Source organism: Paenibacillus sp. tmac-D7 (assembly GCF_006519665.1).
GTDB lineage: Bacteria > Bacillota > Bacilli > Paenibacillales > NBRC-103111 > Paenibacillus_G > Paenibacillus_G validus.
The window spans coordinates 1-57671 of the sequence record NZ_VIDW01000008.1; the positions used below are offsets into that span (position 1 = coordinate 1).

Genomic DNA, 57671 nt, shown 5'->3' on the forward strand with positions numbered 1-57671 from the left:
GGACGCAAGCGCCGCTGCTGCAGAAGGCGGCACAGCCGCATCCGGTTCCGCAGGCGGCAGCGTCTCCTGCCGGAGCACCGCCGCAGTGAGGGGCGCTTCCCGCCCCGGCGGCGAGCCGGCTGAGGAAGTGCAGCCGGCGGCCCATAAACCGACGCCGGCCAGGACAGATAGCGATAGAGCGGAAGCCAGCTTACTTTTCATACGAATCCTCCCGCGCAAGAGTAATAAGCGAAGCCGGCAGCCTGTTTGCATGCTGGACATTCATGTCATTTTGATCCTCTCAGGTAAGGCTATACGACTCATTCTTACAATATGTATGCGGGCTGTCCGTGTTATTATTTCTCCATCGTCGAATAAATTCCTTTGCCCGCTTCGAAATCATGAGCTGCTCGGATGACGAACGGCAGCACTTGCGCGCTCACGGCCAAAAAGCGGAACGCCGTGCGCCGCAGCGCCCGAACATTCCGCTTCTGACCAGCCTGCCGCATCTAGTTCGCATGAGCTCTGCCCGTCACCCAGTTCCCTTGCCGGAACAACGGCTCTCGCTTGCCGTCCGGCAGCTCTCCGTCAATATCGAGCTCGGCCGATCCGACCATAAAGTCGACATGCGTCAGACTGACATTCGCGCCCTTCGCCAGCAGCTCCTCCTGCGTCATTCGCGTACCGCCCTCCAGCGTAAAAGGATACGCGCTGCCGATGGCAAAATGGCACGAGGCGTTCTCGTCGACCCCGGTGTTGTAAAACACCCGGTTCAAATTCGATATCGGCGAGTCGTGCGGAACAAGCGCGACTTCCCCCAGATAACGGGCTCCCTCGTCGGTTTCCAGCAGTGCGGTTAAATAGTCCAAACCCGCTTCCGCCGAATAATCGACGATCCGGCCGTTCTCAAAGGTGAGCGAAAAGCCTTCCACCAGCCGGCCATTCAAATTGAGCGGCTTCGTACTCGTCACCGTCCCGTGGACTCCCAGGCGATGAGGCAGCGTATACACTTCTTCGGTAGGCAGATTGGCTACGAAATAAACGCCCTGATCGTCGGTTGTGCCGCCGCCATGCCAAATATGGCCCTCCGGCAGCTCTACGGACAAGTCGGTGCCCGGTGCCCGGTAATGCAGCTTTTTATATTTCTTCGCATTCAAATCGTCTTTCGCCGTCTTCAGCCGGTCGATATGCGCTTGCCACGCCGCGATCGGACCCTCCCGATCCACCCGGTTCATCTTGAAAATGGTGTCCCACATCGCCTGAATCCGCTCATCCTCCGGCAGATCGGCGAATACTTTGGCCGCCCATGCGCGGGTCGGAGCTTTCACCAAGCACCAGCTGAACTTTTTATTGCGTACATAGCCTTGAAACTTTTGGCGCGCCACAGCGGCCGCTTTCGTGGCAGCCGTTACTTTATGCGAGTCAACGCCCTTGTATAATTCGGGGTCGGGCACTTTGATGTTCAGCAGCGCTCCCCCGCCTTCTGCGAGCTGTTCCATCATTTGCGCAGTCCACGCCGGGTAATAAGAAAACGACTCGTCCGGCGCATAAGCGAAACGGGTTTTCGTCACTTCCTCGTCGTCCCACTGCACCTGAACATATTTGGCCCCCGCTTGATACGCTTTTTGCACCACCTTGCGGGTAAACCCGGCGGCTTCGAGCGGCGATTCCACCAGCAGCACCTGACCCGGTTGAATGTTGACGCCGACGCGTACGACGAGCTCCGCATATTTTTCCAGATGTTGTTCAAATTCGTTGCTATCCATCTGCCTTATCTCCTCGTCCGAAAGTTCAAAACCGTATATCCGTTAGTATACGCCAAAATGATGAATGAGCCCAAAGTCAGTTCAATATACGGAGCAGCACGCGCTCGTACAAGTTCCATGGCAGCAGCGCTTTCGCCCGCAGCGCGATTTTGGCGCCCCTGCCAAGCGGGTACCGCAAACTCGGGTTGGACAAAGCAACCACCCCGGCGATCCGATCGGCCACTTCCCGGGGGTCGGGCGCCGCTTGCGCGGCCTGCCGCGAATAACGCAGGACGCGCGCGAGCGGCTCGCGGTAGGGAGACGTGGCTGACGTGCAGATCGTATCAAAGCCTTTCTGCCAAATCGCAGTGCGGTAAGCGCCCGGCTCGATCAGGACGACGCGTACGCCGTACGGTCTCATCTCCAATCGCAGCGATTCGCTGAACCCTTCGACCGCGAACTTGGACGCGGCATAAGCCGAGTATCCCGGGAAAGCCGAACGGCCGCTGATGCTGCTTACATTGACGATACAGCCGGAACGGTGCTCTCGCATATGCGGCAGCACCGCTTTCGTGACGGCGACCAAACCGAAGAAGTTCGTCTCCAGCTGCTCGCGGAACCGCTCCATCGGCACATCCTCGACGAACCCGCCGACGGCCATGCCGGCGTTGTTCACCAGCGCGTCGATCCGCCCGTACCGCTCCGTTACGGCAGCGACGGCCAGCTCAATCGATTCCGGCTTGGTCACGTCAAGCGGCATCGTTTCGATCAGCTCCCCTACGCCGTCCCGCACCGCCCGTTCCAGCAGATGTTCGCGGGCTGCCACGTTACGCATCGTGGCGACGACCCGATATCCCCGGCGCGCCAGCGTCACCGAAACGAGCAGGCCGAACCCGCTGGAAGCCCCTGTGACGAGCGCTACGGGCCGTTTGGCATCAAGGTTCTCCTTGCCCATCTTCATGACCTCCTCCGTTTCAACCAGCAGATGTTCATTAACGGCATCCCGTTTGTTCTCATCATACTTGGGATGGGCTGAGGGGACAAGCGAGGGGACAAGCGCAGCCCCCTGCCGATCCGCATTTTCCCGGGCCAACCGCCTGCGGGCGGGTGTCCTTCCCGCTGCTTTCAAGCGCGTATTCGTCGGACTTCACATCCAAACAATATTTATCGATACGACATTAACTGACATATTTTTCAACTATCTCGATATATAATATAACAGGTAACCCATATTATGGAATAAATGAACAGGAGTAAAGACAAGAATGAGTAACAATGTGATGGACGCCATACTGGAATCTCAAGAACGCTGTAAACAAATCGGATTAAATCCTGCTCTTATTCCATCCCCTTCCAAGAAACTGTCAGCTCGTGAACTATATAACCGACGCATGAAATATGACGAGCTGCTGTCCGTCATGAGCCTCTTTGCCGGGCGGGTCATCCACTTGTTGTCGCACACCCCGATCCTTCTCGTTCTAACCGACGAGCAAGGATTTATTCTTGAAATGTACGGCGACCAGTTAATTAAGAAAACCGTCATGGATCTCGGCATCATCAAGGGCATTCAATACAGCGAAGAAGATATGGGCACGAATTCGGTACATCTTGCCTTACAGGTCGACGCGCCGGTGGCCATTATCGGGGAAGAGCACTACCATCAGGCGCTTCATCAATCGGCTTGTTACAGCGTCCCGTTTCATTTCTGCAGCATATTCCCGCTTTCGGGAACGATTTCGTTATTGACTACTCTGGAGCAGAACAACCCGATTTATTTGACGCTGCTCAGCAACATTGTCGATTCGATCGAACGGGAGATCCTGCTGATCAAAAATAATCGTCAGCTCGACCTGCTCAACCGCATATTAATCGAAAATATGCGCTACGGGATCATCATTACCGACGTTTACGGCCGCATTACGGAATCCAGCCCGTTCATCGAACAAATTACGCAAAGCGCGAAGGCCGATCTGATCGGCTGCTCCGTGTTCGACATCGATCCGTTCGGCCGATATATGTTTGAAGTGCTGCAGCACGGCAAATCCTTTGAAAATGTGGAAATTACGTTCGGCAATCCGCTGAACGGCGGACTCGTCTGCCAATTCGACAGTTATATCATTTATGACGAGCACCGCCGGACCAAAGGCATGTGCGCGCAGTTTCGCGACATTACCGAGCGCCATATGCTCGAGAAGCAAATTATCGCCGCCGAGAAATATTCCGCCATCGGCAAGCTGGCGGCCGGACTCGCCCACGAAATCCGCAATCCGCTCACGTCCATTATCGGATTTATCAAGATGTTCAAATCAGGCGCTGTCCCCCCGGAGAAAGAAAAGCTGTATATCGATATGGTGTACAGCGAGCTGCTCGGATTAAACGACCTCGTTTCGCAATTTGTGCTGATGGCCAAGCCCAGCGTACCCGACCGCAAGCAGATCGATATTCAATCCCTCGTCGAAGATACGCTGCATTTCATGGAAAGCCAGTTTATTATGAAAAACGCTTACGTTCAATACCCCCTAAGCGGTCAACCGATCTACCTGCATGCCGACCCCGCGCAAATCAAACAAGTGCTCATTAATATATTGCAAAATGCCCTGGAAGCTTTACACGAGAAAGGTACGATCCAAGTCAGCATCGAACGCGACGATAAGCATGTGCGGATTCGAATCGAAGATAACGGTATCGGGTTAACCGAGAACGAGCTGAAGCAAATATTGCATCCTTTCTTTTCCACCAAGGAGAACGGGCTTGGGCTCGGGCTGTCCGTCAGCTACCGCATTATCGAAAACCATGGCGGCACGATCGATATCACCTCTACGAAATATGTCGGGACGACGATGACCGTCGTGCTTCCGCTGCCCTCAGCGCAGCCGCCGTACAGCAAGTAAAGCTGCATAGGTTACGCACGCTTGTATACGCCAAGAAGAACCGTCCGCTCTGAACTGGTCAAGTTTTTGTAGACAGAGATATTAAAGCCGCTAAGCGCACTCATTCCTGTAGGGAATGGGTGCGTTGTTTTTTAATCTAGATTGAGGCCAGCCTCGATTCTTTTCATAAGCGACTGCTCCTCCACCTGCCAACGATTTGGTTTTCCCCTTCGAGCAAGCCATTTGTAATAACCCGACTTGGAGACACACGCCATGTTACAAAGCATGTTTATGCTCAATTCGGAGGACAGTTCCCGGATGGATTCATACGCAATTCTTGTGATGACCTGAACGGGAACTAGACATCCCCCCTTAGATAATTTGGAGTTTTTTTAATTGTGCGATCTCCAATTTTAGTTTCGCGTTCTCGTACTGTAATCGTTCCATCTCGGAAGTGAAGGTCGTCTTAGGTCTGCCAATAGCAGGCGTCCCCTTAGGTCTGCCCTTCGCTTTAGGCTGTAAGCCGCTCGCACCATGCTCGATATAGATTGTCCTCCAACTACGGATAAGCCTTGGTTCTAATTGGTGCTGGACAGCCAGTATTTCTATGGATATGCCTTCTTTAAGATGCTGCTCCACAAGCCTTACTTTAAACTCCTGCGAATGTTTACGATGAATGGATCCTTTTTTGGACATGAAAAAACAACCCCCTATGTAGACTTTTTCGGCTTTTTAATGCCATGTCTACATAGAGGGTAGCAGTTCAAACACGGACGGTTCTTCTTGGCTGCACTCCGCAGGTTACGCGCGCGCTTCCGTTTCCACACTCACGCCCCGCTCTTGATAAATCCTCATGACGACCTGCAGCGCGCCGATCGCTTTCGGGAACCCCACGTAAGCGGAGCAATGCATGAGAAGCTCCACGATGTCCACCGGCCGTACCCCGACGTTCAACGCCGCATGGACATGAAAGTCCAGCTGATCGACCGCGCCTTGCGTAACGAGCGACGATAGCGTAATCAGCTCCCGCTGCTTCTCGTCCAGCGCAGGTCTCGTATAGATGTCGCCGAAACCGTTCATGACAATGAGTTCCTCGAACGCCGGGTAAAAGCCGCGAATCGCTTCAAGCGGCGGAAACTGTTCCAGTCCGGTAAGCTTGGACATGACTTGTTTGCCTTGTAAATAACGATCTTCGCTCATAGACAGCTCCTCCTTGATGGCATGCATTAGTCTAACGTTAACAATCGGGTTAAAATCGGCGGAATTTCCAACGGATCGACCATGATCTCGATAACCGTCGGTCCGTTATGCCGCAAAGCTACGGTAACAGCCGTTCGCACCTGATCGGCGTCGAAGCACCGGTGGCCGGCCGCTCCCAAGGACTGCGCAAACATCGCCGCATCAAGCGGCGCCGTATAAATCGCCCCCACGCTGCGACCGGTATTGTAAGACATCCCTTTATCGACCATGTCCAGCCTTCCGTTGTTCAGTACGACGAAGATAACGGGGAGCCGGTGATTGGCTGCCGTAGACACTTCGGTGCCGTGCATCATGATGCAGCCGTCCCCCGTTAAACACACGACGGTGCGGTCCGGAGCAGCCGCTTTCGCGCCGATCGCATAACCGATCGCATGGCCCATCGCGCCGAACACGTCATCGAACACAAAGGTCCCGGCTTGCTCGACAGCGAAATGCTGAAGCGCGTAGAACGTATGGCTGCCGTCGTCGCCAAAAACGATAGCATCGGAGGGCAAAGCGTCGCGCAACGCACGAACGGCGTCAACCGCCGACAACACGCCGGCCTCCGCATCGCTTAGAGGCGTTTCCTCGACCTCTCCGGCCGTTGCCGCGGCTGCCGCTTGCGCCGCCGTATGCTCCAGCTCGATGAATCCGGCGCCTTTCTTCAACCGCGCGTTCATACGCTGCAAGTTTTCCTTGGCGTCACCCAGCACAAGGCACGTCTTGACCGGCAGCGCCTTGCCGACGAAGGTCGCATCGCAATCGAAGTGGATCACCTGCTGCGGCATCATCTCCGGGGTGAACCCGGACAAGGTCATATCGCTCAATTTGCTGCCGACGACGATCATCAGATCCACACCCGATTTCAAATACTGCCGCGCGGCTTCCGTACCGCCTAAACCGAAGTTGCCGAGGCAAAGCGGGTGCGAGGTCGGGAACGCTCCTTTGCCGCCCGGACTTAAGATGACCGGGAGCCGGAAGCTTTCGGCCAGCGTGCGCACCTCCTCATACGCGTTCGCCGCCATGACGCCTTTGCCAAGCAGGAGAACCGGCTTCCGCGCGTTTCCGATGAGCTCGATCGCATCATCGAGATTCGGCGAGATCAGCTTCGGGATGTGCGTCGGCAAGGGAATGGAGAACGGTTCGATGGACGCTGTCAAGATGTCGAAAGGAATGCACAAATGCGCGGGACCTTTTATGCCGGAGCAAGCTTTCTCAATCGCATGCTGCACATACCGCTGCACCAAATCCGCACGCTCCACTCGTGCGCTGAAAAGCGTGACGGGTTCGAACATTTTCACCAGATCCGTACCGAATAGACTCGAGTCTTGTCCCATCGCCTTTCCCGAGTCTTCCGCCGAAGGTTGTCCGGTCAGGATCAACAAGGGGACATGATACGCCTTCGCTTGTCCGGCCGCCGTCAATAAATTCGTTCCGCCCGGCCCTGACGTGCCGACGGCCACACCCAACGTCCGATTCATCATGGCGTAGCCGGATGCCGCGAACCCCGCTCCCGACTCGTGCCGGGTCAAGACGAACTCGATGCCTTCCGCATCAAAATCCAACATAATCGGGGATATGGGTTTACCAGGAATGCCGAAAATATGGTCGACTCCCCATTTTTTAAAATTTGCCGCCAGTACTTGAGTAACTCGCATCGCTCTCTTCTCCTCTGTCTCTATAATGCCTTACTGGGGAAATGCAGGCAGGCTTAAACTCGGAAGCCGGAATAGGCGGGCAGGCGCTCGCTCTGCCTGCATCCATGCGCGACTCATGCTTGTGGTCCGCCGGGCTGAGCGACCCCGGGAGGAACGGATGCATAGCGGCTTACACCGTTTGACATCCTATTCGGTCAAGCTTGATTTCCCTGCGCTTGACCCCAATCGTATGCGACCCAAGTAGGAAAGCCTATGCGATTGGCAGCTTTGATTAGCATTTAATTCCACATTTAGGATATGAATCCCTTCTTTTTTTTCGATAATTTTCCAAATTTTATGCATGTTTCCACATTTATCATGTAGAAAGCCGATTTTTCGCCAAATCATGAGCTCTATCGTGAATGGAAAAGCCGGAAGGGGCCCCGCTTCGTTTCGACATATAAAAATACCCTTCGCCGCCTTAGATGAAGGCGCGAAGGGCACTGTTTACTTCTTCCATTCGTTATATGCGCCGGCGGACGGCAAAAGGATTTGACTTTCGGACACCGGCTAGTCATCTTCATTCGGACACCCCGCGCCGCTTCTCCAATGGCCGGAACGCGCCACTTTGGTTTGCAAATATTTTTCGTTATACGGCGAAATGTCACCCCACAACGGAATTCGGTCTTCGACGTTCATGCCCGAAGCCTTGAGCGCTTCCAGCTTCTTCGGGTTGTTCGTGATCAATGTCACCGGCTTTTGCCGCAAAAATCGAAGGATGCTGATCGCGTCGTCATAATTGCGCGCATCGTCCTTGAAGCCGAGCTCCAGGTTGGCTTCCACGGTATCAAGTCCTTTCTCCTGCAAAATGTAGGCCATCGCCTTGCTGAATAAGCCGATGCCCCGCCCCTCATGATTAGCCAAGTAACATAGCGCGCCCGTTCCGTGCCGTACGATCATCTTCATCGATTCATGCAATTGAAACCCGCAATCGCAGCGCTTGCTGCCAAAAATGTCACCGGTGTGACAAATGCTGTGCATGCGGATGAGCGCCCGCTCGGCGCCGGCAAAATCACCGTACACCAGCACGCTGGACTGCTGCTTCTCCGCCAAGTTAAAGGAAGAGAGACGTTCGATCAATTGCTCCGTATCCGCCTGTTCCCGGCATATTCGGGCTGCCGCCGGATCATGAACCGGAAGCCAGCAGTACCACTGAAACAGGACCGTTTCCCCGTCCAACTCGACCGGCAGCCGTATCGGTCCGACCAAAATATTCGTATTCGAGCCTGCCACCGTTTGAATACTATCGTCCAGCATGGCGGTGATATCGTGAGCGATCAATCGTATTCCACCTTCCTCGGACCGGGTCCGAACATGTTATACTAACAATTTGTCCCTGGGCTTGAAAAATATGCGCGCCGCGTTGAAGCCCCGCCCGAACGCAGCCGCACGGCGAGCCCCCCGCCAGCGCCCCCACTCACAAAATCTTCTCCCCGAACAACGCGCCGATGAGCTCAACCGCGGCCAGAGCCGTCCGGTTCTGCCGATCGAGCAGCGGGTTCACCTCGACGAACTCGGCGCTTCGGAGCACGCCCGCGTCGGCCAGCAGTTCCATCGCAAGCAAACTCTCGCGCAAGCGGATTCCGCCGGGGACAGGCGTACCGACACCCGGAGCTTCGCACGGATCGAGCCCGTCGAGGTCAAGGCTCAGATGAAGGCCGTCCGTACCGTCCGCTGCCCGGTCCATCGCCCGCTTCATGACCTCTTCAATGCCGAGCCGCTCGATATCGCGCATCGTAAACACAAGGATGCCCCGCTTCTTGAGAAATTCACGTTCGCCGGGGTCGAGCGATCGCGCGCCGACCAGCACCGTATGCTCCGGCTGCACCTTCTCCGTCTTGCCGCCAATCCCGGTTAATCGGGGATGCCCGCAGCCGAGCGCAACCGCCAGGGACATCCCGTGGATGTTGCCGGAGGGCGTAGTCTCGGCGGTATTCACGTCGCCATGGGCGTCGAACCAGATGAGACCCAGCTTGTCGACGCGGCTGGACATCCCGGCCACCGTGCCGATGGCGATGCTGTGATCGCCGCCGAGCACAAGCGGCAGGCGGCCGTCTCCCGCCGCCTTCGCCACCGCCTCGCACAGACGTTCGTTGACTGCCGCGATTTCGTCCAGATGGCGCAGGGAGCTTGCCGTCCCCGGAACGGACAAGGAGCTGCACCGTTTCACGACCAAGTCTCCTTCATCCTTAACGCTGTGCCCAAGCTGCTCCAATCGGCTGACCAGACCGGCGTTGCGAATCGCGGTCGGTCCCATGTCCGCGCCGCACCGGCTTGCTCCCAAGTCCATAGGCACCCCGATAATGGACAGCGTCCTGCCCGTTAGCTTCGTCATGCTGCTCACCTCTGTCCTGCATAATCGGATGAAGACCGGAACAAATGCTTGGCCACGAACCAGAAATTCGCCGGCCGCTCGGCGATGCGCCGCGTAAAGTAAGGGTACCAATGACGGCCGAACGGCGTGTAAACCCGCACGGCATAACCGGCATCCGCCAGACTCCGCTGCAAATCGACGGCAATCCCGTATAGCATCTGAAATTCGAACCGATGCCGGGGAACGGCCAGTCGTTCGGTCAGCTCAAGCACGCTGCCGATCATCCGCGGGTCATGCGTCGCCACCGCCGCGTACCCGCCCTGCTCCAGGTGGGCGCGAACTAGACGGACGTAGGCCGCGTCCACCTCCCGCTTAAGGCGATACGCGACATCGGGCGGTTCGCGGTAAGCGCCTTTGACAATGCGCAGGTTCGTCCCTTGCGTTCCGATCTCCCGGACGTCCTGCTCGCTCCGGAACAGATACGATTGCAGAACGAGTCCGATCCGTTCCGGACCGAAACCGCTGCGCAGCTGGCGAAACAAATCCACCGTCGCCTGCGTGACCGAAGAGTCCTCCATATCGATCCGCACGAAATTCCGGCAAGCGGCCGCCTCGCCTGCGATGCGTTCCATGAGCTTCAAGCATAGTCGAGGATCCGTCTTCAACCCGAGCTGCGTCAGTTTGACGGATACGTTCGCGCGCAGCCCATGCCGTTCGATGACCGGGAACAGCTCCGCAATGGCGGCGGCGGTTTGCTCGGCCTGACGAGCATCCGATACGTTCTCGCCCAGCAGATCGAGCGTAGCCAGCAGTCCGCGCTCGTTCAGCCTTTTCACTTGGGAGAGCGCCTCGGGCAGCGATTCTCCGGCAATGAATCGATCGACGCCGAACTTCATGCCGTGTTTCTCAAAGAGCCACCGGACCGGAGCAAGCTCCGCCACGGTCAGTACGCTTCGTCGAAGCATCGGATCCAGCATACGGGCGCCTCCCTTACCAGCATTCGGAAATGAGCTTAAGCGGCGTCAACCTTGACAAGCCCTTACGGGAGTAAGGATTCACGCCGTCAGCTCCTTTCCGTCAATACGTCTTCTACGCAATCTGCCGCCCAATCAAGCTCATCCTCCCGAATCGTCAGCGGCGGAGCTATCCGGATGACGCGATCGTGCGTTTCTTTACAGAGCAATCCGGCTTCCATCAAGCGCTCGCAGTACGGTCTGGCCGGCCCCTGAAGCTCTATCCCGATCAGCAGTCCTTGACCGCGGACGTCCCGAATCAGGGGCGAGCGGATCTGCTTGAGCCGTTCCAGCAGCCAAACGCCTGACGTCCGGGCGCGTTCGGCCAGATTCTCGTCCTCCAGCACCTGCAGCGCGGCCAGCGAAACGGCGCAGGCCAGCGGATTGCCGCCGAATGTCGAGCCGTGCGAGCCCGGATTGAAGACGCCGAGCACTTCACGGTCCCCGGCAACGGCGGATACCGGGAGCACGCCGCCGCCAAGCGCTTTACCGAGCACGTAAACGTCAGGCTGCACGTCTTCCCAGTCGCAGGCGAACTTCTTCCCTGTCCGGCCGAGCCCCGTCTGAATTTCGTCCGCGATCGTCAACACCCCGTGACTGCGGCATAAAGCGGCGGCCTCGCGCAAATAACCGGCAGGCGGAATGATGATCCCGGCTTCGCCTTGTATCGGCTCGAACAGGAAAGCAGCCGTTCGCTCGTTTATCGCTTGCCGCAGCGCTTCGGCGTCGCCGAACGGCACCGTGACGAAGCCTGGCGTGAACGGACCGAAGCCCGCCCGGTATGCGGGCTCGGTGGAGGCGGAGGTCACGGCAATCGTGCGCCCGTGGAAGTTGTTCCGGCACACGATGATTTCCGCCTGCGAATCAGGAATGCCTTTGACCTCGTACGCCCAACGCCGTGCCGCCTTGATCGCCGTTTCGACCGCCTCCGCCCCGGTGTTCATCGGAAGCACGGTCGTTTTGCCCGTCCAGCGGCATACCGCTTCGTACCAGTCTCCGGCCAGGTCGTGGTGAAACGCCCGCGACGTTAACGTGACCCGTCCGGCCTGCTCCGTCAACGCCTGAATAATTTTCGGATGCCGGTGCCCCTGATTCACAGCCGAGTAGGCGCTCAGCATATCCAAGTAACGCCTGCCGTCCGCATCCTCCAGCCAAACGCCTTCGGCGCGTGTGATGACGATCGGCAGCGGATGGTAATTGGCGGCTCCGTACAGCTCCGCCTTGCGAATGAACGGTTCGGAACGGTTCATGCCGTATCCTCCTCTCTTCCTCTTGGCTTTAGAGCATCAATTCGTCCGCCGCCTCCTCCAGCTTCAGGAAGCCCAAATAAACGGAGCGGAACAACCTCGATACATCCGCGTCGCTTAACAGCTCAGGCTTGAGATCGTCCATGTACGCTTGACCCTTCCAACGTCTCAACCATTCCAACTGCTCCTGCCGCGAACGGGGAAAAGACAGCGGCACCGACAAGTCAGCCATCACGTTCACCTACTCCTTCAGGATGATGGAATACCGTTTTTCGCGATTAATGAAATGTTGGAATTTTCAGACTTTATTACATCATATGATCGACATTTCCGCTTCGTGATGTTTTTATGCTCGTGCCCCTGAAGTGCCAAGCCTGTTCCAGCACAGGTATGTAGCGACAGAAAAAAGGCGCAGCCGCCTGACGTATCGATGTTTTGTTTGGCCACAAACAAACACGATATCCCAGGAAGTACCCCTCTATCAGGTATTGTATTCACTAGGCCGAGCTGTCTTTCCTCCCCCGGTCTCCCCGGCTTAATACGGCACACGGACCGGGACGCAGCCCCTTGCATACGAATAGCCCGCTTCCCCGGCAGGAAAGCAGGCGGTTCGACAGTACGTATTCGCGGCTGGTCCGGCGTCCGCCCATTTGCATGTCGCTCTTCAACCGAAGTATAATGAGAACACACGTTCCTTGAGGAAAAACATACCTATTTACGCACATTATAAGGACAACAGGTGATCGAATACGATGGACCCGAACCGCTTTTATGAGGAAATCCGAATCAAGTACCAAGGCGAAGATCGCGCCAAGTTGGTCATGCAGCAGCTCAGAACGTATCAAGAAAGCAAAAAGCACCGCAAATGGTGGCAGAAGCTGCGCATCCTCAGGAAAACAAAAACGCAGCCCAAACCTTGGGATTGAAGCCGTTCATGGATGCCGCGGGATCACTGGCCATGGCATCCGGGCGATCGTACACCCGGATTCGCAATTCCAGCCAGGCGGCCCAGGTTGACCGCCGCCTGGCTACACGCCTCCAAGCATCCGCAGCACGTCCTCGTTCCCCGGCAGCGAAGATACGGCGCCTTTACGCGTCGTTGCGATCGCGCCCGCCGCATTCGCGTAAGCCAGCATCTCCCGGATGACGCCCGGTTCGAGACCGTTCACCGGTAATTCGCGCGTATGCAATTGATACAGCAGCGCCCCGATGAAGGCGTCTCCCGCGCCGGTCGTGTCCGCCACGGTAACGGAGTGCCCCGGGACGGCGACCCGTTCGTCCGCCGTATACCAGACGGCGCCGGCTGCGCCTTTCGTATACACCACGTGCCGGACGTCGCCCGTGAACAACGAGGCGATCGCTTGTTCCTCGTCCTCCAGCCCGGTGACGAAGGCTAGCTCCTCATCGCTGATCTTCACGATGTGCGCTTTCGGAAGAAACGCCAGAATCGTCCGCCGGCACGCCTCCGGACTGCTCCACAACGGCAGCCGCACATTCGGATCGAAGCTGACGATGCCGCCCATGGCTTTCACCGCTTCAATCGCTTGAAGGTGCGCATATTTCACCGGCGCTTCGATCAAATCGACCGAGCAAAAATGCAGAATGTCGCCGCTCCCGAACGGAATCCCTCCGATCTCGTCCGCGGCGAGCAGCATGTCCGCGCTCGGATTGCGGTAGAAGGAGAAATCCCGGTTCCCGTCGCTGCTCAAGCTGACGAAGGCAAGTCCCGTCTTGGCTTCGCCGGTTCGAAGCACATGACGCACATCCACGCCTATGCCGCTCATCGTCTCGACGAGGAAATCCCCGAACGCGTCGCGGCCCAATTTGCCGATAAACGAGCTTGAGCCGCCGAGCTTCGCAACCGCGCACGCCACATTGAACGGAGCCCCGCCGGCAGCCCGTTCGAACCCGCCCACATCCTTCAGCCCGATGCCCTTTTCCGTTGGAATAAAATCAATCAGCGCTTCCCCAATCGTATACACGATAGACAATGAACGTCCCTCCTAAATATTAACCGATATCCCATTTCGTCAACGAAACGACCCTGCACTCGCCTTCGGAGAATAACGCAATTCCGCGCGCCTGTTCGTTCGGATAAATACGGCCGGTCATCACCTTATGCCCCTTCCCGAGGAACACCTCTACAGAGGAGACGTCGACGAAGATTCGCAAACTAAGCTTGCCGTCCTCCAGCTCGATGGACGTTTTTCTTTCCCCTTTCGGTCCTATCCCTGAACGATCGCGGTTGAAGCGGAACTGCCGCTCCTCCGCATGATAGGACAGCACGGTTTCCTCCCGACCGGACGTACGCAGCTTGATTCCGAACGCCGACGCACCCTTGGCCTCGATCACAACCTTCAGCTCATAACGGTCTCCTTGCGTCTCCAGAACCCGCTCCCCCTTCAGTATAACATCTGAAAGTTCGTAAGGGGCTTGCCGATACGCTTCGATCTCGTCCACCGGCTTGAACACCAGACGGTCGCCGTCCGTCAGCACCTCGCGCGGAACGGTCATCGCCCCCGCCCAGTGATGTCCTTGCTGCGTCGGCATCAACGATTCCCACATATCCATCCAGGCGATCATAACACGGCGGCCTTGTGCGTCAATCGTCGTTTGCGGGGCGTAGAAATCGAAGCCGTAATCGATCGGATAATACGCGTCATAATGAAAGCGGCCATCGTCCGTATCCAAGTGCCCGACCATATACGTCGTGGAATGCAAATTGCAATAATCGTCCCCTTGCGCGGGCACCCGCTGAGGCGACATCATGAGCACGTCCTTCGAGCCGAGCGCGAACACATCCGGACATTCCCAGTTATCGCCCAGCGTTCCATCGCTCTTCGCGATGACGTTCACATACTCCCAGTGTACCAGATCCGCCGATCGATACAGCAAAATCAACCCGTGTCCTGCGCCGTCATTCGATCCGAGCACGGCATAATACGCGTCTCCGCGCTTGAACACCTTCGGATCGCGGAAATCTTGGCGGCTCACGCCCTGCGGAATCGCCCCGGCAGCAATGACAGGATTATCCTTCCATTTCACGAAGGTCACCCCGTCCTCCGACACGGCGATCGCCTGCTCTTGCCGGTAGTCCCGGTCCTTATCCGGTCCGGTCTCGACATGCCCGGTATACATCAAGTACAGACGTCCCTCATGCTCGATCGCGCTGCCGGAGAAGCAGCCTCCCTGATCATAAGCTTCATCGGGCGCGAGAGCGACCGGCAGGTGCTCCCACCGGATCAGATCGCCGCTCACCGCATGGCCCCAATGCATCGGCCCCCATTTGGCCTCGTACGGATAATATTGATAGAACAAATGATACGTTCCGTTATAATGGATAAACCCGTTCGGATCGTTCATCCAGCCGTATTCGCTCATGAAATGGTAATGCAGCCTGAAGTCCGAACGCAGCTGATGTTTGTTTTCCCGAATAAATCGGTTCGCTTTCTCTACGGTATAGGTCATTATGCATCCTTTCCGATCGCGCTGCGTCTTATATTTATTTAAGGAGCCCTGCACATTGAACAAGGGGAATATAAGGGCCATTATAGATGTCAAAGGTTTGACATGTCAATCGTTTGACATCATACGGTTTACGAAACTGCGAAGCATCAATGCCCCGTAGTCCCGTTCTTAGCGCAGTCGTCTAGTCTTCATTCCGGTTACGTAGACTCCCGTTCGATCAATTCGACCGGAAGAATGTTGTGATAGTCGAATTCGGATTCGTCCAATTGCCGCTGAATAAGGTCAATCGCCAATCGGCTCATCGCTTCAATCGGCTGTCTTATGGTAGATAAGGAGGGGAACATCCAGGAAGCCGCGTTGACGTCGTCATATCCGACGACCCGTACGTCGCGCGGCACGTCTTTCCCGAGACGCCGGCATATTTGCACCACGAAAGCCGCAATGATATCGCTGGTCGCAAACACGCCGTCGATATCGGGATGCTGCTGCAGCAGCTCGTCAATAATACGCTCGTACTGGCTTTGGTCGAACACGTTCATATCCGTTTGGATCATGACATGATCGGTCCCGCTCTGGTTGACGACGTTCTTAAACGCTTCGCTCCTTTGATTCGCAAGCAAATTAAGCTCTAAATTTCCGCAAATATGCGCGATCTTCTTGCAGCCCTTCCCGACCAACAAGTTCGTCGCCAGCTCGCCGCCGCGGTAATTGTCCGAAGCGACAAATGGAATGTTGTCGCCGATCCGCCGATCCATGGTCACGATAGGCCGGTTTATATGCTTGTATTCCCCGACTTCCAACGTATGGCTGCCCATAATGATGCCGTCGACCCGGTTTCGTTTCATCATGTCGATATATTCGCGCTCTTTATTCGGGTCAAGCAAGGAGTTGCACAACAGCAGCTTAAATCCGTATTGATGCGCGTAGTACTCCAGATGCGTCGCCAGCTCACCGAAGAACGGATGGGACACGCTCGGCAGAATCAGCCCGATCAGGTTCGATTGCTTCTTCAATAACGAGCGCGCGATTTCATTGGGGCGATAGCCAAGCTCGTCCATGCATTCGTATACTTTACGCCGCGTCGCTTCGCTAATATAACCCCGATTGTTCAATACGCGCGAAACCGTCGTTACCGAAACCCCTGCCTTTAACGCTACATCATTAATGGTTGCCATACGCCGTACGTGTCTCCTCTTCTCCTCAAAAAATGGCTTATGCCAAACATACCTGAAAATGATCCTTGGGTAAAGGACAAGCTGGCCTCATATGTCGCCGTTATTGGCAAGGCACAGGCTTACGAACCTTCCCTCCCGGCTAGCCGCCCAGGTTATTGACGGCATTCACAGTAACCCCGTTCATAAACGATCGGACGTTGTCGACTGCCGTTGCCATTAATCGGGCTCTCGCTTCTTGAGTGGCCCAGGCAATGTGAGGGGTAATGATGCAGTTCGGCGCGGTAAGCAGCGGGTGTTCGGCCGGCGGCGGCTCGACCGCCAACACATCGAGCGCAGCGCCCGCGATACGTCCGGCGTGCAGAGCCTGAGCCAACGCCTGCTCATCAATAAGCGCGCCGCGCGAAGTATTGATGAGGAAGGCGGAGCGCTTCATTAATTCAATGCGCTCTGCATTGATCATGCGCTCGGTAGCCGGCGTTAACGGGCAGTGCAAGCTGACGACGTCCGATTCGGCCAGCAGCCGCTCCAGCGGCACCCACTCGACGTCTTCATGCGGCGGCGGAGTCGTCCGGCCGCTGCCTGCGGCAAGCACGCGCATGTCCAGCGCCCGGGCGATCCGGGCCGTTTGACCGCCGATCCGGCCCAGCCCGACCAGCCCCATCGTCTTCCCGGACAATTCGACCAGCGTCGACCGGGTGAAACAGAAGTCCTGACTGCGCGACCACTCGCCCTGCTTCACCGCCTCGTCATGCCGCCCCACCTGCGAACTGAGCTCCAGCAGGAGAGCGAATACGAATTGGGCGACCGATTGCGTGCCATACGTCGGCACATTCGTTACGGGAATTCCCCTCTGACGGGCAGCCTCCGTATCGATAACATTGTACCCCGTCGCCAATACGCCGATATACTTAAGCTTGGGAAGGCGGGCCAGGGTATCCGCCGAAAGCGGCGTTTTGTTCGTAATCAAGATCTCCGCTTCATAAGCGCGATCCACAATCTCCTCCGGAGAGGTGCGGTCGTATACAACCAAGCGCCCCAGCTTCTCCCATTCACTCCAACTCAAATCCCCCGGATTTAAGGTATAACCGTCCAGTACCACGATGTTCATCAACGTTTTCTCCTCCCTGAAGCTCCTGTTCTTTCTTGAACTACCATCCCTTATACGGTTTATTTATAAGGCCTGGTTTAATAAATACAAGTCTTCTTCTTGATTCCGGTCTTTCCCAGCGCTTCTACTTTGCGGATGTATGCCGTGGCGAGCGGCACCTTGCAAGCGGTTTCACCTACATCCACATGGACCTTGCCGATTTGTTCCGCCACTTCCCTCGCTTCCTCCTGCAGAGCGGCAATCGAGGTGCCTGCCACGATAACGAAGCCGTTCATCGTGTAACGCACGCGGTTACGCTCTTCATGAATCGTCTCCCGCACCCGCTTCAGCAGACCGCGGATTTCCGCGATATCCAGCTGCTCGTCCGGTGTTATCGAGATGTAGTTCGCATACGTGCTCCAGCCGCACGCAGCGATCAGCTCCTGGTCCGAATCGAGCCATTCCCTCGCCAGATCGAGCGCGAACGGACTTTCCGCCGCTACGCCCGCCACCGTATACTCGGCAAGCATATGCCAGTATGCCTGCCTGGCCCAAGTCTGAAGCTGTTCCTTCCCCATCTGTTTCGGATTTACCGACAGCCCGGCCAAATACATCGCGTCATGATTACCGGAATCGTATAACGCCAGCGCTAACGCCTGATCCTTGCGAACCTGCTTCACCAACGTTTTTAAATCTCCGATCTTCACACCGAAGCAAGGTTCTTTGGCCCCGTGACGAAAAAACGTTTTTTTCGTTTGTTCCGTTCCCATGGCTTCAAGCTTGCTCATAACCTCTTCCAAAGTCAACATAACCACTTCCTTATAAGGCGCAGTTTAGTTATATCCTATCACACTCCCGGCCATCTCCCAAGTATCCAAATCATATAAAAGAGCCACTTTCGTGGCTCCCGCTCCATCGCCTCAGAAGAACAGGCAGCTTGCGAATGAAACCCGGTCTCTCCGCTTGCCGCCCAGCAGCTTGTAGACCGGCACGTTCAGCTTTTGCCCATCCTCTCGAGACAAGCGAATTCGATGCTGGCCAGGAGCTGTTTTCACTCCCCGGCTAAAACCAATACCATAATCCCGCGGGATCAGCACCTTCTACAACCGTCCCTCTCCCTGCCTCCGAAATGAAGGGTCGTTATGCTCCCCGACGGATCGCGTCACCTGATCGAGACAACGGAGAAGCCGTCCCGCCAGTTCACGGGTTAGCTTGCCCGAATCCACCAAATCGCGGATTTCCTCCCGTAGAGCACGGACCGCTTCCAGCCAATGCTTCGGCTGATACAAGCTGAACAAGCCCGAGATGAACGATCCCATGTCGCGGACGGAGGGTGCGGACGGAAAGGGCGTCCCTGGTGTCAACAGCAATTCCAACTGATTCAGCAGCTCTTCAAACTTATAAGCCGTCTCCCGGGAAATGCGTTCGTTCTGAAATAAGCTGCCCGCCTCCTCGCGCTCTGCCTGAATGCCGATAAGCCGGATTTCCGACTCCCGAAGCGCTTTGCGCTCCCGTTCTTCGGAGATGACCGATAGCGCAGCCGCTTCGCTGCAAACCGACAGTTCCTCGCGGATCAGACGGATCGTCGCCTGGAGGATGCGAATGCCGCCCGCTTGTCCGATCTCCTCTTGCTCCGCTTCGGCAGCGTCGTCTTCTGTCTTCATGAGCACCGGCAGCACAAAGCTTGCGGTTACCATCGTGAATACGATAACCCCGGCCGCCATAAAAATAATCAAGTCGCGTTGGGGAAAGGGCGACCCGTCCTGCAGCGTATAAGGAATGGAGAACGCTGCGGCCAGCGTGATCGCGCCCCGGACGCCGGATAAAGCGGTCAGCAGAGCCGGCTTCAGCTGCGGCTTGGTTATCTTATTACGGCTGCCGAGCAGCCAGGCTCCCGTCCAGCCTGCATAAATCCACAGAAACCGGAGCGTAAACAGCCCGGAGGAAAGGACTGCCACATACAAGAGCACCCGACTGATGTCGAAAGCCCCGCTCTCAACAATAACAGCGGTGACGCCGGGGATGTGCAGGCCGAGCATGATGAATACCAGTCCGTTCAGCATCAATAAAATAACCGACCAGGTGCTGGCCGATACGATTTGCAGCTTGAGCATGGAGGATTCGGCGCGTTCCTGCTCGATCGCATGTACGATGCCGCCCGCGACGACAGCCAAAATGCCGGATACGTGCAGTTCCTCTGCGGTCAAGTAAATGAAGAACGGCGTAACGATTTGGAGCAGTGTTTGTAGCGTCGCTTCTTCCACGCCCAGACGCCGGATCAGCACCCGGAGACGAATGATCAGGAACGATAAAGCAGCTCCGCACACCGTTCCTCCGATTGCCATCCACACGAAGCTTAAGCTCGCCGCCGACAGGGAGAACACGCCCGTCAACATGGCGGCTATCGCAAATTTGAAAGCGACCATGCCGGATGCGTCGTTGATCAGCGCCTCCCCTTCGAGCAGACGAAGGATGCTCTTGGGCAGATGAACTCGGCGGGAGATGGCGCCTACGGCCACCGCATCGGTCGGCGAGAGAATGGCCGCCAGCGCAAAGGCAGCGGGCAGCGGAATGGAAGGGATCAAACCATGTATGCCGTACCCGGCAATAAACACCGTCGCGAACACCAAACCCAGCGCCAGCAGCAGAATCGGGGCCTTGAGCTTCCATAGCTCGTCCCTTGGCGTTTTTCTGCCGTCATGGTACAGCAGCGGCGCGACGAACAGCACCAGAAACAGTTCCGGATTCAACGGAACGTGAATGCCGAATGGCGATAACGCGGCCAGACAGCCGAGAACGACTTGAAGGAGAGGAAGCGGCACGGCCGGCAAGAACCGGTGAACGATGACGGAACCCACAATAATAGCGAGCAGGATGAGAATATCGATAAACAGCTCCATCTCGAATCCCCCTTCTTGTGTAAGCTCGAACCCTGCATGGGCACTATCATTTATTTAAACCAAAATAAGCAAAACGTACCGGGACGGGAGCGCGGGGTGCGCGGTTGCCGTGTGTCCGGGACGGGGGCGCGAGGTTGGGCATTTCGGACAAAATGAATTTAAGGGAACATTTGTTCCGTAATCCAACTCCATAGTCGGCCGGGCCTACGCAGCGAGCGGACTAAACGGCTCAGCCGCCCGACATATCTTCCACATCTCTAACATGAATTTGATAATCACTGACCCTCTCGCCACATCCCTCGATCAGCGAACACGTAGACGCTTATGCTGCTTGTTATACCGCTTCCGCCGTTTCCTCCGCCATAAAATGCCGGTGACCCCGCGAGAATCCTATTTACTGCCCATAATTTCCCCGGAAATGATTTGCCCGTTCCAGCTCCAGAACGACAATGTTTCGTGCGTCAGCCCCTTCACATGGGCCGCGTCCGCTGCCGTGCCCGTCTGTTCCCAAGTCCAACCGAGCAGGCGGCATGCGATGATAGGGCACAAATATATTGGCCAGGCCGGGAAGTGTTGCTGGTCGAGGATATTTTCCAACCGCCGTCCGGGAACAGGCGGACGCCTTCGACCAGCACGGTTGCGAGGTGCTTGCGCAAAGCTGCGATGATAGAAGCCGAATCGGCTGTTCGCGCCGAACAGCTTCTCCAAGGCGAAGTAGGCGGTTCAGCTTTTACCCGCCAAGTCCATGTTGATTCTTGCCAGCCCGACAAAAAAACGTTCGTCAAAAACGTCCAAGCTATCGGCTGTCGTATCTTCCGCACCGCCCATCGTGCGGGAGCTGTTGAGCCCCTTTCCCTTGCGGATCAAGTAGCAAACGTGCTTCTGATGTCCGGGATCTTCCTGGGCTATCTGGAATTAATTGGTTAGTTTTTCACGACTTTGGTGATGCCAGCATCCCTTGGAACGGATCGATCGGTTCGGCTGATCATTCAAAAAGTTGCGCGTTCGTATACATTGGTATACAATTTATGTGAACATTATTAACATATAAGAGGTTTATGATGGCGGAAACTTATCGCAAATCCAAAGTCGAGCATTATGTCTCGCGACTCCTGCTTCGAAAGAACGCTTTGAAGCGGCAAGTGGAGCAAGCGGAATTTGTGGAGATGAAAGATTTTTTCAGAGGGCAGCTCGCAGCCATCGATTTGATTATCGATGAGTTGACCGCAGAGTTTGCGCTTGAAGAATCACATAGAAAGATCGAGGGGGAATCTTGCTCATGAACACAGGCACGACAGCGGCTAAACAGCAGCCGCAGCACAGCCAAATCAAGAAGTTGAAATTGCTCCGCAGGTCTATTTTCATGACCATAGGGGCTGCAATGGTTTCGGTAGGCTTAGAAATTTTTCTGGTGCCCAATAAAATCATCGACGGCGGGATCGTCGGCATTTCCATCATTTCCTCAGTGTTAAGCGGACTGCCTCTAGGTATTTTTCTGTTACTTCTCAACCTTCCGTTTCTTATTGTAGGGTATAAGCAAATCGGAAAAACGTTCGCGATTTCCACCCTATACTCCGTCCTGATCATGTCGATCGGCACTACGCTGCTCCATCCGGTCCCGCCCCTTACCATCGATCCGCTGTTAGCTGCGGTATTCGGCGGCATCATTCTGGGCATCGGCGTAGGCCTCGTCATCCGCTCCGGCGGATCGCTCGACGGTACGGAAATCGTGGCGATCTTGTTCAGCAAGAAGTCGGCGTTCTCGGTCGGCGAAATCGTCATGTTCATCAACCTCTTCATCCTCGGAAGCGCCGGCTTCGTGTTCGGCTGGGATCACGCCATGTATTCATTGATTGCTTACTATATTGCCTTCAAGATGATTGACATTACGATCGAAGGGTTCGACGAATCCAAATCCGTCTGGATCATTAGCGACTACAACAAGGAAATCGGCGAAGCGATTCTCCACCGTCTAGGCCGTGGAGTCACGTATTTGAACGGCGAGGGCGCCTTTACCGGAGGCCCGAAGCGAGTCATTTTCTGCGTGATTAACCGCCTTGAAGAGGCGAAGATGAAGACGATCGTAGAGGAAATGGATCCTGCCGCCTTCCTCGCCATCGGCAACATCCACGATGTGAAAGGCGGACGCTTTAAGAAGAAAGATATTCATTGAGTGGAACAAGCAGGCCAAAAACCTCCACCCCCGCCGGATCTGGCGGGGGTGGAGGTTTTTCATGAATCATATCCGTACAGGAGGTCTACTTCCCGTTCAATTGCCACCATTTCAGGTACGTGTAAGGATCAACGGGTTGCCATGGATTAATAGTATAAATGCCGAAGTGCAGATGCGGATCGAATTTTCCTTCCGTGCCGACCGGCCCGTAACCGGTATTTCCTACATAGCCGAGCAATTGGCCTTTCCGAACGGTTGCGCCCTTCTTCATGCCGTCCGCGTAGCCGGACAAGTGGGCATAGTAAAATTGCGTATTGTCATCCACTTTGACCGAAATGCGCCAACCGCCATACTCGTTCCAGCCGATGTTTACGATGGTTCCGTCCATGACGCTGTAAACGGGCGTTCCCTTCTTCGCCATAATATCGACGCCTTCATGTGTTCGAGTTTCCGTCCCGTCCGGAGACCATGTCCGGGAATCGGCGTAATTGTTCGTAAACGGTTCATATGTACCTGCCCGCAGCGGGAAAATGCCTTCCAGATATGCCGCAGGCTTTTGCGGAATATGAATGGCGAGTCCCGGCCATATATTGTTCGGATCGGCGATTTGCGGGTTCGCTTGGATGAGCGTGAGTGTGCTGATTCCGTAACGGGCGGCTATTTTCCAAAAAGTATCGCCGTTTTGGATGATATACGTATTCGGATCGTCAGGGAGCTGTAAGACTTGCCCCGGATAAATCGAGGTCGAGGATAGCCCGTTTGTTTTTACGATTTGATCAACAGTCGTCTTGTTTGCAGCAGCGATTTTCCATAAGGAATCTCCCGGCTTGACCGTGTATGCGGATGCATGGGCCGTCAAGGCGATGGACATACTGGCTACGGTGCTCATGAGCAGGAAAGTAATCTTTTTTCTCAAGCGGTGCCAACTCCTTTGATGTATTATGCTTGCACCGTTGATTATAGACGAGGAAACGTTTGAATTCTAACGTTAAATATTGGGAAGAAGCCCACCGCACAGTCACGCGAACTCTTGAATCTCAGACGCTCACCACGCTTTCGACAACCGTCAGCGTAGATTGGGTCGCGTTCAAATTAACCCTCGCGCCGATCGGAATAGCCGCCTTGTAGATCCCGTGTCCGGACGCCAAATTCGTCAGCAGCGGTTTGCCGAGCGGCACAAGCACCTCATTGATCAAATCGTCGTATGTTTTTCCGTAGGCCACCTGGCAGCCCGTGCATTCACCCATGACGATCCCGATGCAATCCCTGAATTTTCCAGCCAACTTCAACCGGTTGATCATGCGGTATACTTTGTTGATCGGCTCGTGCGTATCTTCCAGCAGCAAAATTTTCCCTCTCGTGTCAATTTCAAAGGGCGTTCCGAGCGTATCCGAGAACGAGGTCAGATTGCCGCCCACGATCGGACCCGTGACGTTGCCGCCCACCCTGCCGATGAGCGGAAAGCCCGGCGGGTTCAAGATAGGCCTTGTTGCGACCGGAGTAGAAGTTGCCTGAAAAAACTGATTGAAACTATAAGCGGGTTCGGAAGTAGTGAAATTGATGAGGAGCAAGCTGTGGAAGGTTATCAGATTGGCGAACTGGTACAGGACGTTAAGCAAAACGGTAATATCGCTGTAGCCCGAAACGATTTTCGGATTGCGGGCAATGACAGGATAATCGAGAAACGGCAAAATACCGGCTACGCCTACGCCTCCTCGCGTAGGGAGAATCATGTTGACGTTCGGATTCTCGATCATGCTCATGAAATCGGCTGCGCGTTGTTGATCCGTGCCGGCGAGATATCCGTCTGCGGCATAGACGTATCTTCCTAAGACAACTTGAAAACCAAGGGCTTGCAATGTCATCACTCGGTTGTTGATGATTTCCGGGCTGAGGGGGCTTCCCAATGCGACAATGCCTATGGTGTCCCCCTGCTTCAAAATCGGCGGTTTAATCGCCATAACTTCCCACCCCTCCACTAGGCATTTGTACCAGCATATGTACGTGGAGCCGGAAAGATGCGGGATGAACGCGATATGGCGTCCGGTAACGAAACGGCCCAGCCTGGGCCCAGGCTCATTTTAACGTTGGAGCGTTTTTTTTAATGACCGACATGATCCAATAGAGGAGCGGCAAACATTCCATGACCAGCGCGAAAGTCGGCCAAGCGTGCAGCAGAAATTGATTGAGCTCGATCGAATTGTCCACGATATGCATGGAAAGTCCCAGCATAATCGCGCCGAACGAGAAAGTAAGCGGCCTCGTATCTTTAAGCCTGAATAGCTGGGCCGTGATGAATACCGGAATATAAAGCAGAATACTAATTTTAACAAATAAGCTGGACAACCAAATGGCAACCACAATAGGGTCCAAATTTTCCAGGAAGCCGCCGTTTCGGATAAAACGGATCATTTCCAGCACCGGGTAGGTCAATTGCGCCGACACGTGCGGCCCAAACAACAGCAGACATAACAGGAAACTCATCTCGATAAAGTAAATGCTCGCAGCCGACGACCACAATAAGGAACGAAACGTCTTCCCGGAATTATGAATATAGGGGAAAATGAAAAGAATCAGCATCATTTCTCCGAACCAGGGGATGAACGGATACGTATCGCTAAATAGACGGCCCGGATTCAAATGCGTAAAGAGCGCAATCGTGCGGTTAAAATTCAAGTCTTTGCCATACATAAAAGGGATGAACGAGGCCGTGCCGAAAATGACGAAAAAAAAGCCGGAGGCACAACGAAAAATCGCTTCGATCCCCGCCCTTACGGCGATTGAAACGACAAAAGCGAACAAGCTGGCGACCATCCACGACGGTGTCGTCGGCAAATACACCTGGATAAGGAAATCCGTGATCTCCCGCAGCACCAGGCCGGCAAGATGAATAAAAAAGAAACCAAATCCGATCATCAGAATGATATGAAGCCAGCGGCCCACCAGCTCCTTGCCGTAGTGAACCAGAAACTCGCTCGGTCTGCGCTTGGCAAGCGCAAAGGAAATATAAGTAATAAGCAGCCCTCCGGCAAAGGCAGTCAAGATGACCAACCAGCCCTGATAATCCGCCGTCGGGAAAATCAGACCCATTAAAAATCCCGTAGCCGTCGAAAAATGGAACAGGACGAACATTAAACCTAGCTGAAGCTGGGTGACCCGCTGCATGAACAGCCGCCTCCTTAGTTTCGATCGATGTGTGCTATAGGACCAAACATCCATTCAATCAGTTGATTAGGACTTGGGAGGCCCTCGACGGTATAAACCGCGAATATATACCCATAAGCGACAAGCAGCCAGCCGCCTACAATCCAGTAGGTTCTTTTTTGCCGTTGGCGGGCTTTTAGAAAATGCCACTCATAGTACGCTATCCCAAGAAAAATGACGGTCATGACAATCATCGCGATCCCCCCTGTTGACGCTGCATCTGACGCACGATTGGATTTTTTTCAACTCCCGTTCTTTTCACGCTTACTTGGGTAACCACGCTAAATTCGCAGTTTTTATACGTGCTGCGCCAATGGTCCTGATGCTCGTACCATACTTTAGGATACCGCCATTCGATATATCTGCCGAATGCGAACACATCGATCCCCATTTGCTGCGTTTTTTGAATGGCACTCATAATTCTTCCCTTCAATTGCTGCGACAGCAAATTTTCGATCTTGCTGATTTGCTCCGGATCGTTCAAATCAATATCCGATTCCGATGACATGACGTCGTCTTCCGCTTCAATCCGGATATCAAATCGGATACGGTCTCCCGAGACAACGGGTTTTATTTGGGATTTCGAGTTCAAGATGAGAAAACTAATCGTTTTTCCATCGGTCGGCGACTTCAACGAAATGACGGAGCTTTTCATTTTTCCATCAATCCAGAGCGCCGCTCTCATCTCCTGAACATTGAAGGTTCCGACCATTTTTCCGTTTTTAAAGAGGGCGGCGCCATCCGTGCCTACCCATGTGCTTAACTTCCCCTTCTCGCTTACCATCTTCACTTTGCCAATCGTTAGCAGCGCGGCAGCCGCATCCCCTCCTCTTGCGGCCGCTTCTAACAAGTCTTTGACACTCGTATCCAAAGTGACTTTTCGTTCGGCAAATTCACGCAGCACCTCGGAAGGAAGCCGCTCAAACACAGGGGTTAACTCGGTGATGTCTTTTCCTTTCCCGGGGGCGACCAAGAAGTAGCTTTTCGTGTGAAAGTTCGGTTCACGGGTCACGAATTCCAGGATCGGATCGACGCCGGACTCCGCCATTTTGGTACCGACGATAATGATCCGGCAGTGTCCCCATGATATTTCCCGGGATAGATCCGAGCGGATTTTCCGGATGGCCTCGGGGATGCTGCCGGCTCTCTTGCTCACAATCGCATAAGGATTTCCGTCGCTGGCCCCTCCCGAAGGCATACTGCCCCCGGACGACAACCGGTTCGACATCAGGGGAAAGCCTAAGGATACTTCATAGCCGCTCTCCTCGGAAACGTCAACATACATACCGCTCACAAAGGCTCTATCGTTGATTTCGACCCTGGACCAGCATCCGGTCATCCAGAGCAAACAGGCGGCAGGCAGGAGCAAACGCGCGGCTTTCATTGTCATATGCAGGAACATCAGTCACCATCATCCTGAGGTAGTATTGGTCTTCCGCGATACGTCATCCGTTCATCGCTTTTCGTTCCGTACAGCAGCGGTCTTTTCTTCATCAGCCACCAGGGAGCCCGAATCAGTACGTCCTTCCAATCGCTAAACACGATAGGCGCAGTAGGTGAAAGATAGGGTGTGCCGAAGGACCGGAGCGATACCAGGTGAATATAAATCAGCAGAATACTGATGATCACACCGTATAAACCGAAGCTCGCGGCAAGGATCATGACCGGGAAGCGCAGGAGACGAAAGGTCAGCCCGAGATCGAAATGCGGTATGGTGAAAGAGGCTATGCCCGTAATGGACACGACAATAACCATCGGAGCGGAAACGATGCCTGCCTGAACGGCCGCCTGCCCGATCACCAAAGCTCCGATAATGGAAACGGTTTGTCCAATCGGCTTCGGAATCCGGAGTCCGGCTTCCCTGAGGCCTTCGAACGTAATTTCCATAATGAACGCCTCGACGATAGCGGGAAAAGGAACATTCTCGCGGGCCGCAGCCACCGTGACCAATAAATTCGGAGGCAGCATCTCCGGATGGAACGTCGTTACCGCGATATAAACCGAGGGCAGCAGAAATGAAACCAGCAAAAAGATGAAACGAATCCACCGGATCCACGTGGCGGCAATGAATCGTTGATAGTAATCCTCGGCCGACTGAAGCAGCATGTACAAGGTGACCGGGACAATAATCGGAATCGGCGTTCCGTCCACCATTATCGCCACTCGCCCTTCCAGCAGGGCTGCGCTTAGCGTGTCCGGCCGTTCCGTATATTGCACCTGGGGAAACGGGGAGAACGGGTTGTCCTCAATAAATTCCTCAATATAGCTGCTGCCCAGCACGCTGTCTATGTCAATTCGGGACAATCGTTCCTTTACTTCATCGACAAGCGTTTGCTTGCATAAACCCTCCACGTAACAGATGACGACAGCGGTTCTCGTATACTTGCCAAACTCGCAATGCTCCGTTTTTAGAGCCGGATGTTTGATTCTTCTGCGGATCATCGTGATGTTGGTCGCTATATCTTCGACAAAAGCCTCTTTAGGTCCGCGGATGACGTTCTCATTTTCCGCCTGTTGAATGGACCTGATCTCAACGGACTTCATCGGAAACAAGACGAGCTGCGGCTCGCTGTCCATCAGACAAACAATCGTTCCTTCAAACAAAGCATACAAAGCCTTGTTTAACTCCGTGCTTGTTTCCAGATACGAGACGGGAAGCCGCTTCAGCTCCACAATTTGATGCAGCAGCTCTTGGGCCGATTGCCCCGTCAATTCAAACTGAAGCGGTGACAGGACTTGCTCCTGCAGCAGCTTCTGATCGATCAGTCCCTCGATATAAATCAATGCGAAAGGGATGTTTCCCGGCAATTGAACCTCATGAAACTTAACGTCTGAACATTTGTTTAACTGCTGCCGAAACCAGCCCAGTCTCGCCGCAAAATCATTCCCTACAGGCGGTTCTGAAGAAACCTGTTGTGGCAAAGCGCCGCTAATTTTGCCTTTTCGCTGCTTGGTAAGCCATTTAAATAAAAACATTAAACACCTCTATAGGTATTTTCTGTATATCATGTCATCAAATATCGTCATTTATGCAAACGAATGCGTAAAGGGCTGTCCCTCCGTAGTCCGAACTACGCTTGGGACAGCCCTATGAACGGTAACCTGTCGAAACTTCAATTAGCTCCAGTTAAGCTCGGTCATCTTCTTCCTTACATATTCAATCGAGGTCGCGGCATACCAATCGGGGTCGGCTGCCCGCGTATGAAATCCGACTTCCATTGACAAATAGCCCTGATAATCGATTTCTTTAAGCGCACGCAGCACGGCGTCAAAATTGCAGCTCCCTTGTCCGGGCGGCAGACGGTCGGCATCGGAAATATGAATGTGGTGAAGCTTATCCTTCATGCGGTACACATAATCGCTCGGCACTTCATTACGGTAGATCGCATGATACGTATCAAACATCACCTTCACGTTGTCTTCCCCGGATTGCTCCGCCAGCTGCAGCGCGTCGTCGGCCGTTTCGATCAAGTTGCTGTCCGCCGAAGTAGGCTCTACCACCATCGTTATCCCGAGTTCTTTCGCATATTTGGCGCAATCCGTCAAGCCTTCCAGACTATAATTCCAAGCATCCTTCTGCGGCGTTCCGAAAACAGCCCAGCCCGCTACCCAAATCACGGTCGGGCATTCCCATTCGTGGGCAAGGCGGATCACATCCTTGTAATGCCTGACGGTAAACGCCCTCTCCTCCGCCGTAGGCGAGCTCGGGTTCATCCCCGGACCGCCGCCAGGCGCAGGCAGCATGGCAGAAACGTTCAAGCTATGCGATTTCAACAGCGCCTTAACCTCGCTTCTCCGTTCCTTGGATAAATAATCGGGCCAAGCATGCGGACTGGCGCAGCCGATTTCAATGCCGTCATATCCCATACCGGATAATCGCTTCACGACCTCCTCGAGCGGATACGACGGAAGCCAACTCGGAAAAGAACTGTACACCCACGTATTAAACGATATGCCTTTCATTGCCTGCACCTCCAAGAGTAATCGGAATATTACCAAACAAAGACGGCTTTTTCCGTTTTTCTTTCATCAAACATTTGAAATGCCAGCTCCGCTTGTTCCAGCGGGAATTTATGGGTAACTAATTTTTCGACATCAACGTTCTTTCTGACGATGAACTCGCAAATTTCTTCAAATTCCTGGATCGGGAAATACCATGAGCCCATCACCGTAATTTGCTTGCGAATCAACTGCTCGCTTGGCCGGATGGTGGATTCCCGGCATTCGCCTACGAACGCAACCCGTCCATGAGGTCTCACGCAATCCAAGGCTTGATTCTCGGCGATGGTGCTGCCCGAGCAATCGATAGCGGCATCGGCTCCCCGATTCCCGGTCAATTCCCGGATTCTGCTTACGACATCCTCGGTTTTCCCGTTAATCGTAAAGTCGGCCCCCAATTCCTCTTTAGCCAGCTTCAATCGCTCCTCGATCATATCGACGGCGATCACCGTCGCTCCCAGCGCCTTGGCGACCAGAATGCCCGCCCCGCCCATCGGTCCCAATCCGAATACGACCAGCGTGTCTTTGCCTGATATGTGAAGGCGCTTCTGCGCATGATAAAGCGTTCCGACCGCATCGGTAGATACTGCAGCCGCCACGTAACTCATGGAATCAGGAATTTTCATGCAATTTTTCTCAGGCACCACCATGTACTCGGCATCGCCGCCGTGAACATCGAAACCGACGCATTTCCATGAGGTGCAGAACATCATGTACCCGCTCTTGCAATGCACGCACTCTCCGCAGCCCAGCGCAAGGTAAACGGCAACGCGATCCCCTTCGCGAATCGAAGCGACGCCCTCTCCGGTCTGAACGACCAGACCCGCCGGCTCATGTCCCGGAATGATGGTTCTCGTCGCCGCCGCATCTCCCCCTACCACGGGATTGCCGTAATAGATGCTCATATCGCTGCGACAAATGGCGGAGGCTTTCATCTGGATCAAGACTTCATTCGGACCCGGTATCGGCACGGGAAACTCCTGGATTTGAACTTGCTTCTGGCCTGGGAATACGACACCCTTCATCGTGTTCATCCTATAATCCTCCATTCGAAAAAATAATTATTTTACAGAGCCCATCGTCAATCCTTTGATCATGTGATTTCTCACCAGAATGGCGAAGATGAGCACAGGGGTTGTCATAATGGTGGAGGCTGCCGTCAGCTCGCCCCATTTTACGCCGTACATCGTAATGAACTGATTCGCGATAACCGGCGCGGTCACCACATCGTTCCTGGACAGCACCAGGGCAAACATAAATTCATTCCAGCTGAACATCAGACAGATGATCGCGGTTGCCGCTAAGCCCGGAGCGATCAAAGGCAGAATAATCTTGTAAAAGGCCGTCATTCTCGAGCATCCGTCCACCGTCGCGGCTTCTTCCAAATCGATGGGGATATCGTCGAAAAAGCCTTTGAGCATCCAAACGACGAACGATAAATTAAAAGCGGTGTAAGGAATGATCAAAGCGGCATACGTATCGATCAGATCGAGCCAGCTCATCATCATAAAAACCGGAACAAGTGTGGCGGCCGGAGGAAACATCCGGGTCGACAAAATCCAAATCGCGATGTCCTTCCCTCGCTTCAGCCTGAAACGGGATAAAGAGTAAGAGGCGAGCGCGCCGAATGCGACGGAAAGAACCGTGGACACGATGGAAACGAATGCGCTGTTCCACAGCAAACTTGTAAACTCGCTTGAAGACCCTTTATTCGCGAACAGGGCGGTGTAGTTTTCAAAGGTTGGGACAAACACCCAGATGGGCGGCAGCGCCTGTGCATCCCACGACGTTTTGAGCGAAGTGAGCACCATCCATAACACAGGAAAGATGGAAATCACGAGAATGACGTACGTTAACAGATCGAGAAACCGGTTCAGGACCAACCGTTTCGAATTAGAGGGTGATATTCCCATATGTTTCAACCCCAGTACGTAAATGTTCGGTAATCAATCTTGATCCTCAGCTCATTTCGAAGTTTCTCTATAAAGAAAACGGATAAATTGCGACGTAATAACGATAACAAGAATCAGGAATAACCAGGAGATCGCAGAGGCATAACCCGTTTCCCAAAATTTAAATGCCACCCGGTACACGCGCAAGCTCAGCAGCTCCGTGCTTAAACCGGGGCCTCCGTTCGTAAGCGTCCAAACGACATCGAACGATTTAAAAGCATCGATCATCCGAATCAAGAGAACGACTAGAATAACCGGTCTTAGCTGCGGCAAAGTAACATGCCAAAACAATTGCAGCGGCGAGGCGCCGTCCATCCAAGCGGCTTCCACAGGATCATCGGGCAAGGACTGCAAGCCCGCCAATAAGGAAAGCACCATGAAGGGCGTCCATTGCCAGATGTCGACCAAGACGACAACGGGCATCGCCAGCGCATGGTCGCCGAGCCAATTGGGACCGGTGATCCCGAACCAGGCGGATAAATAATAATTGAAGATCCCGAAATCGGTGTTGAACAACCACCTCCACATCAATCCCACCGCGACCGGCGTAGCCATCATAGGCAGCAGCAGCAGCATGCGGATCACAGAGATGCCTTTCATCTTCCGATTCAGAAGTAAAGCGATCAGAATACCAAGAATAAATTCAAAAAAAACGGCACAGCCCACATAAATGACCGTATTTAGAAAAGAAATTTGGACATCCTTATCCGTTAAGGCCCGAACGAAATTGTCCAATCCGACAAAGCTCCAACGTTCCGGCTCCGTCGCTTTGTAATTGGTCAGACTGGTGAGCAAAGAAAAAATAAAGGGAACGATGGTCATCGAGATGAGAACGAGCATCGTCGGCACAAATAATAAATACTTCAACCTGCCCGATTCCTGATTTTTAATCATGGGGTTCACTCCGTTTAATGCAGGCGCTTGAGCATGAGCTTTCAAGCGCCTGCCTTATTTAGCTCAATATCCCGCTTGCTTCATCAGCGTTTCAACTTGCTTGGCGCCTTCATTCAGCGCGGTCTTCGCGTCTTTCTTGCCCGATAAATAATCGTTCACGACGATTTGAACCGCTTCGGACACTTGATCGTAATTCGTAATCCGCGGTCTGCCTACGCCTACGCTTAAGGAGGACCCGAGAACCTGATAATATTCCTTCAATAAGGGATCGGATAACGATTTGGCTGCATCGTAAGCGGATTTACGAGTCACATGCTGATTAAATTTCAAATATCCTTTCTGCACTTCAGGGCTTGTCAAATATTCGGCGAGCTCATAAGACGCTTGTTTGTTTTTGGAGTATTTGCTGATTCCGACGCCCCAAGAGCCAAAGTGCGGGCCTCTTACCACGTTGCCGCCGTTGTCCACGCCCGGGAACACGAAGTAACCGGTTTCGCCGCCCTTGACCTTCGGATCGAGCTTCATATCGTGGTAGTTCATCCCCATGGCAACCTGTCCGGAACCGAACACCGTAGCGACTTCGTCCCATGTGTAGGTGAGCACGCCGGGAGGCGTTACTTTATGCTGATTGATCCAGCTTCCGTAGGTCTCGAGTGCTTTCACGCCTTTTTCGTCATTAAAGACGGGCTTCAGGTTCGCATCAAAGATGCTTCCGCCGAAATCGCTCAGGAACGACTTGAAATCCACAAAATTCGCTTCGTGCTTTTTCCCCATCAACGTCGTCCCGTACAAATCGATTTTTCCGTCGTTATTCGTGTCCCGTGTGAAAAATTTGGCGATGTCCAGGTACTCGTCCAGCGTTTGCGGAACCGCAAGCTCCCGGTTATACTGCTTTTTGAATGCTTCCATGTTTTTCGGATCTTTGAAGAGATCTTTACGATAGCTTACCGTCAGCACGTTCGATTGGATCGGAAGGCTCCAAATATCGAATCCCGATGAGACGATTTGATCCAGATTGATCTCGTTCATCTGAGGCGGATTCAGCTGAGGGGCATCTTTCTTAAACACGGAGGTATCCATGAACGCCTTGGCAATAAAATCGTTCAGCTGCAAGCTTTCCGGCTTTGCCGCTTTAATATAAGTCGTCATCGGCTCCAAATGCTGAATAATTTTAGGAACCCACGGCGTATCGATGGCAATCAGATCGTAATGGTCGCTTTTTTGAGCCAGCTCGGAGAATACTTTTTCCTGCAGATTGTTATACGGGAACGTATTGACCTCGATCTTGATTCCCGTCTGCTGTTCGTATTTTTTGGCCGCATCGATGATGGCTTCAGACCCGGCTTCAACGGTAGCGTACAGCACTTTAAGCGCTTTCGGTTTTTCATTGGCGGATGTGTTCGTTTCCTGAGCCGTTGGGGAATCATTTTTCGAGCATCCTGTGAAAAGAACAAGTGCCGAAAGTGAAACAAGCATCAAATGTTTTACTTTTTTCATGAACCCTTACCCCTTTTTTTTGAATAGTTAGCGACGCCTTTTATTCAATTATAGGGAGATCGATTTATCGAAAACAGGAGAATAATTTAGCGCAAAGGGGCGAACTTTTTAACCTCCTCAGGAATCCGCCTCATCGCCCGCAGCTCCGATGCCGTTGCGCCTGCGATATTCGGACGGCGTACAGCCGAATTCTTTCTTGAACAAGGTCCGGAAATACCGGTAATCGACATATCCGACTTCTTCGGAAATTTCATTGATCTTTTTGTCGGTTTTGAGCAATAGGGATTGGGCATGCTGCAGCCGGCTTCGTACCAGGTACCGGACGAAATTCATACCGGTCTGCTGCTTGAATATACGGCTTAACGTAACCGGATGCACCCCAACGACGTCGGCGATGGACTCCAGACTCAAGTTCGGGTCTCTTGACGTATCTACCATATGCAGCGCTTGGTCAAACCAGCTTAACCCGGATTGATGCTCCAGATGCATCAGCGCGCGAACGCCATCCAAAACAAACTTCCGGATCCTGCTTTTCAGCTCGTCCCACGTTTTGTGTTTGGCTACCCATTGTGACCAATAGTGCAGCTTCTCGTCTTCAATCACGATCATATCGCTCTTGCTGAGACCTTCGTCGAGCAGCGCCATCAGATTAACGCATTCTTTCTTGAGCTGATTTAAATCCAAATCAAGCAATGTATTCAGCCAAGCCTCCAGCGCCGTTTCTAAATTCGGGTAATGGCCTTCCTTGGCAAACGATAATATTTTTTGCCGGAGCCCGGCAGCTTGTTTGCCCGCATCCTTCCGGTCCTTTCTCCGGCTCTCCGGCGACGGCTGCGAAGCACCAAAAAACCTGCGGCTTTCCCAGGCTTCGATGGCGTTTTGCACGACCGGCAAAAAGTCGCGCTTGGCTTGAAACCGGTGCTCTCCCGGAACGGAGGAAGCGCTCACGACGATTCCGCCGTAATCGTGATTGACGGAAAAGGCGATCAGGATACGCTCCGGCGATCGTTCCCAGCGCTTTAACAGCTCCCCGGTATCCCCGAGATGAATGTCCTTGGCCTCCCGTTCGTCAAACCATAGGCTCGTGTTCAAGCAGCGCAAATCATGAATAAAGAGATAAAGGCTGGATAAGTGACCCAGGTATAGGTCAAACTCCTTCAGAAACGCCGCTTCCATCTCCTGCTTCACCTTGGTCACGACATCGCGGAGCTGGTCGCGGTCCGCCGGCTTCAGTAAATAATCCGTAGCCCCCAGCTGAAGCGCCCTCCGGGCATAGTCAAAATCGTCATATCCCGATAAAATAACTACTCGAATGTGCGCTTTCTCTTGTTTCAACGCACGCAAAATGTCCAAACCGTCCATCTCCGGCATCCGAATATCCAAAAAGACGAGATCCGGTTGTACGACAAGAATTTGTTCCAACGCTTGCCGCCCGAACTCTACGTCAAAGATTTGAGCAGCCGGGTAAACCGTTTTCAACTTATGTATGATGCTTAATCGCACTTCCTTCTCATCATCGGCCACGCAGATCTTCATACCGGCTCATCTCCTTGCAAGGAATCACAACATTCACGCAGAATAATAGTATAACGAATCGTTTCAAAGGGGAAGATGACCATGCCGCCGTTTTTCCAGTCCCTTAAACATAAGGTGGACCATCTATCGCTGAAATACAAACTTTTTTTACTGTTAGTGGCGTTATCCGTTATCCCGATTATTCTGGTCAGCTACAGCTCCCAATACTTCATGTTTCGTTCCAGCACCAAATATTCGGCGTCTATCTCTTCCCAGTACGTGGAGTTTGTGTCCAAGGATATTACGAACTATTTGCAGGATCTGAACCAATCGTTCGATACGCTGTTTACGAATTTCCAATTTCAAAAATTTTTGACGACGCCGGATGACGATCTGGCTGCTCAAGCCAACCTCATCATCGACTTTCGGCCGATTCTGAAAAACTCCCTGCAATTTCGCAATGAAATTGTCGGCGTTCTATATCTCGATCAGCTTGGCAAAGTCTACTTCGATTCTTATCAAAAAGCTCTGAACTACAGGTACTCCTTCCGGGACGACCCGATCTACGGCACGGTTTTCAGCACGACCAAGCCGGAGCTTACCCTGCCTCATGCCATGGATTATATTCTTCTCGGCACGCACGAGAACGTCTTTTCTTTTGTCAGACCGATCATCAACCTGAATACGGGGGATATTCGATCCTGGTTCATCGTGGAGCTCAGGGAAGACAAAATCAAAAGCATGCTGACCGATGCCAGCCCCGAACAGGAAGGACAGCTTCTGTTGTATCACGCCGGGAGCAGTACGCCCGTTTCCAACACCCCCATTGATGCAGCCTTGCTTCAAGACTTCCGTAAGGCGCTGGAGAAGGACGCGCGGACAAGCAAAGAATTTCTGTTCACCTCGGACGGCGTGACGTATGAAGCGACCTATGCGAACATTCCCTACGGGGATTGGAAGCTGGTATGGATGGCTCCGTTAAGCGGGATCACCAAAGGCGTCCAGCAATCGTTTGTTCTGACGTTAATCATTGCTTTCGTCAGTCTCGCGATTGCGATCGTGATCGCGTTTCCTGTCATGAATATGGTGCTTTGGCCTTTATACAAGCTCAAGCAAGGGATGCAGAGTTTGGGACGGGGCACGTATGTCCCGATCAAGATGCAGACCGTTAACGACGAGATCGGTTTTTTGGTGCGAAGCTATAACCGCATGCTGGATGAATTGCAGCAGATGGAGCAGGAGGTGTTTCAGTCCAAATTAAAGGAAAAGGAACGGGAACTCCTGCAGCTTCAAGCCCAAATTAACCCTCACTTTCTATTCAATACACTCGAAACGATCGAATCCTACGCAGTCCGAAATCATGGCGACGCGGTCGGCGAGATGGTTCAATCCGTTTCCAAGATGATGAGGTTTTCCGTACGAAACGATGGCGGCTGGGCTCCCTTGAAAGAAGAGATGGCCTATATCCGAAATTTTATGAGAATTCATTACTATCGCAACGGGCTGGACGTCAATGCACATTTCGAGCTGGACCCGGAAGCCTTGGAAATCCCCATTATGAAGCTAAGCATACAGCCCTTTGTCGAAAACGCTATCAAATACGGGTGGAGCCCTTCCATGAACGCGGAAGAGTTCTTATTGACCGTGGAGGCGAAGGTGGAGAAGGAACATCTGCGTATTTCGATCCGCAACACGGGCGCGGGCATACCTGCGGATATCATGTCCAAGCTATCGGAGCTTATGGCCTCCAAAGGGGAACGGATCGATCCTTATTTCCAAAGGCATACGGGCATTTATAATGTTTATCGCCGTTTCCTGCTGGCTTACGGGGACTCGATCCCCTTTCATATCGAATCCACCCCGGGGCAGGGAACGCTGGTTGAGATTGCGGTTCCATGCAACACGCCTCGAACCGGAAAATAGAAGTCTTTGTGACAGAACGGCCAAATCATTGAAGCCCGCTTCATATGGATCATATAATAGGGAGAGGTTGCCCGGCGAGGCAATCCTGATAAATTTCGCATAAATGGGTGATACTAACATTGTGGAAGCCTGACCGTAGGAGCAAAAAACCTCTCTACCAGCAAATTGCCGATGATATGGAACGAAGAATCCTATACGGCGAATACCCGCCGGGGAGCTTTCTTCCGTCAGAGCGAAAGCTTGCGGAGCAAATAGAAGTAAACAGAAGCACTGTCGTACAGGCGTACGAAGAGCTGCGTGCCAAAGGGATTGTCGAGAGCAGTTCGGGAAGCGGCACCAGGGTGAGCAAGCGGCTGTTGGGGGTAACGCCGAGTTTAACCCCGAATTGGAGAGCGTACGCCCGGGGCGGGACGTTCGCGCCCAACCTGCCTATGATTCGTCGGATCCGGGAAGTTTTGCGGGAGCGGGGATCGATCATCGACTTTGCAAGCGGAGAGCTGTCGCCCGATTTATATCCCAATCAGGCCATCCAGCAGCTGTTAAGAGAAGCTCCGTTCGAGGCGCCTTTAGGTTACGACGACCCTCAAGGCTTTCTCCCGTTGCGGGAAACGCTGGTCTCTTTTCTTGACAAACAATTGAATATTCGTACCACAGAGTCTTCGATTCTGATTACTTCCGGATCGCAGCAGTCCCTTTATTTGATTACACAGTGTTTATTAGCCCCCGGTGACGCTGTCGCGATCGAGGATCCTTCTTACAGCTATTCCCTTCCGATGTTTCAATCCGCGGGACTCCGGCTGTTCCGTTTACCTGTGCATGAGAACGGGATTGATCCTGAGGAAATCGAAAGTCTGTTCCGGCAGCATCGTATCCGCATGATCTTTCTGAATCCGAATTATCAGAACCCGACCGGCAGCATTCTGGCCGCCTCCAAACGTCCGCGATTATTGAAGCTCGCCGCAGAGCTCGGCATTCCTATCGTGGAGGACGACCCGTTCAGCTTGACATCATTCGATAACCGTCCGCCGGCTAATTTGAAATCCATCGATGCGCATGGTTCCGTGCTGTATGTCGGATCTCTTTCCAAAATTGCCGCATCCGGACTTCGAGTCGGTTGGCTGATCGCGCCGCAAACCGTCGTCAAGCGTCTGGCCGATGCAAGACAGCAGATGGACTTCGGACTTAGCGTCGTTCCGCAATGGCTGGCCAATGAGTTTCTAAGATCGGGTCTATTCGACCGGCACATCCGGTTCTTGCGGGATGCGTTATCCCGGAAGCAGCTGCACCTGATGACGGCCCTGAACCGAATGCTAGCCGACAAGTTTAGCTGTATTCCGGCTCAAGGCGGTTTGAATTCATGGCTGAAACTCAAACAGCCTGTCGATGATTCCAAGCTTCTGGAAGAGTCCTTGAAAAGAGGCGTCGTGTTCATGCCGGGAACGGTATTCGGTTCTGAACCGGGATACGTTCGATTCAGCTTTGCAAGGCCTGCCGATCATGAATTGGAGTCCGGCATTCAGAAATTCGCCCAAGCATTGCATGCGCTGAACGATTAAGGGGAACCGGCTGGATTGGATGGGTTAAAAGACGGCAAAATGGATGGTTACTTGCCGACAAAATGTTGATATATTGTCTACTTGAAGAAGATCATCAGATGAGGTGACCCTAATGCCGCTGATTGCTTACTATATTATTTTTGCTACGATCATGTTGGTTGCTGTAATCTCAACCATTCTCGTCGGCATTTCCAAAAAAAACAAAGAGGGCAACCCCCAATACGATACCAAAACGAAAGGCAACTGGTCCCGACTATCCTGGATCTACATTTTTTTTATCGTCTTAGGTTACGTTGCCTTGATTCTGTATATCGTTAACACAAATTCGTAATACGGCGCTGCACCTCAGGTACCGCCGTACTCCGCTTCCCAGGCGCGGTCAGCTTCTAACTGCCCCCGGTATACCCAGCCGGATAAGAATACGCTGATTTCGTAAAGCAGCAGCAGCGGAATCGCGACCAGAATGTCGGAAATAAAGTCCGGGGGCGTGACCACGGTTGCCGTGACAATGAGCACAAAGTAGGCGAGTTTGCGGATTTTCCTTATACTTGATGCAGAAGCACCGGAAGGGTCATGATGAAGGCGATCATTTTAAGCTTTTACAATATTGCGGGGAAGCACAACGTTTTTGGGATTCCCGTCCACAAACGCCTGTATATTGTCAACGGCCAAATCCAAAAGACGGCTGCGCGCTTCCTTGGTAGCCCTAGGCAATATGAGGCGTGATGATACAATTTTTGGCCTGCAGCAGCGGATTCGGATCCTCAGCGTATAGCCATCCAACACACACATGTTCACGGATTTCCGCTCCATTCATCCTATTTCATTTCTATTTGCGGATAAGCTTGCTTACCGCAGCGAAATCCTGGTCTCCGTCCGTTAAAGCCGCCATTTCGTAGAGCTGGTAAGCCAGGGTGGAAAGCGGCAATGAGATTCCTTCGCCTTCCTTGATCGCAATACCGACGTCTTTTTTCATTAGATTTAACCGAAATCCCGGTTCAAACTGGCCGTCCGCCACGGCTTTCAGTTTGTTGGCAAAAATCCAGGAGCCGCCGGAGCTCTTTCCGACAACCTCGTTCAGCATATTCAAATCCACTTCCAAACTTTCGGCAATTGCAAGCGCTTCCGAAGAAGCAAGCATATGAACAGCTGCCAGCAGTTGATTGATGGCTTTAACCGCTTTTCCCGCACCGTAAGAGCCGACGAGGAAAAAGTTTTTGCCCATCGCTTCCATGACCGGCTTCGCTTCCTCGACATCTTCTTGCTTGCCGCCGATCATGAGGGTAAGCGTCCCTTGCTCGGCGCCGGTCGTCCCTCCGCTGACCGGAGCGTCCAGAACGCGAATTCCTTTGTCCATATAGGCTTTTGCAACCTTTTTCATCATTTGGGGAGAGCCGGATGTCATTTCCAGCAGCAAAGCTCCGGGCTTCGCCGATTCAAGAACCGATTCCTCCAGCAAAACGGATTCCATTTCTTTATCTGAAGGCAGTATACTGATGATCATATCGCAAGCTTGAACGGCATCCGCCGTATGCTCATGCACCGTCGCGCCCATACCGGCAAGCTCCTCCACCGGCAGCGGGTTTCTATGCTTGATAATATGCAGGCCGTGTTCAGCCTTAATCAGACGTTTGGCCATCGGCAGCCCCATAGCGCCTAACCCGATAAAAGCGATTTCCATTCGTATCTCCTCCTACAGAACGGTGTGATCGAGTTCCAACCCAATTGCTCATACAGTTTTCGGCGTTCGAAAATCGTGCTGCACCGTGCCTTAATGATGCATCATGTTCCCATCCATCCCGTCGCGAGCATCTGCCACCCGCAAATCCTTACACAATTCCAAGATCTTCTCTCTGTCGTCCATGTGTAAACATCCCTTCAATTTTAGTGGTTGTAGATTCAGGATATGTAAATGACCATGGGGCCGAGTTACCTGTCATTGTCCGCAGCTTTTTGTTTACCGTTTTAGTAAATCGTTTTCCTCACTTTATTCTATATGCTCCGGCGGCATGTGTCAATCAAAAGTCCGTTCATTTCTATCCGGGCTGCGGTTTCCGACTCGCCTGTTGTTAAGCGCTTGCATTTTGCTCGAAAACGTTCGCCCGGACACTAGTTCTCCGCTAAGCCTTAATATTTTGACCCTTTCCGGGGAAGCTCCTTTTTGCGGCCCAAACACGCAGGAAACATCGTTCGGGCCAATTAAAGGATTAATGCGAGCCGCAGGAATGTCTTACAATCAATTCAGGCTCCAATACAACGGTTTTTGGCCTTTTTTTGGTTTTGGAAGTTATTTTCTTAATCATATTTTTCGCTGCGATAGCTCCCATTTCATAAGCCGGCTGTTTGATCGTCGTAAGCGGAGGGTTGAGGTGCTTCGCCCAGACCGTTTCATCGTAGCCAATGAGCGCAACATCGTCGGGCACCTTGATATTCAGCTCCTTGAACCCTTCCAATATTTCCAGAGTCATCATGCTGCTTGTGGAAAAAACAGCATCCGCGGCCGATGAGGATTTAAAATACTCGATGACCGCTTCCTTCACCCGGCCGACTTCATTCTTCACTTCAATCACTCGATCATGCACGGCGATCCCATGCGCGGACAAGGCTTCCTTAAAGCCTGTAACCCGATCCTGCCATGTACTGACGCCATGCGGCTGATAGACGAAAGTGACGATGTTTCTTTTGCCCAATTGAACAAAATGATCTACAGCCATTCTTGCTCCGTTAATGTTGTTGACGACAACGCTATCTACGACGTCAATACCTTCGATTCTGCGGTTTATAAAAGTAAGAGGATATTTGTTGTTGGCCATTTCCTCAAATAAAGCCTTGTTATTGGCTGTCGGGTTGACGATAATCCCGTCAACCTGCCGCATCCGAAAGCCTTCGATCAATTCCGCTTCTCTATATGAATCTTCATTTGAATTGCATATCATGAGACTGTATCCGGACAAACGACAGGTATCCTCTACCCCTTCCAATACCTTGGACCAGAAAGGGTTGTTCAAATTCGACAATACAATGCCAATGATGTTCGTCCTCATTTGCTTCAATCCCCGGGCCATCGGATTCGGATGATAGTTCAGCTCACGAATGATTTTTTGAACTCTTTCTTTAGTTTCTTCCGTAGTCTGGGAGTAATTGCCGTTCAGTATCCGGGATACAGTCGTTTTGGAAACACCGGCCTGCTTGGCCACATCATCAATAGTGATTCTCAACGTGCACTCCTCATTTCGAGCCAATAGTAAAGAAAACGATTTAGTGTATCGTTTCCTAAACCTAATATATCAGAATTCCGAATAACCAGTCAATTAATCAGTGAATTATATTATATTTGCTATATTATATATATTTTACTTCTTGTTTCTTTCTATTACTCCATAATTCTGGTCAATTTGATGCCCGAAATCATGAACTTCTACCCGCTTCAGCGACGGCAACGGGCAACATCCACCGCAATGACGGCAATCCTTTTACAATTTCCTGTACAAAAGGATGCACACCCACAATATTCATCCCGTTGGACAATACTGTAGTTAACAGGACCCTGTCTTTCCTATCATGATTTCCTTTAGTTAATTATGATAAAGAAGTGCGGGAAGAGAGAAAAATCAGAACGCTGATGGAAAAAGATACTATCAAATTATTCCCTCAATGTGGAATGAAAGTGTTTACACCCCCGTCGTTCGTATGTCATAATAGAAGGTAAAGAGCATACATTTCAGGCGGTAAAATACTTCAAGGTGGTGTTTTCGTTGGCACAGCAAGTACCCCTGTCTTCCGTTTACAATGCGATTCGTATCTTGCGTGAATTTACTCTAGAAGATGAGGAACTTGGCATAACGGAATTAAGTCAACGGTTAGGACTTGCCAAAAGTACAATTTTCCGTTTGGTTAACACACTGTATGGGAATAACCTTGTGGAGAAAAATATGCACACCCACAAATATCATTTGGGGATCGGTGCATTTGAGCTTGGCTTCGCCGCTTATCATCGCAACGAATTGCGGCTCATCGCGTATCCGCTGTTAAACAAGCTGATGTCGACCGTTCGCGAGGCGGTTCACCTGGCTGTTTACGATCATGGGGAAATCGTGTTCTTGAGTAAAATGGTTCCCGACTATCACCAGGGAACGGTATCGAAAATAGGCAAGCGCATACCCAGCTACTGCAGCGCCTCGGGCAAGGTGCTTCTAGCCAACCAATCCGAGCAGGAGATCGACCGGGTCATTCAACAAGGCCTGTACCGGCACACGCCCAAGACGATTACAGACGGCCAGACGCTCACCGAGCATCTGCGCGACGTACTCAAAAACGGATACGCGATCGGCCTCTCGGAATATAACGAAAGCGTATGCTCCATAGCGGTTCCGGTGTACAACGATACCGGGCAAGTGATCGCAGCCATCAGCCTGGCCATGATCAAATCGTATTTGTATCCGGCGCAAATCCAAAATTATGTCAAAGAATTGAAAACGTACAGCCGGCTTATCACGGAGCGGCTAAGTTAAGTTAACGGGATGGTTCCGCCGTCCCGTTTTTTTATTGTTCCCTATCTCGGACGGGGCAGGAACGTCGATATCTGAATTGAGCCCTTATCGCTCCAGAGTGCCCGAACTACGGGATGTTCATTTCCGCATAACAGAACAGCCGGATTGTTTCCCTCTGCCTGATGACGATAAGATAAGAGTACTACTCTTTAGATACCGAGGTGAAGGCCGTGTCTTCTTCCGCTCCCGTTGTTATCCGGCATCACCGGTCATGAACGGCAAATTCCAGTTTTATCTGATGCTGGCGACGTTCTTCTTGTCGAACTTAGCAGTTAGCGGCACAAGGCCGATTGTGTCCATTCATGCCCACAGTCTGGGAGCTTCCACATTTTTTATCGGGCTGCTCGTTTCCGCCTTCGCCGCATTCCCGCTGATTCTGGCTATCCGCATCGGCAAGTGGACCGATCGCTTCGGCACGAAAGCATTGACGCTATGGGGAGGGACAGGCGTCCTTGCGGCGTTGGCGGTACCTTTATGGCAGCCTACCCTCGCCGGATTGCTATTTTCGCAAATTTGCATGGGGCTCTCGAACAACTGTATCGTCACAGCGACGCAAAAGCGCGTCTCCATCGTTGGCGGCAACCGGGATAAGGCCGTTACCGGCATGACCACGACTGCGGCGGCGGCTGACTTTGTCTCCCCCTTGACGGGCGGCTTTCTGTATGAGCACGGAGGCATTCGGATCACCTTCCTCGTCCTGCTGGTCATTCAAATCATGATGCTGGCCTTGGTCCGCATGATGGATTCCGAGCCTCGGAGGGACGCGGCATCCACCCGTACGGAAGAAAAGAAAAACACGTTGATTCTCCTGAAGGATCCCCATATCCGCAAGGGCGTGCTGGTCAGCGGAATTGTCGTCTACTCCAAAGACATCTTCACCGCATACTTCCCCGTGCTTGCCGCCGGTTACGGCTTCTCTCCCAGTCAGACAGGCACCGTGCTCGCCTGCGTAGCCGCCGCTTCCGTTGCGGTACGTCTACTGCAATTCAAGCTGGTGGAATGGGTGGACAGGGATAAACTGATGGCGGCGGCGCTGCTCGCCGGTGCAGCGGCCTTCACAGCGACTTCGATGCTTGAGCATCCGTGGCTGCTTAGCGCGACTGCGGTCTTGCTCGGCGCCGGCCTGGGGCTCGTTCAGCCCTTGAGCTGGGTATATTTGATCCAATATACCCCCAAGGGCAGGGAAGGCGAAGTGCTCGGATTGCGCAGCATGCTGAACCGCTCGTGGCAATTGTCCGGCCCGTTGATGCTCGGTGTCGTCGGCCATACGTTCGGCCTGCTGCCGGTGTTTTGGGTGTGCGGACTGACACTTCTATGCGGGTCCTGGTATTCTCATCCGGTGTCGCTGCTTCCGCTCCGCAGGGCGCCCGGGACCCCGGAACAGGCCGAACCAAACAAAGAGGCATGAGCCCATGCCTCAGGGCGGTTGTTCCTTCGCGTTATGACGATGGTAAATGGATAAAGCCCGCCGCTCCGGACTTGGAGCAGCGGGCTTTATTCGTTTACATCGGTTTGTTATGGCGGGCCGAACGCAGGAGTAACGCCGCCGCCCTTCAAGAAGTTCAGCTTCGGAACGTTACCTGGCTTTACCGGGCGATACCGTGACGAGGAGCGGATTCGGCTCCCCTTCCCCGCCCGCCGTTCTCAGCGCCATGTCTGTCTCCTCTAAAGGATAGTCATGGGAATTCATGATGCTGAGCGGAAATTTCCCCGAAGCGATAAAATCGACGGCCATTTTCACCGATTGGTAGCTGTGGCCTCTCACGCCTATAAGCTTCAGAGTCTTGGTGACGATCATGTCGATGTCGAATTCGGGAACCTTCCTATACTTGTAAGCTCCGAACAAGACCGTACTGCCCCGGCCGGCTATAGCTATGGACGAAGTGATCGGCTCCGTGCCTCCGGATGTGACGTCGATGACGACATCGGCCATTTTACCGCCTGTAATTTCGCGGACGCGGGTTTCCAAATCCTCGGTTTGAATATTAACGATATGATCCGCGCCCAAACGCTTGGATAACTCAAGCCGCTTCATGCTCGTTGTTCGTCCAGTGACGATGACACAATCGGCCCCCGCAGCCTTCGCCGCAAGCGTACAGGCAAGCCCCTGTTGGCCCGGCCCTTGAATGACGACCGTTTTCCCCGGGCCTACGCCGCCTTGCAGCGACATCCACTCGAATCCGTTGGCCAACGGCAGCGTCAACGCCGCCTCCTCCGGAGGAACGTGCGCAGGCATCGGGTGCAGCACCGAGTTCGGGTGCAGGTACATATATTCGCTGAAGCCGCCCCATAGAGAGGGACTCAAGTCTGCCGGGGTGGCGCCGTAACGAATACCCCCCGCCCTCGGGTCCGTCGTTTTGCAGGAACGGTACATGCCTGTGCGGCAAAAGGTACATTGCCCGCATGGAATGTATTCCTCCAGCGCGACCCGGTCCCCTGCCTTCACGCCCCAACGCGCAGCTGCCGTTTCGCCGATCTGTTCAATAAACCCGACGATGTGATGGCCCAGAATACGGGGGGATTGCAATTTTTTGTAGTAGGACACGTCGCTGCCGCATACGCCTACGGTTTCAATGCGGAGCAAGCCGGAATCGTCGGCAAGCGGAGGCAGGCTGAATTCCTGCAGCTCCGTCGTTTGTACGCCCGTAGCGACTGCCGCTAATGATGTTCGTTTCATGAGATCAACCTCATTTCTGCATCTTCATGAGGATCCGGCTGCGGCTCGAAGCCATGCCGATCAAGCCGGCAGCCATCACGCATTCCTTCTTCTAAATGGTATACTGCTCCAGGGCGGATTTCACGAATAGCTCTTCGACCGAAAGCTTGTTCTTGATAAGCCCCTGCTCATAGGAGTAGCTGACGAGCGCTTCCAAAGTGGCGCGATTGTTCTGTAATCCGTAAGGCCAGAAATCCTCGCCCATCAGCTTCTTCGTTTGCTCGATTTCCGATACGAGCCAAGGCAGCGTCACCTTCAAGGCTGCGGTTTGATTGAAGCCCTCGTACACTTTATTTTTCGCCTCGACAAAAGCCTGATACAGGTTTTGCGCGACCCACGGATGCCGCTCCAATATTTCGTCGCGAATCGCTATGACGTGCATGATCGGGAAAATGCCTGTTTTCTGGAAATAGGCCTTCTCCACGGAGACGTAGTCTTCAAACAGTCTGTTCACACGCGGCGATCCGTTCAAGAAACAAGACGGGGCGCGGGGTGCAATGAACGCGTCCAGTTCGCCGTTCTCCAGCATCTGGTTCAGCGTCTGCTCCGGACCGATCGGCTGCAATCTAACGTCGGCCGGCAGCTCCAGCTTGATCTTCTCGACGCGGCCCGGTGTCTCCTGACCGCCGAAGAACCATTCCACCTCGGACGGATGTACGCCGTATTCATGCTGCAGAAATCCCCGGATCCATACACAAGCGGTCAATTGATATTCGGGAATACCGATCCGCATGCCCTTTAAATCCTCCGGGCGGCGAATCCCCGAATCCACGTTCACATAAATGCCCGAATGCCGGAAAAACCGCGACGGGAACACCGGAATCGCTGTAAAATTCGGAAAGCCTCGGTCCCTTGCGATTAAATAGGACGACGCCGACAGCTCGGATACATCGAATTCCTGGTGGCGCATCATACGGAAAAAGGTTTCTTCCACCGGCATTTTGAGAAAGTTCAGTTCAATGCCGTTGGGACGGACGGAACCGTCGATTAACGCCTGGACGCGGTCGTAATCCCAGCAGGCGAAGCTTAAGTTCAGTTTATTCATGTGGAAATCCTCCTTATTGATTTGCGTATAGGTCAGTGTCTTGTAAACGCTCTCGAATCTAGGCGGAGATCGACTCGTTGCCGTCTAGCGATCGTTCCTGCCTGGGCATAAACACAATGAGCAGATTCGCGATGACGATCGTGCCCGCCACGAAATAGAAAGCGGCGAACAAACCGTACTTGTCGGAAATCATGCCGCCAAGCAAAGGGGAGATCGATTGGCCGACCGACTGCATGCCGAACAGGATGCCTACGCTGGTGCCGGCCATATGCTTGGGTGACGATTCCATCAGCCAAGCCTGGATCACGGGACGGACCGCGTACATAAAGAAACCGAGAACCGCGATTAAACCGATGAACAGCGGGGATTTCCCCATAGCCGTCATCAGGATCAGAATGACTGCCGTCATCGCCATGCTGGCCGTCAGTACTTTTTTGCGTCCCCACTTGTCGGACAAATGGCCCGAAATCGGAGCGGCGATAAAGCCTCCCATCTGCAGCAGAAACAAGCCTGCGCCGACCCACAACGGCGGGTAATTCAATTCATGCGCCAAATATAGCGGGAGAAACGTCAGCAGCGCGTTTTGCGTCATCGAGCGAAAGGCCGAGCTGGTTGAAATGAGCGCCAGACTGCGGTTTCGAAACAATCCCTTCAGCCCGCTCACATATTCCTTAAGCGTCTGCCCTTCCTTCTCTTCTCCGGCCGCTTCCTGATTCTTTCTGGAGCCCGACTGCAAATTCCGCAGCAGGATGACAATGAGCAGCGCCATCGTAATGCCGGGAACGATATTGATGACCACGATCTGCCTCCACGTAAACACGGCCAGCAGAGCGCCTATCGCAAGCGGCGCGAGCGCGTCGCCCACATTGGCCGCCATGCCGTGAACCGAAAGCACGAAGCCCCTCCGTTCCGGGTACCGCTGCGCGAGCGTAGGGATCGCGGTCGGGTGCCAAAGGTTGTTGCCGATGCCGACCAGCGTAACGCAAAGAAGCAGCATCCAATACGTGGTCGTAAAATTCATAAACAAGTAGGGAATGCCGACCCAGAAGAGCGACAATGCCATCAGAAGACCTTTCTTGCCGATCGTATCGACCAGCATGCCTCCCGGCACGTTGGCGATCGTGCTTGCCAAATATTGAAACGTAATGATCATGCCGGTTTCGGTATAGCTGAGCCCCAGTTCTTTCCCAATGATGGGGAGCAGTAAATAAAAGGTGGCCGGATACCAATGGGTTAATCCGTGGCCGATTGTGATCAGCCACATCTCTTTCATGGATCTCGGCGACGATGAGTCAACCGCTTCACGCAAGGCCAACCCCTCCCTAATGTCACCAAACTTGAATAATGTCGGAAGCTCCCACCGCATTCCAGAGATTCATCACGCGGAACCCGTCCCGTTCGGCCTGAGGCCACATCGTATCCACCTCGCGCAAGCCAATGACGACTTTCACGCCTTGTTCCCTCAGATGCTTCGCATAATCGGCCCCGTCTTCGCTGTAGCCGAGCACGGCCACCGTTTTGCCCCGTAGTTCTTTTTGAATCGCCATCATGGCTTCTCCTCTCTTCCGATAACTGAAGTTTGTATCAGGATTGTTCTATGCCTTAACATTACCGCATGAGCTGCATATTTAGATACGGGATGTTCCCGTAGACGGAACAAATGAACGATTTACATCCGCAACCTGGCCTGATAATAATCCCAAACTTTGCGGTACAGGCCGGGCCTCGCCAAATTGCGGACACAGTCCTCGATTTCCTGCTCGTTTAACACATAAGGCATGCCCAAAGCTTGAGCCCTGTACTGTCGTTTGGCGTTCTCCTCCAAATAAATGCACAGCGCGAACGTTTCCTCAAGCGTTGAACCGGCGATGACGCTGCCATGGGACTTCAGCAGAACGGCCCGGCTTTCCCCAAGCTCGTTGGCCAAACGACTTCCCAGCTCCGGCGTATTCACGGAATCGATGCAATCAAATACCGGTATTGAACCTAACAGCGCCGCCTGAGGGAACACGGGTCTGATCGGGACCCCGGTCATGCTGAAATAGGTCGACCAATTCGGATGAGCGTGAATAACCGCCTGCACGTCGGGTCTTCGTTTATAAATTTCCAGATGAATGTGCATTTCCATCGGAGGAGCATCATGCCCATCCAGCTGTCTGCCGCCGCTATCGATCGTGACGATGTCCCGGGCCGTCAGAGCGTTCCGCGCACACGGGCCCGAATTGATAAGGATGTGATCGGTGCCGGGAATGCGTACGCTGCCATGTCCGTTGTAATCGATAATCTCGGCTCGTTCAAGCATTCGGATACCTAGCGCCAAATTTTGCTTTAACGTTTCAGAATCGGGTGCTACCATAGTCTCTCCTCCAGTATGCGAAATGAAAGGCGCCGAACCTCAAGCGCGCTGAGATTCGGCGTGAAACGGACGAGTTACGGTTTAAAACTTGGCTGTCATATCCTCAAGCAGCCCTTCCTTCCAATCCACGCCTTTAGGCAAAAACTTGTCGCAGCCTCTGACCATGTTGTACGTGCTTGGATCTACGCCACGCGGTACTTTGCCCGCCTCGATGTCTTTCATCGCCTCGAGCAGCAGCTGGCGCGCCACGATGATCGCGGTGTCGGCGGTGCCCAGCTTTTCCCTGGTGCGGTCGCAGAACGGCAGCTCCATCGTTTCCTGCAGGGCGTAGTCCTGGGTGTTGATTCCGGCGATGCCGGTGAACGTTTTGGTTCTTTGCACCTCGCGGTCAATGAGGAAATCGTTGGAAGGATTGCGTACCAATTTGTAGCCCGGCAGCATATCTGCTTTGCCGCGCCCGAAATCCGTTTCATGCTTCTCCACAAATTCGGGAGTAAACGGAATGTTAACGTCCGACGAATAAATAAAGTTGTACACCCATACGTTGGAGTCGTCGATCGGCACCCAAATATGTCCCGCGATGGACGGGAATTTCTCCATTTGGCCGTCGGTCCAGCGCACCATGGCCCCCCTCATCTGCTGTGCGGGCATAATGAACTGGTAAGCCCTTACATAGTTTCCGTCCTCTTTCAAATCGCGGATGCCGGCATATTTAAAGCCGTAGTCGGTTTTGACCACTTCAAGCTTCGGCGCGGTAGCTCTGGACCGGAGCGCGTTCTTATCGGCAATGTTATTGTTGTGGGCGAACGAGGAGTGGGACGTATCGATGCCTCCCTCAAGCGCCTGAAGCCAGTTACAAGCTTCGAATGTTTTCGAGACGTTGCGGAAATTTTCCGGCGCCCGCATCCATTCGTAATCCGGGTAACCCGGCTGCAGCTCCTTCGGTCCCATGTAGGTCCAAACAATGCCGGCCTTCTCATAGGTAGGATAAGACTTCAATTTGACGCTATGTTTAAAATCACTAGTCGGCGGCTCGTTCGGCGTATCCGTGCATTGACCGTTCGTATCGAACTTCCAGCCGTGGTATACGCAGCGAAGCCCGCATTCCTCATTGCGTCCCCAGAACAGATGCGCCCGGCGGTGAGGACAGTAGGCATCGAGCAGCCCGATCGTACCGTTCGTATCGCGGAATGCGACCAAATCCTCGCCCAACAACCGGACGCGAACCGGCGGACAATCCGGGCCCGGCAGCTCTTCGCTTAAGACGGCAGGAATCCAATAACGCCGGAACAGCTCGTTCATCGGCGTCCCCGGACTCACCCGGCACAGCTTCTCGTTATCTTCTCTTTTTAACATGCCCATCTCTCCCTTGAGTTCATAGATGAGGTTACCCGTTAACTTAAGTATAAATGCTGGCTTTTCCGCCTAAAATCTTGAGTTCTTCTATGATGAACAAGCGCCAAAAAAGTTTGCGTTTTCACATGCCGCTCCCACTAAAAAAAGGCGTCCGTTCAGCACGGACGCCCTTCGCCATTATTTGGCATAAAACCGTTCATCCACTACTTTATCGAGGCTCACATCTTTGGAAAGCGCCCCGGTTGCCTTGACGGTATCGATCGCCCATTTCATGCCTTCGATGTTCATCTTGCCCTTGTCCGCGAGGCCCGGCAGCACGAAATCGAGCGATTTCTCCGCTTCGGCCTTGCTCATGCCCAGCTCCGCCATGGCGATCGCCAGCACCTCTTCGCGGTTGGCGCTATCCTTGATATACTTGACGGCCTCGGCCTGACCCGCCATGAAAGCGTAGACGACTTCCGGTTTGTCTTTAATCAGGTCTCCGTTTGCTGCCAGCATGTTGTGATTATAGGTGGTCAGTTCATCCCGCATTAAGGACAATCGGACAAAGCCTAATTCATCGGCCTTCAAATCGGTCGGCTGGCTCAGAATGGTTACAGACGCTTGCCCGGTTTGCAGCGCTTGCAAACGGCCCGCATTTTCACCGGAGTTAATGAGGCGTACGTCCTTATTCGGCTCGAGCCCGTTTTTCTTCAGCCAATACTGGAGTTGAATGTCGGTTCCGTTACCCGGCACGTTGCTGGCCGCCGACTTCCCTTTCAAATCCTCAGGCTTTTTGATGTCTTTAGCCACAAAAATCGAATACATCGACTTGTCGTCCAGCGTGCCGATCAGCTTGACGTTCGCGCCTTCCGCCACTCCGGTAATGATCGACTCCGGCAGCGAAGAGATGATCGGATATTCCCCGGTTTGAAGCCCCCTTAGCGCGAGTACGCCGCCCTTCACATATTCGAGGTTGATCTCCAAATTGTTTTTCTTATAGAATTCTTTCTTCTGAGCCACGTAAATCGGGAGGTAGCTCATGTTCTTCGAAGGCAGCGCCATCTTGATCGTGGTCAGCTGATCCGGCTTCATCTTCACAGCCGCAGGAGCGCCTTGGCCACCGGCATTCCCTTCAGCCGCCGGCACATTGGCCGCCTTACCCCCGCATCCGACAACGGCCAGTAACAGTAAAGTACAGGCAATAAGCTTCAGCGAGTGCTTCGCTGCCCCTTTTAATGAACTTTTCAAATCATTTGGTGTCAGGCTCTTCATTTCTTTCGTTCCCCCTATAATATATTAATGGTTTCGCCATGGGGCGATCCATCGTTCTACATATTTCAACAGCTGCGTCAATAAAACGGACAAGACCATCAATACGCCGACATACCCTAAATATTCGGAAGTCCGGAACAGCTCGGAGGCATGCCGGATGGCGTAGCCGATGCCTTTGTTGGCGGCAAGCATTTCCGCCACAACGACCGCGATCAAGGCGCGACCGATAGCCAGACGAATACCGGTGACGATATAAGATAAGGTCGAAGGAAATATGACCTCGCGAAACATTTGGTACGAGTTGGCCCCATAGGAGCGTGCGGCCTTGATCAGCGACGGATCCGTCGTTTTCACCCCGGCCATCGTATTGATCAGGATCGGGAAGATCGCCATCGTAAACACCATCATAATTTTCGAAAGCGTCTCCAATCCGAACCATAAAACAAACAGCGGCGTCAGCGCCACAACGGGCGTCGTGTAAAGCGCGGTGATGATCGGATCGAATGCATACTCGATTTTACGCCAGTAGCCGAGGATCAACCCGATGGGAATACCGATGAGCGCCATCCCAAATCCGATGCCAACCTCGACGGCGCTGATTGCCAAATGCCCGAACACCGAGCCGTTAGCGATGAACGCCCATGTTTGCTCCAAAATTTTGCTCGGCCAGCTGAACATGAAGGGATCGATGCCTCCCAGCTGCCCGACGATCTCCCAGATCACGAAGATGATGCCAATCGTGACGACCGGATAGGTGACGGACGGGGGCAGCTTTGCCCTTTTCCGAGGGGCAGAGGTCAGGGATGGTTGAATGGTTGCTGTTTTTGCCATGTTATGCTTCTCCTTTCTGGTACTGACGGGTAACTTCGCCTTTGAGATGATTCCATATGATCGATTTATATTCCTGGTACTCCGGCAGAAGCTTCGTTTCGAGCGTCCTTGGGTACGGAATGTCGATGGTCAGGTCATCGATGATCCGACCCGGCCGCACCGACATCAGAAACACGCGGTTGGATAAGAATACGGCCTCGTCAATCGAGTGGGTGATGAAAATAACCGTTTTCTTCTCATGCTGCAGCATCTTGAGCACTTCTTCCTGCATGATCTCCCGGGTTTGCTCGTCGATGGCGGAGAACGGCTCATCCATCAGCAAAATTTTCGGTTCCACCGCGAACGCCCTGGCGATGCCCACCCTCTGCTTCATGCCCCCGGACAGCTGGTGCGGATATTTATGCTCGAAGCCGTCGAGTCCGACCATGCGAATATAGTGCATCACGTGATCTTTCACGTCTTTATTGTTTTTTCCGGCTAAACGCAAGCCGAAGGCCACATTCTGAAATACCGTATGCCAGGGCATCAGCGCGAAATCCTGAAACACCATCGCCTTCTCTCCGCCCGGACTTTCAATCGGCCGACCGTTAATGGATACGCTTCCGGAAACAGGACGAATCAAGCCGTCCAACGTATGCAGCAGGGTCGATTTTCCGCACCCGCTCGGGCCGATGATCGAAATGAATTCCCCTTCCCGGATTGTACCCGACACATCTTTCAGCGCATGAACCTGATTCGGCTGTCCTTGATTATAAATCACATTTATTTCGTTAAAACTCATCAACGGCACTGTGGTGGCGGTCGTCATTGTCATGGATCATTCCCCTTCGTCGATATGGTTAGCCATTTCTTTGAAAACATGAAAGCGTCATCATTAGTATAAACCATGGAGGCGACTTTATTATGCTTTCATCATTAAAAATACTATTTTTGTGCCGGGTAACAAAACTGGCCGTTCTTCTATGCGGCACATGCAAAAAAAATATAATTTGGATCTCGGTACGATTACAAATTGCGAGACACCTAAAGCCGCCGGTCGCCCATATAATACAGGGAATCCGAAATGCGTATCAGAACCATTTGCAGGGCGAACAAGGTTTAAAGGAGCGATAAACAAATGAAAAGCATGACGCTCGAGACTGCGAAACATGTGATAAAAGCTGCGGAACAGAAAGCAAAAGAGCTTCGAATTTCGCAAGTGATCGCGATCGTCGATGAAGGCGGCAATTTCACCGCTTGTCACCGGATGGACGATGCCTGGCTGGCCAGTATCGACATCGCGCAAAATAAGGCATGGACCGCCGTTGCGCTGCGAATGCCTACTTCACATCTGGCCCATTTGGCAGCCCCTCATGCGGAACTGTACGGGATCAATACGACTAATCATGGCCGGGTGGTTGTGTTCGGAGGTGGAATTCCGCTTGTAAGAGAAGGAAGGATCGTCGGCGCCGTCGGTGTCAGCGGCAGTACGGTCGCTAATGATGTGGAGGTTGCCAAAGCGGCTGTTCATGCCTTTGAGTCGTATGCATCGCACATGCCTCAAGCACGCAGACTTGACTGGGCCTGGATTCCGTAAGAGTCAGGCTGGAGAGAAGCCATAAAGACGAATGACATTCCGCCTATTGCGTACAAACAGGTAAAAGCCGCTTGAAAATTCAAGTCGGCTTTACCTTTACCCCGTCTGTCTGCGTGAGCAAAACCGTTCGGGATCAGCGATTCGATTCAGATTGAATGAAACGGGATATTTCACGATGATAGCGCATCAAGCACCAGACGTACATACCTACGGACCAAGCCTGCAGAAAGCAACCGTTAAGCGGCTCCGGCCTGTTCGCGCGATACAGCTCGGCAGCCATGCCCATTTCATCCAGAATCCGCGATGCGATCATCCGCAGGAAGGCGACGCCTTGCTCCGGGCGTCCCGCGTTAAATTCGGCCAAGGCTACCCAGCCGGTCGTCAAATTCCAGACAGCGCCTTCCTGATAGCTGGACGGATCGTACCCGTTTCCTTCATCAGCCGCACTTCTTGTCCGGACGCCGAACGGCGTCGTCACCTCCGCCGCTTCGAGCTTCTCCAATGACGCCTTCACCCGATCGGGATCGGCTAACGTGGAGAACATCAAGTTGACGGCATAATTGGGGCGCAGCGTAGGGTCGGGCGTGCCGTCTTCCAACAGCCGGTCGTAGTAATACGCTCCGTCTTCGTACCAGAACGCATCCTCGTACTGCTGCTCCACCTGATCCGCCAGGGTGCGCCACTTGAGGGCAAACTCCGTCTCCCCGATCAAATGGGCGACGTCCGAAGCGGAACGGAGCGCATGCCAATACAAACCTTGCACATCGTTGCCGCTCTTTCTCCGGTCGATATGGTCCATCCATTGCGTATCCGGAATCGTGAACGCTTGCGAGGTGGATACGTCGCCGACGATGCCATGCTCCAGAAATCCGTCCCCGTCACGGTCGCAGCGCAGAGCCCAGTTCACCGATTCAAGCAAGCTTGGAAAATAAGCGCGCGCAAATTCTGTATCCTTCGCGGCTTGAACATATTCGCGGAATAATATCGCCTGCAGCAGGACGCCTTCCGCCGAGCCTCCCCAGGAGGTTTGATGCATGAAGCCCGGTCCGCTGATCACGGTAGGCATATCCCCTGCCATCGCGCCGGGGCGATCCTCTTTCAGCTGCAGGGAGATGAAGTTTAATAAAACCTCTTTAACAAACTCGACATCCCCGATAGCCAAATAAGCGAACGCCGTCCACGCCGAATCCCTGCTCCAGTAGTTCGGGAAACGGGGAAAGCCCGCACAAATGCCGATCCCGATTTCCGGATGATTGAATTTCAACAGCTTCAGGGCAAGCTTGGCAAAATCAAAGGCCCTGTCCAGCTCATCGTCTCCCGTATAAGCCGCGGCGGTTTCCTGCAGGTAATCCCGATAAGACCCGGCCGTCTGAACGAACAGCTCTCCGGCCTGAGTTAAGCATCGCGTTGCGGTTTCTACGGCTGCCGCTTCATGCTCCGGGTCGCCGGTCAGCACAACCGTTACCGTCAGCGACGAATGGGGCGCGATTTCGCATGGAATCCGGAGCTGAACGCGAGGGTCCGCGCCTTGATATTCGCTGCCGAACGATGCTGTGCAGCCGGCATCGCAGGCAATAACGGCAACATACGGCAGCTGCGGGTTTTCCATGATTAATTTTCCTTCGGTTTGACGAAACTTAAACTGTTTCGCCTTCACGCCGAGCAGTCCGTACGGCACCAGCATCGCTTCCACATCGGCGATGAGCTCGAACGTCTCGGTCCCGTCCCCGTGGTTCGTTAAAGTGAACCGGGTAAGCACCGCCGCGTCCGCGGGCGACATGAACACCTTGCGGTCCACAGTCAACCGGTCGAATCGGCTGAACGCCTCGAGTCTGCCGGGCAGATGGTTCGCGCGCTCCGTGAAGCGGACCAACGGATAAGCTTCCTGCCCCTCCCCTTTACGCAGCTGCCACTTCAAATGACGGATGTACCTCGCCGGAGGACTGTACAAGCCGCCGTTATCCGTGACGAGTCCCCACCAGTTCCAATCGGCCGACAGATCGCCTGCCCAGTTCAAGACCGTAAACGAAGTATCGTTGGATAACGCGAGCGGACGGTCAAACGGACCCGTTTTGGTCAGACAAGGCTCTTGGATATCCGCGACTTGATCCTTAATCGTAAACCGGGAATAAATTTTCCCGAACGCGTACTGCTCGGTCACGATAACGAGCGTATGCTCGCCCGGCGTCAGACCGCCGGGATACAGCACCGACCACTCCGTAGCCGCCCCGACCTCGAACGTGAACGGCTCCGCTTCGGATATCGTTCCCGCATTGCGGCCGTGCTGATCTTGCATAATCCAGACTTTGTCCGGACTCATTTCGTTCCCGTCCAGCAGCAGCTTGAAGTCGATAGCCATGCCGCCAAGGGCGAGCGGAGGATTGTCCAGATTAAATCTGAATCCGATACACACCCCGCCCGAATAATCGTTGCGCAAGCTCCCTTTGACATACGTCATTTCGTAAAAGATGTCTCCGAGCTGCTTGGCTTGAATTTTACGCATTGGAATTCTCCCTTCATTAGCCTTTCACGGCTCCGGC

General features: G+C 53.4%; 55 protein-coding genes and 1 pseudogene (1 of these 56 running past the window's edge). 10 read left to right on the forward strand and 46 right to left on the reverse strand.

The window, feature by feature from the left end:
- The 4 genes from FKP33_RS07735 to FKP33_RS07745 form a co-directional block, all read right to left on the reverse strand.
- A partial coding sequence (locus tag FKP33_RS07735) for a hypothetical protein (protein WP_219996640.1) occupies positions 1-201 on the reverse strand: 201 nt, incomplete at its 3' end.
- A gap of 134 nt (positions 202-335) precedes the next feature.
- On the reverse strand, positions 336-488 hold the full coding sequence (locus FKP33_RS27035; RefSeq protein WP_155613859.1) for a hypothetical protein: 153 nt from the start codon (positions 486-488) through the stop codon (positions 336-338).
- Entirely contained in the window at positions 489-1745 is a 1257-nt protein-coding gene (locus FKP33_RS07740; RefSeq protein WP_141334424.1) for an aminopeptidase, read from the reverse strand. It lies immediately after the preceding gene.
- 76 nt (positions 1746-1821) lie between these two features.
- On the reverse strand, positions 1822-2679 hold the full coding sequence (locus tag FKP33_RS07745; protein ID WP_373423845.1) for an SDR family oxidoreductase: 858 nt from the start codon (positions 2677-2679) through the stop codon (positions 1822-1824).
- Positions 2680-2989: 310 nt separating this feature from the next.
- On the opposite strand from FKP33_RS07745, the gene FKP33_RS07750 reads away from it, so the two are divergent.
- Positions 2990-4615: an ATP-binding protein gene (locus FKP33_RS07750; RefSeq protein WP_127607434.1), complete on the forward strand. Its 1626-nt coding sequence runs from the start codon at positions 2990-2992 to the stop codon at positions 4613-4615.
- Between the two features lie 351 nt (positions 4616-4966).
- Here the strand turns inward: FKP33_RS07750 and FKP33_RS07755 are convergent, their stop codons facing one another.
- The 8 genes from FKP33_RS07755 to FKP33_RS07790 form a co-directional block, all read right to left on the reverse strand.
- The gene (locus FKP33_RS07755) at positions 4967-5290 is read right to left on the reverse strand and encodes a transposase (protein WP_141334425.1); all 324 of its coding nucleotides are present in this window, start codon (positions 5288-5290) and stop codon (positions 4967-4969) included.
- Positions 5291-5395: 105 nt separating this feature from the next.
- Positions 5396-5794: a carboxymuconolactone decarboxylase family protein gene (locus tag FKP33_RS07760; RefSeq protein WP_054797939.1), complete on the reverse strand. Its 399-nt coding sequence runs from the start codon at positions 5792-5794 to the stop codon at positions 5396-5398.
- 26 nt (positions 5795-5820) lie between these two features.
- On the reverse strand, positions 5821-7491 hold the full coding sequence (locus tag FKP33_RS07765; RefSeq protein WP_141334426.1) for a thiamine pyrophosphate-binding protein: 1671 nt from the start codon (positions 7489-7491) through the stop codon (positions 5821-5823).
- Between the two features lie 549 nt (positions 7492-8040).
- Entirely contained in the window at positions 8041-8787 is a 747-nt protein-coding gene (locus FKP33_RS07770) for a GTP cyclohydrolase II (protein ID WP_373423850.1), read from the reverse strand.
- Between the two features lie 160 nt (positions 8788-8947).
- Positions 8948-9865 carry an arginase gene (gene rocF, locus FKP33_RS07775; protein WP_054797955.1) on the reverse strand — a complete coding sequence of 306 codons (918 nt, stop codon included), beginning with the start codon at positions 9863-9865 and terminating at the stop codon, positions 8948-8950.
- 5 nt (positions 9866-9870) lie between these two features.
- The gene (locus tag FKP33_RS07780) at positions 9871-10821 is read right to left on the reverse strand and encodes a proline dehydrogenase family protein (RefSeq protein ID WP_258313407.1); all 951 of its coding nucleotides are present in this window, start codon (positions 10819-10821) and stop codon (positions 9871-9873) included.
- An 86-nt stretch (positions 10822-10907) separates the two neighbouring features.
- Complete coding sequence (locus tag FKP33_RS07785; protein WP_054800353.1) at positions 10908-12107, reverse strand: ornithine--oxo-acid transaminase; 1200 nt, start codon at positions 12105-12107, stop codon at positions 10908-10910.
- Between the two features lie 28 nt (positions 12108-12135).
- Positions 12136-12339, reverse strand: a complete 204-nt coding sequence (locus tag FKP33_RS07790) for a hypothetical protein (protein ID WP_141334428.1) — start codon at positions 12337-12339, stop codon at positions 12136-12138.
- Between the two features lie 517 nt (positions 12340-12856).
- Between FKP33_RS07790 and FKP33_RS27040 the strand changes: the two genes are divergently transcribed.
- A complete protein-coding gene (locus FKP33_RS27040) occupies positions 12857-13030 on the forward strand; it encodes a hypothetical protein (protein WP_155613858.1) in 174 nt (57 codons plus the stop codon).
- Between the two features lie 102 nt (positions 13031-13132).
- Here the strand turns inward: FKP33_RS27040 and FKP33_RS07795 are convergent, their stop codons facing one another.
- From FKP33_RS07795 to FKP33_RS27620, 7 genes and pseudogenes are all read right to left on the reverse strand, one after another.
- Complete coding sequence (locus tag FKP33_RS07795) at positions 13133-14095, reverse strand: carbohydrate kinase family protein (protein ID WP_141334429.1); 963 nt, start codon at positions 14093-14095, stop codon at positions 13133-13135.
- Between the two features lie 19 nt (positions 14096-14114).
- Complete coding sequence (locus tag FKP33_RS07800; protein ID WP_127607448.1) at positions 14115-15572, reverse strand: glycoside hydrolase family 32 protein; 1458 nt, start codon at positions 15570-15572, stop codon at positions 14115-14117.
- A gap of 197 nt (positions 15573-15769) precedes the next feature.
- The gene (locus FKP33_RS07805; RefSeq protein WP_141334430.1) at positions 15770-16747 is read right to left on the reverse strand and encodes a LacI family DNA-binding transcriptional regulator; all 978 of its coding nucleotides are present in this window, start codon (positions 16745-16747) and stop codon (positions 15770-15772) included.
- A 139-nt stretch (positions 16748-16886) separates the two neighbouring features.
- Positions 16887-17855: a D-2-hydroxyacid dehydrogenase gene (locus tag FKP33_RS07810; protein WP_054797943.1), complete on the reverse strand. Its 969-nt coding sequence runs from the start codon at positions 17853-17855 to the stop codon at positions 16887-16889.
- A 77-nt stretch (positions 17856-17932) separates the two neighbouring features.
- The gene (locus FKP33_RS07815) at positions 17933-18640 is read right to left on the reverse strand and encodes a DNA alkylation repair protein (protein WP_141334524.1); all 708 of its coding nucleotides are present in this window, start codon (positions 18638-18640) and stop codon (positions 17933-17935) included.
- A 294-nt stretch (positions 18641-18934) separates the two neighbouring features.
- The gene (locus FKP33_RS07825; RefSeq protein ID WP_141334431.1) at positions 18935-20734 is read right to left on the reverse strand and encodes a Na+/H+ antiporter; all 1800 of its coding nucleotides are present in this window, start codon (positions 20732-20734) and stop codon (positions 18935-18937) included.
- Positions 20735-21124: 390 nt separating this feature from the next.
- A pseudogene (locus FKP33_RS27620) lies at positions 21125-21583 on the reverse strand (glycoside hydrolase family 52 protein); the annotation flags it as partial.
- Between the two features lie 212 nt (positions 21584-21795).
- Between FKP33_RS27620 and FKP33_RS07835 the strand changes: the two are divergent.
- Both FKP33_RS07835 and FKP33_RS07840 read left to right on the forward strand, forming a co-directional pair.
- Positions 21796-22017: a hypothetical protein gene (locus FKP33_RS07835; protein WP_141334433.1), complete on the forward strand. Its 222-nt coding sequence runs from the start codon at positions 21796-21798 to the stop codon at positions 22015-22017.
- Positions 22014-22907 (forward strand): YitT family protein, encoded by an 894-nt coding sequence (locus tag FKP33_RS07840; protein ID WP_127607459.1) that lies wholly within the window; start codon positions 22014-22016, stop codon positions 22905-22907. The genes FKP33_RS07835 and FKP33_RS07840 overlap by 4 nt, the downstream gene beginning before the upstream one ends.
- An 85-nt stretch (positions 22908-22992) precedes the next feature.
- Here FKP33_RS07840 and FKP33_RS07845 read toward each other — a convergent pair whose 3' ends face one another.
- The 12 genes from FKP33_RS07845 to FKP33_RS07895 form a co-directional block, all read right to left on the reverse strand.
- Positions 22993-23823 carry a M23 family metallopeptidase gene (locus tag FKP33_RS07845; protein WP_127607461.1) on the reverse strand — a complete coding sequence of 277 codons (831 nt, stop codon included), beginning with the start codon at positions 23821-23823 and terminating at the stop codon, positions 22993-22995.
- Positions 23824-23944: 121 nt separating this feature from the next.
- Positions 23945-24868, reverse strand: coding sequence for a S66 peptidase family protein (locus FKP33_RS07850; protein WP_141334434.1), 924 nt, complete (start codon positions 24866-24868; stop codon positions 23945-23947).
- 115 nt (positions 24869-24983) lie between these two features.
- Positions 24984-26072, reverse strand: coding sequence for a GerAB/ArcD/ProY family transporter (locus FKP33_RS07855; protein WP_181410078.1), 1089 nt, complete (start codon positions 26070-26072; stop codon positions 24984-24986).
- Between the two features lie 14 nt (positions 26073-26086).
- The gene (locus tag FKP33_RS27045; protein WP_181410079.1) at positions 26087-26305 is read right to left on the reverse strand and encodes a hypothetical protein; all 219 of its coding nucleotides are present in this window, start codon (positions 26303-26305) and stop codon (positions 26087-26089) included.
- Positions 26302-27513 carry a Ger(x)C family spore germination protein gene (locus FKP33_RS07860; protein ID WP_141334436.1) on the reverse strand — a complete coding sequence of 404 codons (1212 nt, stop codon included), beginning with the start codon at positions 27511-27513 and terminating at the stop codon, positions 26302-26304. The genes FKP33_RS27045 and FKP33_RS07860 overlap by 4 nt, the downstream gene beginning before the upstream one ends.
- Entirely contained in the window at positions 27513-29087 is a 1575-nt protein-coding gene (locus FKP33_RS07865) for a spore germination protein (protein ID WP_141334437.1), read from the reverse strand. Before FKP33_RS07865 ends, FKP33_RS07860 begins: the two co-directional genes overlap by 1 nt.
- A 141-nt stretch (positions 29088-29228) precedes the next feature.
- Positions 29229-30074, reverse strand: a complete 846-nt coding sequence (locus FKP33_RS07870; RefSeq protein ID WP_054799044.1) for a sugar phosphate isomerase/epimerase family protein — start codon at positions 30072-30074, stop codon at positions 29229-29231.
- 29 nt (positions 30075-30103) lie between these two features.
- Positions 30104-31144, reverse strand: a complete 1041-nt coding sequence (locus FKP33_RS07875) for a zinc-dependent alcohol dehydrogenase family protein (RefSeq protein ID WP_230875906.1) — start codon at positions 31142-31144, stop codon at positions 30104-30106.
- 27 nt (positions 31145-31171) lie between these two features.
- Positions 31172-32023: a carbohydrate ABC transporter permease gene (locus FKP33_RS07880; protein WP_127607472.1), complete on the reverse strand. Its 852-nt coding sequence runs from the start codon at positions 32021-32023 to the stop codon at positions 31172-31174.
- A 51-nt stretch (positions 32024-32074) separates the two neighbouring features.
- A complete protein-coding gene (locus tag FKP33_RS07885) occupies positions 32075-32956 on the reverse strand; it encodes a carbohydrate ABC transporter permease (protein ID WP_141334438.1) in 882 nt (293 codons plus the stop codon).
- A 63-nt stretch (positions 32957-33019) separates the two neighbouring features.
- Complete coding sequence (locus tag FKP33_RS07890) at positions 33020-34453, reverse strand: ABC transporter substrate-binding protein (protein WP_258313408.1); 1434 nt, start codon at positions 34451-34453, stop codon at positions 33020-33022.
- A 117-nt stretch (positions 34454-34570) separates the two neighbouring features.
- Positions 34571-35989 carry a response regulator transcription factor gene (locus tag FKP33_RS07895; RefSeq protein ID WP_127607478.1) on the reverse strand — a complete coding sequence of 473 codons (1419 nt, stop codon included), beginning with the start codon at positions 35987-35989 and terminating at the stop codon, positions 34571-34573.
- An 81-nt stretch (positions 35990-36070) separates the two neighbouring features.
- Between FKP33_RS07895 and FKP33_RS07900 the strand changes: the two genes are divergently transcribed.
- The 3 genes from FKP33_RS07900 to FKP33_RS07910 all read left to right on the forward strand — a co-directional run bounded on the left by FKP33_RS07900 (position 36071) and on the right by FKP33_RS07910 (position 39778).
- Positions 36071-37891: a cache domain-containing sensor histidine kinase gene (locus FKP33_RS07900; protein WP_141334439.1), complete on the forward strand. Its 1821-nt coding sequence runs from the start codon at positions 36071-36073 to the stop codon at positions 37889-37891.
- A gap of 119 nt (positions 37892-38010) precedes the next feature.
- The gene (gene pdxR / locus FKP33_RS07905; RefSeq protein WP_141334440.1) at positions 38011-39447 is read left to right on the forward strand and encodes a MocR-like pyridoxine biosynthesis transcription factor PdxR; all 1437 of its coding nucleotides are present in this window, start codon (positions 38011-38013) and stop codon (positions 39445-39447) included.
- Positions 39448-39559: 112 nt separating this feature from the next.
- On the forward strand, positions 39560-39778 hold the full coding sequence (locus FKP33_RS07910; RefSeq protein WP_127607484.1) for a hypothetical protein: 219 nt from the start codon (positions 39560-39562) through the stop codon (positions 39776-39778).
- Positions 39779-39792: 14 nt separating this feature from the next.
- On the opposite strand, the gene FKP33_RS07915 is transcribed toward FKP33_RS07910, so the two are convergent.
- From FKP33_RS07915 to FKP33_RS07930, 4 genes are all read right to left on the reverse strand, one after another.
- Entirely contained in the window at positions 39793-39993 is a 201-nt protein-coding gene (locus FKP33_RS07915; RefSeq protein ID WP_141334441.1) for a twin-arginine translocase subunit TatC, read from the reverse strand.
- A gap of 283 nt (positions 39994-40276) precedes the next feature.
- On the reverse strand, positions 40277-41128 hold the full coding sequence (locus FKP33_RS07920; protein WP_141334442.1) for an NAD(P)-dependent oxidoreductase: 852 nt from the start codon (positions 41126-41128) through the stop codon (positions 40277-40279).
- 333 nt (positions 41129-41461) lie between these two features.
- Positions 41462-41674 (reverse strand): glycerate kinase, encoded by a 213-nt coding sequence (locus FKP33_RS28060; protein WP_141334528.1) that lies wholly within the window; start codon positions 41672-41674, stop codon positions 41462-41464.
- Positions 41655-42665 (reverse strand): LacI family DNA-binding transcriptional regulator, encoded by a 1011-nt coding sequence (locus tag FKP33_RS07930; RefSeq protein WP_141334443.1) that lies wholly within the window; start codon positions 42663-42665, stop codon positions 41655-41657. The genes FKP33_RS28060 and FKP33_RS07930 overlap by 20 nt, the downstream gene beginning before the upstream one ends.
- A gap of 537 nt (positions 42666-43202) precedes the next feature.
- On the opposite strand from FKP33_RS07930, the gene FKP33_RS07935 reads away from it, so the two are divergent.
- Entirely contained in the window at positions 43203-43958 is a 756-nt protein-coding gene (locus tag FKP33_RS07935) for an IclR family transcriptional regulator (RefSeq protein WP_127607492.1), read from the forward strand.
- 250 nt (positions 43959-44208) lie between these two features.
- Positions 44209-45405 carry an MFS transporter gene (locus FKP33_RS07940; RefSeq protein WP_127607494.1) on the forward strand — a complete coding sequence of 399 codons (1197 nt, stop codon included), beginning with the start codon at positions 44209-44211 and terminating at the stop codon, positions 45403-45405.
- A gap of 168 nt (positions 45406-45573) precedes the next feature.
- On the opposite strand, the gene FKP33_RS07945 is transcribed toward FKP33_RS07940, so the two are convergent.
- The 9 genes from FKP33_RS07945 to FKP33_RS07985 form a co-directional block, all read right to left on the reverse strand.
- Positions 45574-46674, reverse strand: coding sequence for a zinc-dependent alcohol dehydrogenase (locus FKP33_RS07945; RefSeq protein ID WP_141334444.1), 1101 nt, complete (start codon positions 46672-46674; stop codon positions 45574-45576).
- 91 nt (positions 46675-46765) lie between these two features.
- A complete protein-coding gene (locus FKP33_RS07950) occupies positions 46766-47758 on the reverse strand; it encodes an ABC transporter substrate-binding protein (RefSeq protein WP_054795698.1) in 993 nt (330 codons plus the stop codon).
- A 58-nt stretch (positions 47759-47816) separates the two neighbouring features.
- Complete coding sequence (locus tag FKP33_RS07955; protein WP_196426804.1) at positions 47817-49067, reverse strand: MFS transporter; 1251 nt, start codon at positions 49065-49067, stop codon at positions 47817-47819.
- A 19-nt stretch (positions 49068-49086) separates the two neighbouring features.
- On the reverse strand, positions 49087-49308 hold the full coding sequence (locus FKP33_RS07960; RefSeq protein WP_127607500.1) for a hypothetical protein: 222 nt from the start codon (positions 49306-49308) through the stop codon (positions 49087-49089).
- A gap of 119 nt (positions 49309-49427) precedes the next feature.
- The gene (locus tag FKP33_RS07965; protein ID WP_141334446.1) at positions 49428-50114 is read right to left on the reverse strand and encodes a class II aldolase/adducin family protein; all 687 of its coding nucleotides are present in this window, start codon (positions 50112-50114) and stop codon (positions 49428-49430) included.
- 81 nt (positions 50115-50195) lie between these two features.
- On the reverse strand, positions 50196-51470 hold the full coding sequence (locus FKP33_RS07970) for a Rieske 2Fe-2S domain-containing protein (RefSeq protein ID WP_054795696.1): 1275 nt from the start codon (positions 51468-51470) through the stop codon (positions 50196-50198).
- A gap of 177 nt (positions 51471-51647) precedes the next feature.
- On the reverse strand, positions 51648-52724 hold the full coding sequence (locus FKP33_RS07975) for an ABC transporter substrate-binding protein (protein WP_141334448.1): 1077 nt from the start codon (positions 52722-52724) through the stop codon (positions 51648-51650).
- A gap of 24 nt (positions 52725-52748) precedes the next feature.
- A complete protein-coding gene (locus FKP33_RS07980; RefSeq protein ID WP_054795692.1) occupies positions 52749-53555 on the reverse strand; it encodes an ABC transporter permease in 807 nt (268 codons plus the stop codon).
- A 1-nt stretch (position 53556) separates the two neighbouring features.
- Positions 53557-54369: an ABC transporter ATP-binding protein gene (locus tag FKP33_RS07985; RefSeq protein ID WP_230875904.1), complete on the reverse strand. Its 813-nt coding sequence runs from the start codon at positions 54367-54369 to the stop codon at positions 53557-53559.
- A 303-nt stretch (positions 54370-54672) separates the two neighbouring features.
- Between FKP33_RS07985 and FKP33_RS07990 the strand changes: the two genes are divergently transcribed.
- On the forward strand, positions 54673-55131 hold the full coding sequence (locus FKP33_RS07990; RefSeq protein ID WP_054795691.1) for a GlcG/HbpS family heme-binding protein: 459 nt from the start codon (positions 54673-54675) through the stop codon (positions 55129-55131).
- A gap of 133 nt (positions 55132-55264) precedes the next feature.
- On the opposite strand, the gene FKP33_RS07995 is transcribed toward FKP33_RS07990, so the two are convergent.
- Together FKP33_RS07995 and FKP33_RS08000 are read right to left on the reverse strand one after the other, a co-directional pair.
- Positions 55265-57634, reverse strand: coding sequence for an amylo-alpha-1,6-glucosidase (locus FKP33_RS07995; protein WP_127607512.1), 2370 nt, complete (start codon positions 57632-57634; stop codon positions 55265-55267).
- 16 nt (positions 57635-57650) lie between these two features.
- Positions 57651-57671 carry the 3' end of a carbohydrate ABC transporter permease gene (locus FKP33_RS08000; protein ID WP_127607514.1) on the reverse strand. It continues 795 nt past the right edge of the window, so the window shows 21 of its 816 coding nt (coding positions 796-816); its start codon lies off the right edge, out of view — the gene reads right to left on this strand; the stop codon is at positions 57651-57653.

Bases quoted from the DNA above. Each gene is read 5' to 3' on its own strand.
- FKP33_RS07895 (WP_127607478.1), bottom strand. From the start codon at position 35,989: ATGAAGATCTGCGTGGCCGATGATGAGAAGGAAGTGCGATTAAGCATC.
- FKP33_RS07765 (WP_141334426.1), bottom strand. From the start codon at position 7,491: ATGCGAGTTACTCAAGTACTGGCGGCAAATTTTAAAAAATGGGGAGTC.
- FKP33_RS07785 (WP_054800353.1), bottom strand. From the start codon at position 12,107: ATGAACCGTTCCGAACCGTTCATTCGCAAGGCGGAGCTGTACGGAGCC.
- FKP33_RS07865 (WP_141334437.1), bottom strand. From the start codon at position 29,087: ATGTTTTTATTTAAATGGCTTACCAAGCAGCGAAAAGGCAAAATTAGC.
- FKP33_RS07910 (WP_127607484.1), top strand. From the start codon at position 39,560: ATGCCGCTGATTGCTTACTATATTATTTTTGCTACGATCATGTTGGTT.
- FKP33_RS07745 (WP_373423845.1), bottom strand. From the start codon at position 2,679: ATGGGCAAGGAGAACCTTGATGCCAAACGGCCCGTAGCGCTCGTCACA.
- FKP33_RS27035 (WP_155613859.1), bottom strand. From the start codon at position 488: ATGCGGCAGGCTGGTCAGAAGCGGAATGTTCGGGCGCTGCGGCGCACG.
- FKP33_RS07985 (WP_230875904.1), bottom strand. From the start codon at position 54,369: ATGACAATGACGACCGCCACCACAGTGCCGTTGATGAGTTTTAACGAA.
- FKP33_RS07890 (WP_258313408.1), bottom strand. From the start codon at position 34,453: ATGAAAAAAGTAAAACATTTGATGCTTGTTTCACTTTCGGCACTTGTT.
- FKP33_RS07835 (WP_141334433.1), top strand. From the start codon at position 21,796: ATGGCGGAAACTTATCGCAAATCCAAAGTCGAGCATTATGTCTCGCGA.
- FKP33_RS07850 (WP_141334434.1), bottom strand. From the start codon at position 24,868: ATGGCGATTAAACCGCCGATTTTGAAGCAGGGGGACACCATAGGCATT.
- FKP33_RS07750 (WP_127607434.1), top strand. From the start codon at position 2,990: ATGAGTAACAATGTGATGGACGCCATACTGGAATCTCAAGAACGCTGT.
- FKP33_RS07860 (WP_141334436.1), bottom strand. From the start codon at position 27,513: ATGTTCCTGCATATGACAATGAAAGCCGCGCGTTTGCTCCTGCCTGCC.
- FKP33_RS07840 (WP_127607459.1), top strand. From the start codon at position 22,014: ATGAACACAGGCACGACAGCGGCTAAACAGCAGCCGCAGCACAGCCAA.
- FKP33_RS07880 (WP_127607472.1), bottom strand. From the start codon at position 32,023: ATGGGAATATCACCCTCTAATTCGAAACGGTTGGTCCTGAACCGGTTT.
- FKP33_RS27040 (WP_155613858.1), top strand. From the start codon at position 12,857: ATGGACCCGAACCGCTTTTATGAGGAAATCCGAATCAAGTACCAAGGC.
- FKP33_RS07740 (WP_141334424.1), bottom strand. From the start codon at position 1,745: ATGGATAGCAACGAATTTGAACAACATCTGGAAAAATATGCGGAGCTC.
- FKP33_RS07810 (WP_054797943.1), bottom strand. From the start codon at position 17,855: ATGAACATCGTGGTACTGGACGGTTATACCTTAAATCCGGGGGATTTG.
- FKP33_RS07975 (WP_141334448.1), bottom strand. From the start codon at position 52,724: ATGAAGAGCCTGACACCAAATGATTTGAAAAGTTCATTAAAAGGGGCA.
- FKP33_RS07920 (WP_141334442.1), bottom strand. From the start codon at position 41,128: ATGGAAATCGCTTTTATCGGGTTAGGCGCTATGGGGCTGCCGATGGCC.
- FKP33_RS07805 (WP_141334430.1), bottom strand. From the start codon at position 16,747: ATGGCAACCATTAATGATGTAGCGTTAAAGGCAGGGGTTTCGGTAACG.
- FKP33_RS07855 (WP_181410078.1), bottom strand. From the start codon at position 26,072: ATGCAGCGGGTCACCCAGCTTCAGCTAGGTTTAATGTTCGTCCTGTTC.
- FKP33_RS07780 (WP_258313407.1), bottom strand. From the start codon at position 10,821: ATGCTGGATCCGATGCTTCGACGAAGCGTACTGACCGTGGCGGAGCTT.
- FKP33_RS07940 (WP_127607494.1), top strand. From the start codon at position 44,209: ATGAACGGCAAATTCCAGTTTTATCTGATGCTGGCGACGTTCTTCTTG.
- FKP33_RS27045 (WP_181410079.1), bottom strand. From the start codon at position 26,305: ATGATTGTCATGACCGTCATTTTTCTTGGGATAGCGTACTATGAGTGG.
- FKP33_RS07800 (WP_127607448.1), bottom strand. From the start codon at position 15,572: ATGACCTATACCGTAGAGAAAGCGAACCGATTTATTCGGGAAAACAAA.
- FKP33_RS07755 (WP_141334425.1), bottom strand. From the start codon at position 5,290: ATGTCCAAAAAAGGATCCATTCATCGTAAACATTCGCAGGAGTTTAAA.
- FKP33_RS07875 (WP_230875906.1), bottom strand. From the start codon at position 31,144: ATGAACACGATGAAGGGTGTCGTATTCCCAGGCCAGAAGCAAGTTCAA.
- FKP33_RS07950 (WP_054795698.1), bottom strand. From the start codon at position 47,758: ATGAATAAACTGAACTTAAGCTTCGCCTGCTGGGATTACGACCGCGTC.
- FKP33_RS07995 (WP_127607512.1), bottom strand. From the start codon at position 57,634: ATGCGTAAAATTCAAGCCAAGCAGCTCGGAGACATCTTTTACGAAATG.
- FKP33_RS07825 (WP_141334431.1), bottom strand. From the start codon at position 20,734: ATGGAGCTGTTTATCGATATTCTCATCCTGCTCGCTATTATTGTGGGT.
- FKP33_RS07965 (WP_141334446.1), bottom strand. From the start codon at position 50,114: ATGGTAGCACCCGATTCTGAAACGTTAAAGCAAAATTTGGCGCTAGGT.
- FKP33_RS07990 (WP_054795691.1), top strand. From the start codon at position 54,673: ATGAAAAGCATGACGCTCGAGACTGCGAAACATGTGATAAAAGCTGCG.
- FKP33_RS07885 (WP_141334438.1), bottom strand. From the start codon at position 32,956: ATGATTAAAAATCAGGAATCGGGCAGGTTGAAGTATTTATTATTTGTG.
- FKP33_RS07870 (WP_054799044.1), bottom strand. From the start codon at position 30,074: ATGAAAGGCATATCGTTTAATACGTGGGTGTACAGTTCTTTTCCGAGT.
- FKP33_RS07760 (WP_054797939.1), bottom strand. From the start codon at position 5,794: ATGAGCGAAGATCGTTATTTACAAGGCAAACAAGTCATGTCCAAGCTT.
- rocF (WP_054797955.1), bottom strand. From the start codon at position 9,865: ATGACGAAGCTAACGGGCAGGACGCTGTCCATTATCGGGGTGCCTATG.
- FKP33_RS07770 (WP_373423850.1), bottom strand. From the start codon at position 8,787: ATGCTGGACGATAGTATTCAAACGGTGGCAGGCTCGAATACGAATATT.
- FKP33_RS07970 (WP_054795696.1), bottom strand. From the start codon at position 51,470: ATGTTAAAAAGAGAAGATAACGAGAAGCTGTGCCGGGTGAGTCCGGGG.
- FKP33_RS07945 (WP_141334444.1), bottom strand. From the start codon at position 46,674: ATGAAACGAACATCATTAGCGGCAGTCGCTACGGGCGTACAAACGACG.
- FKP33_RS07980 (WP_054795692.1), bottom strand. From the start codon at position 53,555: ATGGCAAAAACAGCAACCATTCAACCATCCCTGACCTCTGCCCCTCGG.
- FKP33_RS07900 (WP_141334439.1), top strand. From the start codon at position 36,071: ATGCCGCCGTTTTTCCAGTCCCTTAAACATAAGGTGGACCATCTATCG.
- FKP33_RS07960 (WP_127607500.1), bottom strand. From the start codon at position 49,308: ATGATGGCGATTCAAAAAGAACTACGGGGCAAAACGGTGGCCGTGCTC.